Here is a 53842-nt window from a genome sequence, read left to right as displayed (position 1 = left end):
AAAGAAATAGACATCTATGCCAAACGCGCGATGAACTACAAGAACCTGTTTGACCCCGAACATAAGCTGATGCGCGGTAAGAACCAGGACGGCACGTTCCAGTCCCCGTTCAACCCGTTGAAATGGGGGGATGCCTTTACCGAAGGCAACAGCTGGCACTATACCTGGTCGGTATTCCACGACCCCCAGGGCCTGATAGACCTGATGGGGGGCAAGGCAGGTTTCAACCGGATGATGGACTCCGTGTTCAGTGTTCCGCCGTTATTCGACGACAGCTATTACGGGGGAGTCATACACGAGATACGCGAAATGCAGATAATGAACATGGGCAACTATGCACACGGCAACCAGCCGATACAGCACATGATCTATATGTACAACTATTCGGCCGAACCATGGAAAGCCCAGTACTGGGTACGTGAGGTGATGGACAAACTCTATACCCCTAATCCTGACGGTTATTGCGGGGATGAGGACAACGGGCAGACTTCGGCCTGGTATGTATTCTCGGCGGTAGGCTTCTATCCTGTATGTCCGGGCTCTGATGAGTATATCTTAGGCTCACCGTTGTTCAAGAAAGTGACACTCAACCTGGAGAACGGCAATAAAGTGGTTATCGATGCAGCAAACAACAATAAGGCCAACAGGTATATACAGTCAATGACCGTAGACGGACAGGTGCACACCAAAAACTACCTGACCCATGACCAGCTGCTGAAAGGTACTACCATTAACTACCGGATGGCTCCGGCTCCGAATCAGAGCAGAGGGGTCAACGATAATGACCTGCCTTATTCTTTCTCTAAGGAACTAAAAAGTGTAAATAACAAGAATAAGAAAAAATAAAAACATATGGACAATAATTTATGATTATAAAGGGGCTGATTCTGAACTCAGAATCAGCCCCTGCCTTTATCGAGAACTTTACATATATAAGATCAATGTGTCCTAATCAATTTATCAATAAATAATTCTTTATTATCCGTTAATAGTTGATAACTATATTAGTTCCGTAAACTTCTCTTTGCACAAACACATCTTATATTAATCTCTGCGATTATTGCTCCACAGCTAAAGCTCCATTATTCTTAATATCTACATTTACCGAATTCTTTACTTGTATAGCTTTGTTGGAACCAGATATTTCATTATCTCTTATTTCTACTCCGTCAGTATCAGAAATATAGATAGCTGTTTCTCCCACTGCCTGTATTACATTATTTCGTATGATAATATTTTTATTCAACCTGTCTGTTGTTTTTCTTATACCGTTGACCTCAGCACTGATAGTACTACCACTTTGTCTGCCGTGACCATAACCGCAATCTATAAACCAGTTATTTTCTATCACAACATTCTCCACCGGAGCACCTTCTCTCCAACCTGCCTCGGCACCCAGCTGGATAGCAGACCCACTACTGCTTTGCACAACGTTACCGGCAATGCGTACATTTCTTGTTTTGATCAGGAATGCCCTTGCCATATGGCTTCTCACTGTGTTGTTCAGAATATCTACGGAAGGGCGGCGGGTAAGATTGCTCATGTAATATTCATTCACATCATATTTTATTGGTTTATCCAGGGTGACAACAACTTTCCAGTCTTCTACCGAAGTAGAAACCTTCTGAGCTATATAGTATTCTACCGGAGTCAATTTATCTTTTGATACTAATGCCAATGTGTCTCCCACATCCGGATAATCAAGCGATAAGGCATGCAAGTCGGCATTTTCTACTGTTATGCATACATCATTGCCCGACTCTTTGTATATACTCCAATAATAGTTATGAATATTAGTACAGTCATCTCCCTGTCCTCCGAATTTACAGGCATCGAAAAGTATTTTTCCTTTACAACTTGTAAAATGAGTGGCATCAGTATTGGAAGATGTGACAGTTCCCGGAGCGGGAATAACTTGCAGATTCCTCATTACAATATTTTCGGAACGATGCCCGACAATACCCATTCCGGGCTGTGAATGTATGGTTACATTTTCCAATGTAATGCCTGATGATTCTTTAATCAATATACCAGCCCTGTTGTGTGCACAATGTCTTAAAATGCACATATCTCCCACTCCCGGCCGGGTTTGTGTATAAATGCGTACCGTTTGTCCGTCGGGTAATAATTCTTTTTTCTCCACCCGGTTTCCTGTATATATACGCTGTTTCTTTACATCATAGTAGTGAACACGACCTGTTATTTTATCTGTCAGATAAGGATAGAGGGCGGTATCTATCTTCATATCAAAATAAGTAGTAGTGGATTCTATCACCTCTCCCGTGGTGAAAGGGGGCCGCTTATGAGTCAGTTTCAATCCTTTTATTTCAACGTTTTTAGCATTAGTGATAGATACAGCTTCGTACCAACCTTCCTGAACCAGAGTAGCACCTTCGGCCTCGATAGTTATATCCCTGAAATTATCCAGATCCAATGCAATGACATATTCTCCTTTAGGTTTAAAGAAATATCCCTGCACATCTTCTCCATACTGCCCGTTGATGCCCTTGTACTCGAATTCCATTGCTTTAGCATCACTGTAATTATAGTTCCCGGGAGGTATGACGAGGATAGAACCGGGCTTTTCGCGACACTTATTTAATGCCAGCATGAAAGCCTCCGAATCATCTTCTCCGTCATCAGGTATGGCTCCGAAATCTTTCAGGTTGAAAACAGTCTTCGATTCTTTACTCTCACAGCTAAAAGAAAATGCTAAAAGAATACAACAAGCAGTTATAAACAGTAAATATATTTTATTCATCATTTATCATTATTGAGGCCATAGCCTGTTTGTTAACTCAGTATGCAAAAATATGTATGTTCTCATTCATTTCAAAACGAGAACAATGGACAGGACCCCATTATCAGCCTCCTGTCCATTTCAATCCCATAAATCCCTACTTATTAAAAGCCGTGATAACAAGCACCCAGTCTTGCTTATTTATACCATCGGCAGCCACTACATTATATGACATATTCGATTGGCTGAAGTCGCCTAGTTTCCCCAGCGTAGGGGCCGACCCATTAGGTCGTACACTTGCCCCCGGCGATATAGTCATGTAGGCAATCAGGCTCTGTAACGAAACTTTGTCTCGCTGTTCGGCTGTGAATGTACCCGAAGCAGCAGGTACGGTTATTTCACACTCTATTTTACCATCTGTAAAAGTAGTCTTTGCCGTTAATGTTTTCACTTGCAGTTTCTCACCGGCCCAAGGGTCGTTCGGATTTTCCTGTACCATCCATCTGTATTCAAAATTGATAGCCGTTACCTTTGTTTCCGAATATGTCTCCACGTCATGCAAACCTGACTCGAGACATGAAGGGAAACTCACTATAATCATTATAATAGAAATACAAATTATAAAAATCTTCTTCATAATATTATCTTTTACTTATTATACAAAAACACTATTCCCAACCCGGATTCTGATCATTTGTCAGAGCCTTGTTAGTCAATATTTCGCTTTTAGGAATAGGGAAGAAATATCTTCTCGATGTGAAATTTCTGTTGTTCGCCGAATGAACAACAGGTACATCTATGAACCTGTAGCTCTTTCCATCTTCCGATATCTCGATAGCCGTCGGCGGGGTACTCAATTCAGGGATAACATCCAGTCCTTCCTCCTTACCCCACCGAAGCAGAGACCAATACCTGTCGTTTTCCAGCACCAGTTCAACACGTCTTTCGTTCTTATAATACTTCCATGCATCACTTAATGACATGTCGGTAGGCAATGCTGGCAACTGGCCATGTGTTATACGTGTCTTATTGATATATTCGATAGCCTTCGGCGCATCTTTAAGCCTAAGCATCACTTCCGCATAGTTCAGGTAGGAACGTCCCAGACGTAGCGGCGTTAAGTGGTAATTCATCTTTACACTTGAGCCAATGATCATATCTTTGTCCAGATACGATCCTTTACGATAAAGGTAGCCCGATTTTGTCATATGCTGATCTTTCTCCATATTGTTTTTATAGTACATATTTCCTCCGAGGCGCATAGTAAGGAGTGAATTCATATACCAGCAACTATCATATGTAATAGTGGAATAGAAGCGTGCATCTCTGTTCTTATAGAGTACATCATGGACATAATCGACACCCGGCCTGAAATTATTATAATAAGACGTCTCGTCCCAGTTTTTTGCTTTTCCGTCTTTATCTATTACCTGATAGGCATCTACAATTTCCTGCGAAGGACTTTTCTCGAACCAGCCTTCCATAAAATCGTTCATTGGCCATATGGCAGCCACTGCCGGAGGTAACTTATTGGATGCTCCCTGATTAGGTGCAAACTTCATCTTCCATGTACCACTCGTATATGTATTGTCGGACAACCAGTACGACCCCAATATAATTTCTTTAGAATTCAATCCGGTAGTAAAATCATTGAATAGCTTATCATAATCGCCCTCGAGACTGTATTTACCCAATGCAAACAAATCTTCGCTGGCCTTTTTTGAAATAGCGTAATATTCACTTTTTGCAGTTGTATCATCCAGATATGCCGCTCCTTGTAATGCAGTCTCTGCCAGCAGGGCATAAGCCGCCCCTTGGGTTATAGCTCCGGCTTCTCCCGAATTGGGGAGATCGGTTGCTGCATCTTTCAGGTCTTGTAAAATAAAATCATACGTTTCTTTTATCGTCTTCGACCGTCCCAGCATAAGTTCATCTTCGGGAGTAAGAACCCTATCAAGGATAATCAGCCTCCCGAATTTTCTTGCCATATTGTAATATACTATGGCTCTCAGGAATCTTGCCTGAGCAATGAGATAAGGTTTGTCGGTGTCCTTGATAGATGCAGATGAGGTCACTTTATCTATAATGAGATTGCAACGCCGGATTTCCGGAAACATATTCCATCCGTAAGTAGAAATTCCATGATCACTGGTCAGTACCTCCCTCACAACATTCTGGGCACTGCCCATCTGAGAGTTAATAACCATATCGTCGCACCAATCGTCGGAATGATTATTACCCTTATCCAGCAAATGATCTTTCACATACATTGTACCGTTTACAAACAGTTGCGCACTGGCAGCCGAATTCCACACTTTATTTTCAGCATGATCCGACAAAGGATAATTACTCAAATGATCATGACAGGAAAACATCAATGTCAATAATAGTAAAATCCCTGATATAATAATTATTTTTTTCATAGCTTAAGTAACTGTTTTAATTTTATAGAACATATCTCTTGTAACTGTCTTTTATTCTTCTTTGGCACTTATTTTTATTCTTTCTTCTATATTTTTCAGTTCTTATTCTTGGTTTAGCCCGCTAAACCTGCGAACAATAACTAAAAAATCTATTTGAAATAATTAAAAATAAGTTTGTCAATAAAATTTAAACAGTTACTAATTCTGTTTTTTTTCAAATTCCTATATTTAACACAATCGAATATGTCTTCTGAACAGGATATCCTTCACCATAATTATACGACTCGGGGTCGAAATAGTCCATAGCATCAGAAATTGTAAATATATTGGTACCCATCAATGACAACTTAAATTTGGATATTTTTGTGTTATCTTTAAATAATAATTTTTTGAAATCATATCCGAATTGCAAGCTCTTGAGACGGAAGTATTGTGCATTAATAAGCCAAAAATCGGAATTTACCGTATTGTTTCCGCTATTGGTAGACTGCAATGCCGATGATCTTGGAAATCGTGCCGAAGGATTGTCGGGAGTCCATGAATCCATTTGGTAAGCATAGTTTGAATTCACTATATTTCCACCTTTAAGCAACAGCGTTAATTCAGTATAACGTTTTCCTGTACCCTGAAACAGTCCGTACAGAAAGAAACCTTTATAATCGAGATTGAAATCCATACCAAAATCAAATGAAGGGAAGAATGGTTTTCCGAGTTTTATCTGGTCGTTTGAATCAATCTTACCGTCACCGTTGACATCCCTGTATGCCAGATCCCCCTTTTTCAATTCGGTGGCACTAAGCATACGTGGAGAATTCAAGATAGACTCATAATCCTGATACAATCCTTCATTCATATAATACGATGAACCATATATATTCTTACGATGTGTAATTCGTTTCCTCGGATCCATCAGATCAGTCAAAGCTTCATCTTCCTTCACTTCCCATAATTCGTTATAAGAAGTGAACTGGAAACCCACCTCATAGTTGAAGTCCCTGTATTTGTTCTTATATCTGAGCGATGCCTCATAGCCCGCGCGACGATGTACACTATTAGATTTTACCTGAGGTAGAGCTTTACCTAAAGTTGTACTGTACCTGTTTTGAGGAGAAATAAGATAACCTTTGGTCTTGTAATAATAATAGTCAAAAGAGGCTGAAAGTGTATTATTCAGGAAGGCTAGATCGATACCTATATCAAATACATCTTTAGTATACCAGCTAAGTACTTCAGGAGATACAAGATCGCCTTCGCTGAATCCCGGAACAAATTTACCTCCGATAACACTGGCTTGCGCATTGTAGCTGTATACAGGTATATAGCCAAAACGTTTGACTCCATCTTCCAGACCCACCTGTCCGTACGATACTCTGGCCTTTGCAAAATTTATAATATTTTTTTCGGCAAGCGGTTTCATGAAACTTTCTTCCGAAATAGCCCATGCAGCAGCACCAGAAGGGAAGAATCCCCAGCGTTTATTTTTTGCGAAGTTATCGGAGCCATCATAACGGAAGTTTCCTTCCAGAAAATACCTGTTTTTGAAAGAATACCTCAACCGCCCTACATATCCTATACGAGTTCTTTCTGCTGCTCCGCCTGCATTATCTTTGGTAGAAGCATCACCCGAGCTCAACTGATCAAAATCGTTTGAAATAAATCCGGTACGACTAGCGTCAAACCATTCATTATATTCGTCATAGTAGCTGTATACACCCTGAGCTTCCAAAAAATGTAATCCAATCTCTTTTGTATAATTGAGTCCGAATTCCAGCGTATTACCTCTTGTCCATGAACGATTCATCTCCAGCTCTTTAGGCTTATCATCTCCGACTAATGTTCCGTCGGAATATTGAGGGGCTCTTGACTTGAAATATTTTCTGTCATAAGAAGTGTAATTATAATTTCCCGTCAATTTAGCCTTCAGCCCTTTTACCCATGGCACATTCCAGTCGAGATATGCCTGAACATTTGCCGTGTTGTTGTATTGGTTTGTATAGCCTGAAGCCTTATCCAGATATACAATAGGATGGACATCCATAGCCGTATATGTACCATCATCGTTATATATTCTGTCTATTGCCTTATTATACCCCATCAGGTTGCGCCATATATCCTCCTGCCCGTATGGGTTAGGGGTACGTTTTGCATAAGTCCCGTCCAAATTAACCCCGACTTCAAGGCCATATTTATCAAATGTCGAAGAAACATTACTCCTTATATTATACCGTTGATAATGGTTATTGTGACTCTCCTTATAGATCGATTTCTGATCCATTATACCTAAAGAGGTAAAATGCCTTACGGTATTCGACTTCCCGGAAATGGTTACAGTATGCCTGTGCTGAGGTGCAAGGCTTCTGGTTGCTTCTTTGTACCAATCGTTATTACCATATATCTTGCTTGTACCATTTCCGATCGCATCTACTTCCGATTGCGAATAAAGGGCATATTCACCCTGTCCGTCATATCGGGCTGCTGCGTTAGCTGCCAGTACATAATCAAGAGCCCCTACTCGATCTGCGACAGTTGTAGGTTTGCTAAAATCGACCCCTCCGGTATATTCAATATTCAGCCCCGAAGCTCCCCTTTTAGTAGTGATCAATACAATACCGTTACCGGCCTGAGCACCATATACGGCTGTGGCACTGGCATCTTTAAGGATACTCATTGATTCGATATCTGAAGAGGTCAATGAGTTGAAATCATCACTACCCCTTATTATACCATCTATTACATAAAGAGGAGTGCCACCTCCGCGAATGGAAATAGTAGGAGCAGTTCCACCCGGTTCACCTCCCGACTGCTGTACGATTACACCGGCTATACGGCCTTGCAGGGAAGCAGCCGTACTGGTATAAGGGAGTTCATCTATTTTGTCGGTTTTTAAAGTACCCAATGCACTCACCGTACGGCGGGCCGAAGTAGTACCATAGCCAATAGCGATAACATCGTCCAACATGGTTACATTTTCCAACAGGACAATTCTAAAGTCAGTCTGATCACCTACTTTTATTTCCTGTGTGTGAAAACTGATGTACGTTATTACCAAAATATCACTACCGGAGGCCTCAACGGTAAATTTTCCGTCCATATCTGAGATAGCCCCTTTCGAAGTACTTTTGACTGTTACAGATGCGCCTATTATAGGCTCACCGGATGTATCGGTTATGGTACCTGTCACCTTTTTTATATCCTGCGATATATTAAGGCTTTCTGCTGTATTGGCGGCGACTTGGGAGAATCCACCAAATAGGAATGCGGACATGATTAAAAGCACATACAAACTATCCCGATAAACACATCCTCTTAAAAAACGTGGTTTAGAACGTAGGGATAAACGTCCTGGTTTTGTAGTTAATTCCATGCTTGCAAAATCAATTTGTTAGTATTAAAAAAATAAGGTTCTTATAATCCAGGTTAATGGCTGTGTTTTTAAAAATTGTTTTTCATAGTTTTGGCTTCAAAAACAGCAGCCTGATACTTATCATTCATGACTGCAAGTTAGGACAATATAGGAAAGAAAAATATTGTAGTTTTCTCTAAAGTAGACACTCCAAGCATGCCTACACACATAATCAGCTGCTTTATAATGATTTACCAAAACAACAGTCGAAATTTAGGTATACTTAACATATATCATTTTATAAATAAACTTAAACATAATAATATAGTAAGTTTATTAGATTAAAAATAAAGCCTACTTAATATACACATTAAAAAACTGATTATCACATACATAAAATAAGGTGACATCTACTTTATATTATGGTATAAATAATGGTATCGGTTTATTCTGCTTATTTTGTGAATATTTTCATTTCTCATTAATTAAAAGAAGCTTTGGAGAAATAAGTTTCCATTATAAAAATATGCTGCTATGAAAATACATATATCATTACCCATTTTGTGTTTAATATGTCTCTTGGGATGCAAACAACAATCCGCAATTGATACTATCAATCTGGCTGATTATATCCCGGCCGACTCTGTATCGTCAACAACCTATGATGCTACTTTTGATATAACCCGCGCATTAAGCGATTGCAAGGAGATGAAAGCCTCGAAACTGGTTATTCCGAAAGCCATTTACCGTATAACGCCAAATTATGCGTCAGAGAAATATGTTTTCGTCAGCAATAACGATGCCGGGCTTAAAGCATTTCTTTTTGATTTAAGTAACATCTCCAATCTGGAGATAGATGGTAATGGCTCTGAATTTATACTGGAGGGGTTCATCTGTCCTTTTTTGCTCGATAATTCTATAAACATTACAATAAAAAACCTCAGTATCGATTTCAAACGCCCTTTCCATACCGAAGGGCTAATCATAGGATCGGGCAAAGGCTATATCGACCTAAAATTCAGTGATGAATTTCCATACGAAGTAAAAAACGGTAAGCTCAGATTCATTGACAGAAACGGGAGTTTATATCCCTATGGTAATTTACTCGAATTTAATGCAGGACAGCGAGAAACAGAATTTAAAGTGTTCGACAACTGGCTTTTCACCAGTCCTTTACCTGCCGAAATTCTGCCTAATAACGATATCCGTATGTATAAAGAAGATATTATTGGAAAAACCGGCAACATTATGGTATTCGGAGCGTCTAACAGGCTGATTCCCGCATTCACTATTTCCGATTCGGAGAATATCCTGCTCTCGAATATCAACATCTATCACTGCGGCGGCATGGGAGTTATCGGTCAGAGAACAAAGGATATAGAACTGAACAAAGTGATGGTAAGCCCGAGGCCTAATGGCAAACGAATTATCAGTGCAACTGCGGATGCAACTCATTTTGTTAATTGCTCAGGATATCTGAGAATGATAGACTGTACTTTCGAGAATCAGAAAGATGATGCGACCAACATTCACGGGATATATGCCGTAGTGGATAAAATTATCTCCCCGACAGAAATTATTGTCCGGCTGAAACATCGTCAACAGTTTGGTTTCGATTTTATTAAGAAAGGTATGAATGTGGAATTTGAAGATGCAAGAAGCCTGATTTCAAAAGGTATATGCAAGATAAAAGAAGTGAAGCGGCTCAATAAAGAATGTACATTCGTAACTTTTTCAGATTCCATTCCATCTTCTGTCAGGCTAAAAGATCCTATGGCCAGTATCGAGGCATATCCGGAAGTATTGATAAAAGGATGTACTATACAGAAAAACCGCGCCCGCGGATTGCTACTGAGTTCACGGGCTAAGATAGTTATTGAAAACAATTATTTCCACACTCCGGGCTCGGCTATCCTGTTCGAAGGCGATGGCTGTTACTGGTACGAGCAATCGGGAGTAAGGGATGTCATCATCCGGAATAATATTTTCGACAACTGTAATTTTGGTAATGACTCATGGGGTATCGGTTGTATCGGGGTTAATACCCTAATCATGGAAGATAAAGACAAGAGCCGTTACCATAGAAATATAGTTGTGACCGATAATCAATTTAATATATTCTATCCCACCATAGCATACCTCTATTGTGTAGATGGCTTCACTTTTAAAAACAATAAGATACAACAATCGGATAAGTATAAACATGTCCATACCGAAACAAGAAGATTCGTGACAGAAGATTGTAGCAATATATCGATTGAGGATTAAGGAATAATTCCTTAATCCTTACATCAGGGTTCCAATTTCCATAACGTATTTCTCAAATTCATTCCTATCCACCACCGAAAACTTCTTCACCTTTGCCCGGTAGTTGTATACAGTCTGAGGCGAGAAACGCAGGAAAGAAGCAATCTTGGAACTGTCTGTTATTCCCAGGCGGATAAGGGCGAAAACCCGGAGCTCGGGATTGAGTTTCTCATTATTTTTTAGCCTTATTTGCCCTTCTTCATTAAGTAAGGCATTAAAGTCGGTAATAAAAGTAGGATAAAGATTTAGAAAAGCTGTATCGAAGTTATCAAAAAAGTCCGTAAGTTCAGACTGTAAGAGGTCTGAAGAATTGCTGATTTTATATAAGTCATCTATCTGCTTAGCCAGAATCTTACGTTTGACAGTATCTCTGTATTGCGCCATTTTATTGATATAGGACGAGCTGAGGTCTATAAACAGTCCTACATATTCTTCACGCATCTTGTTTGCTTCCGACAACTTGTTATTGGAGTCGGTCAATTCTGTATTCAGCCCGTTTAACTGATCATTGAGCTTTCGTAGTTTTAAACGGCTTTCTTTAACCAGTTTAATCTGTTTGTAAATGTAAAAGAGAGCCAGTATCAGCCCCACTACCAGAAAACTAATAGTACCTAAGGCAATTCTGAGATTCCGGTTTTCAGTCTTGCTTTTTTCCTGAAAAGCAGACACAATAACAGGTAGTTTCCTCGCTATTTGAACAGTACGAACACGATTGTTGAAAAACTGGGCATCCTCCATCGCACATTGTATATACTTGTTTGCTCTATCCAGTTCCTTAGGATGCTCCTGAAAGAGATACATGGCCAATTCCTGCATCGCCCTGTTCTCCTTGAGAGCACAGACCTGATCGGATATGGCAGATTTGATAAGATATACGTCATAATTATGCAGGTCCCCCTGACTCTTGCATATGGTTGCAATATTCGATGTAACAATAGCATACAGCCGGGAGTCTACATTCAATTTTGACAAGAGGCCAAGCAATACCGTTTTTGCCTCATCCATCTTACCTTGTTGTAGCATAATGTAGCCTTTGTAATAGAAATAATCGGTAGAGCCTTTCTCCAACTGTTGAAATACAGAATCGACATACAACAATTCTTTTTGCTCATAAACAGGGGAATAAACCTCATCATCCACATAATTTTTCATTCTGAGATACGCCCATTCGTTGGTCATATAATAATCCGTCAATAGAGATTCGTGCAGAGTACTCCTACTGATGCTTTCCAGGATTTCAATGGCTTCCTTAAATAATCCCGTAGTAGACAGAAGCATGGCCGTATGTAAGCTCACCTCATCTTTATACCTTTGAATATCAAGAATTTCTGATATATTTTTATTCAGCGTAATGTAATGTTTCGCCGAGTCATACCTGTATGTACTATATTCCTGATAAATTTTATTATTTATCAGATACTGATCTTCCAGGGAACTCTGAGGCGTTATTAGCTTGCAAAGGCTGTCTATCCTGTTTTCTTTAATCTGCATATAATATTTCCGCTCCTTTATTTTAGAGTCAAGCTCTTTCATAAGGTCATCACGTTCGCCTGCCTGAGAGGGTACAATGAAAATAAAACTGAAAAAAAATGTAAAGAGAATTTTATTCATAACGGAATTCATAATATATGTTGTACCTGTTACTTCACGATAGAGTAAAAACAGTTATAAAGTTCTACTTGAAAAGATGATCCTCTCCATATAATACCCTTATAATCAAAGATAAGTAGATAGAGTATTTTGCAAAATCCTACTCTATATCAGTATACGTTAGTATTTATCTATGCATACAATTAAATTTGTATACGATGCTCTGCTACTTGCTGGTACTTTTAGTGATTATCAAAAGTATTGTTGTTTTTGATTCCAGGTCTTGAAAACAAATTTAATAAATTTTTATTACGAATGTGCTTCAAGTTAGAATTACTATACAAATGATTGTTTGATTTTGGAAAATACTTTATCTATGTTATTAGCTGGTAGCTTTTAGGCATTAGCTGATAGCTCTTTGAAAAGATTTAAAGATTGAAAGATTTAAAGATTGAATGTTTAAAGATTTAAAAATTGACAATAAAAAAATGTGTAACTTTTGTAACTTTTTTGAATTTTATGTAAAGGTAATCCCTGGTGGTTACCCCTCGTCTCGCGCAGACTTCCAGTCTGTGTGTTGCGAAGCAAAAGGATATAAGGATATATTGCCCTTTGGGCAAGACACGGAAAAGATGTCCGCGCCAGCGAGGTGTGTCAACTTTGTAAAGTTTTGAGAAAAAGTAACATTGATGAAATAATGAAAAAAGTGTTACATGTGTTACCTTTTAACAAATAATAAGTTTTAAGTAGTAGTAAGTTGAAAATAGCGGGTGAGACAAAAAATTTCAAATTATTAATTTTTCATTCTTAATTATTAATTGCTTTCAGTGTTACATGTGTTACCTTTTAACTATATATTGCGAATAAAAGTTAATTTCATTGCATTCTTTCAATGAAAGCAATTAATAAAAAAACATAGAAAATAAAAACATTTAAAATACAATCTATGAAAATTACAGGAATATTCATTTTATTATTTTTGAGCAATTTTCTTTTTTCTCAGGCCCAGAATAGATGGGAAATACAACCTGATAGGTCTATCAGATGGGAAACAGGTCAAAGCATACCCCACTATGACCACATAGAGATGAGTGGCGAACAAGTTTCGGTAGTACTCCGGTATGGCGTAAATCAGGATGGGAGTTTCGGCTTGGAGCGTTCTATGATATGGCCTATGCTCCGCACTATTCCCAACAATACTCATGGCAGCCTGATGCAACGTTTTGCTGTGGATTATCCGTCTCAACTAATAGTAAACGGATTAACACTGAATAATGAAAAAGTAAAATACATGCAGCTGGACGGAAGGCTAACAGTAGTAAGCGAATTATCGACCGGATATGTCAACACCGGGGCAGCGCGAAACAGGAAACCCGTACCTGCCGTTGAACTGACCCGGACATACTTCCCTTCCACCGATAAGCCAATGCTTTGCGAATTATATAAATTGAAGAATATTACAGAGAAGCGAATTTCGGTTATAGTCCCCAATCTGCATGCAACCTATAATACGGATGCACAAAAGGGTGTAGATGGAAGTTACACTATGGTGACAGCTATCAGTGGCAACTCCGGATTATTCTATCTGGATCCAAACGAAGAATTGACCTTTGGCGCATCTGTACAGGCATATAAAACGGGCCAGTCTGAAATCAAACCTGATATACTGAAAGAAGAACAGGCGCGAAAAGATTTTGTGAAAGAGGTATGGACCAAACTTGACTTCGAGTCTCCCGATCCGGTACTTAACACAGCTTTTGCCTTTGCAAAAATACGTGCTTCTGAAAGTATTTATAAAACAAAAGGCGGATATATGCACGGACCCGGCGGGGAATCCTACTATGCAGCCATATGGGCAAACGACCAGGCCGAATATGTCAATCCGTTCCTCCCGTTTCTTGGCTACCGCTTGGGAAATGAATCGGCTTTTAATTCATTTATGCATTTTGCACGGTTCATGAATGACGAATACAAACCTATCCCGAGTTCGATTATTGCTGAAGGTTTGAGTACATGGAATGGTGCAGGCGATCGGGGCGACGGGGCTATGATCGCCTACGGAGCAGCACGCTATGCACTGGAAAAGGCCAGTGCAGATGAGGCCCGTCAACTATGGCCGCTGATAGAATGGTGTCTGGAGTTTTGCAAAAGGAAACTTAACCCTCAGGAAGTGGTAAAATCTGATAGTGATGAACTGGAAGGACGTTTTCCTTCGGGTGAGGCTAATCTCTGCACCTCATCATTATACTATGATGCATTGCTATCGGCGAGTTATCTGGCAAAGGAACTGAATAAACCTGTAAGCCTAACCAAGAGATATCAGTCGGAAGCTGCAAGTCTGAAAAAAGCAATCAACAATTATTTCGGAGCCACAGTCGAAGGCTTCGATACATATCAATATTATGATGGGAATACCGTTCTCCGCTCATGGATATGTATTCCGCTCACCGTTGGTATTTACGAGAAAAAAGGAGGTACGACCAATGCTTTATTCTCTCCTCGCTTGTGGACAAAAGACGGGATGCTGACTCAGGCCGGAACAGAAACATTCTGGGATCGTTCCACCCTTTACGCATTGCGCGGTGTATACGCTGCCGGGGAAAGGGAACGAGCAACGGAATATCTCGAACACTATTCGGCACAGCGCTTACTGGGCGACCATGTTCCCTACCCTATCGAAGCATGGCCGGAAGGCAGTCAGCGCCATCTTTCGGCAGAGAGCGGATTATATGGACGTATCATTACAGAAGGATTATTCGGTATACGTCCGACTGGATTCAACTCATTTACATTAACGCCTCAGCTTCCCGACAAATGGGATACTATGCAACTGAAGAACATAGGTGCTTTCGGAAAAGCTCCTTTTGATATCAAGATAGACAGGATTGGCAATAATATAAAGATCACTATAATAAAGGATGATAATGTTGTACGTACATATACATCCAAAGTTGGAAAAACTATTGAAGTAAAGCTATAACCTCAAACTTTTCATAAATTAGAACAGATATGAGAAAGATTTTGCAACTATGCATTATTGCATTGTCGGGCATCGCTTTTGCCCAAACGATAAACGCACAGAAAGAATTTTCGGTAAAGTCCCCAAATAAAAAATTGGAAATATCGGTTGTCATAAACAAAGAAAATGTGGAATACTGCGTCAGGCACGAAAAAGACCTTCTGATAGACAAATCCCCTATCTCCATGACTTTTACCAATATGGAACCCTTCGGGATAAACCCTAAACTGGCTAAATCTAATACAAGATCTTATTCTGGAGTTATTCATCCGCCTCTATACCGGAAAAATGAGATTGTAGATAATTACAACGAAATCACCTTGCAATTTAAAGGAAATTACAATCTTATTTTCAGGGCTTATGACGACGGGGTAGCTTACCGGTTTGTATCTACGGCAAAAAAGGCCTTTATGGTAGAATCGGAGCAAGTGACATTCAATTTTCCGACCGACAACAAAATATATGCACCTTATGCCAAAGGGCGTAAAAATGATGGAGTTACTGATCCTTTTTACAGTGCATTCCAAAGTACTTACGTGCACATCCCTCTTTCGGAATGGAAGAAAGGTGAGATAGCTTTTGCACCCGTGTTGGTTGAGTGTGCCAACAACAAAAAGGTCTGTATCACGGAAGCCGACCTGCTCAACTATCCGGGAATGTACCTGCATAATAAAGAAGGTAATACATCTTTGGAAGGAATATTTGCGGCCTATCCAAAAGTCATCAAGCAAGAGGTCAGAGGATTGAAAGGAGTAGTGAAAGAAAGAGAGTCTTATATTGCAAAACACGAGGGGGCGACAAACTTTCCCTGGCGTGTAATAGCAGTGTCGGAGAACGATTTTGAATTGGTTAACAATGATATGATATATAAACTGGCCACACCGGCTCAATTTACAGACTATTCATGGATTAAACCCGGAAAAGTTGCATGGGACTGGTGGAACGACTGGAATATATACAATGTCGATTTCCATGCCGGCATCAATACAGAGACATACAAATACTATATAGACTTTGCATCTGAATATGGACTCGAATATGTTATATTGGACGAAGGCTGGTCTGTTGCCGAGAAAGCTGATCTGCTCCTTATCGTTCCCGAAATTGACTTGGAAGAGATAATCCGTTATGCCAAAAGTAAAAACGTAGATATTATCCTTTGGGCAGGCTATTACGCTTTTGCTAAGAATATGGATGAGGTTTGCAGGCATTATGCAGCAATGGGTGTAAAGGGCTTCAAGCTCGATTTCATGGACCGCGACGATCAATTAATGGTCGATTTTCATCATCGTGCTGCCCAGGCTACTGCAAAGTATAAACTTCTGCTGGACTTTCATGGTACCTACAAACCTACTGGCCTCCAACGTACTTATCCTAATGTAATTAATTTTGAAGGAGTATTTGGTCTGGAAGAATTGAAATGGGCTAAAAAAGAAACAGATATGGTTACCTATGATGTTACTATGCCATTTATACGTATGGTAGCAGGACCTTTGGACTATACCCAGGGGGCTATGGATAACAGAACCAAAGAAAATTTTGCTGCTATATATAAGGAACCTATGAGTCAGGGGACTCGATGCCGTCAGTTAGCAGCATACATTATATTCGACTCCCCGATAATTATGATGTGTGATGCTCCTACAAACTATATGAAAGAAGAAGAATGTACTCGTTTTATAGCAGATATACCAACCATCTGGGATAAGACAATTCCGCTGAACGGTAAGGTATCGGAATATGTCACCATTGCCCGCCAGAAAAGTAATATCTGGTATGTAGGTTCTATGACCGATTGGAATGCAAGAACAGAGAATCTCGATCTTTCATTTCTGGGCGATGGTAATTTCAAAGCCGAAATATTCAAAGATGGGATCAATGCTGATCGTGTGGGTCGCGATTATAAACGTGAAGTCACAGACATACCGGCAAGTAGAAAATTATCTGTTCCAATGGCTCCAGGGGGCGGTTTTGTTATGAAGATTTATAAGCAATGATGCTTTATTCTTTTAAAGGAACTTTACCATAAATAGCAGGGTCTATATTGATTTTAAAACAAACTTATAGAGGATTTAACAGATTCCCAGATTACCTTTATTAAGATAAGGTAAGAGAAACCGAACCGATAACAAAAACTGTATCCGGAAAAGTATCCAACATATAGCCGCATCAAACTAGATATAACAGAGCTTATTTGAATTATCTTTTAAGAAACTGAGTTATCTGCTTGATATCGCCATCAGTTATGGCAGGTTCTATTCCCAGTAAGACAGCCATTAATGAATAAAGAGCCGTATTGTCAAAGATTTTTCCTTTATAGTTCTTCTTGAAGTTAGGCCCATAGGCAAAGAATATAACATGCATATCACTACAAGCTGTATCGTACCCATGTGCGCCTTTTGCACGTGAAGGATTGAAGCCAAACTGCCACCCGCAATCGGCAATCACTATTAAATCGCCTATATTCTCATTTGTTCCGTAATTGAGCCGGGCCGGTATATCCTCTTTTCTGAAAACACGGATATGATCTATCCCGGATAACGCATTATAGATTGAATCCTGATAACTTTCACTACAGAATATAGATGATGGGTTCGACCCTACAATATGGTTATACCACTCAGGCCTGAGATAGTCATTCGTATTTATAAAGCGTTCGGATGAAATGTCAGTCATCCCATGATCCGATGTTACAATCAGATTCACCTGGCTTGAAAATGGCAGTGCCTCAATACCCTTCATCAGCACGCCGATAAGGCTATCCATTGTCTGCACTATCGCATGCGTTTCATTCCCATGAGGCCCTGAGCGATGGCCTGCTCCATCCGGTTCTTCCATATACAATGTGATCAGGCGGGGGCGTTCTTTTTCAGGCTTATTAAGCCATACGAGTGCTGTATCGATTCGTTCGGCAAAACTCAGGCGGGGTTCTTTTGCCCAGACTTTATAATATGTGGGATACATGCCTCTTATATCTATATCAGAACCGACCCAATACAGGCTGCCGGCGGTAACGCCTTGCTTTTCGGCGGTAACCCAGATAGGCTCTCCTTTATAGTAGTCAGGATTGTTGCGCGTAAGGGAATCCCCCATACTGTATTGCCGTCCGTTTTTCCTATCCCAAAACGAGTTGTTGACTATGCCATGATGATCGGGAACAAGGCCGGTCACTAACGTATAATGATTTGGAAAAGTAGAGGATGGATAAGAGGGCCGCATTATCGCGCTGACTCCTCTGCGGGCTATTTCATTCAGGTTCGGAGTATGATGTAACCGGGGATAATCCCATCTGAACCCGTCTAATGAGACTATGACAGTATAATTCTTATTATTTGTTTTTCCATTACCAGCAATTGAAAATTGAGTTATAGGAAGTAATAATAAAAAAAGTAGAATTTTGGAGAAATAAGATTTCATATATAGATATTATTTGTAATAAAAATCAGGCATTGCAATTTAATAACAATGCCTGAAAGAAAATGCGTGTATGAAAAAAGTTTCCTTAGAATATATACTTTAAGCCGACCTGCCCTCTCCAACGGGAATAATAATCGCTATACGAGCGCATATTGTAATCGGAGTTATGTAAGAACTGAAAAGTTCCGCCGCTATAGTTAATCGGGCTGTAATATGTTGCCGAGCCGGTGGCAGAAGCATAGCGACCCCATTCTTTGTTAAAGAGGTTTCCGATATTCAGCATATCAAATGAAAGCTCAAGCGAATGAACTTTGTTGCATACATTGAAATTGAGTTTCTGTGCAATGTGGAAATCAAAATGATGTTCGAAATCCTCATTATCTGCGTAACGTTCAAAGTACTCTCCACGATGTTTACTTAGATAAGGATCATTGGCAATCCAGGCTTTCAGGCTTGCTTTCTGTGCATCTATAGTATAATCGGTGGCAGCCTTGAACGGCATTTGGTCGATTTGCGCATCAGTGGGAATAAAGATCAGGTCATTTCCGGTAGAGCTGTCGCCATTCAGGTCTCCGTTATAATATATCGAATAAGGAGCCCCCGATGAACCTGTATAAATCAGGCCTACAGTAGTTGTCCATGAGTTGCAGCCGGTATTACCGTATTCTTTATGATAAAATATTGAGGCATTGATACGATGTGGAAAATTAAACGCAGAGAATCCCAGTTCAGGATCGTTTGAATTACCACGTGTATAGTTATAAGCCCAATTCGATTGCGCTACGGAAGAAGTACCGCTGTTAAGCGATTTGGAACGGGTATATGCATAAGACGCCATGAGTTCTAACCCAAAGTCGAACTTTTTCTCACCCTTTAATGACAGGTTGTAAGAGTAGCCTTTGTTGGTATTCGATAGAGCATAGATTAACGAATAGTCGGTTCCGGTAGTCACCCTCTGGAACATCGGGCGTTGGTCAAAGCTCAGGGCGGGAACAGTTTCGCCCAAAGTTTTTCCGTTCAGGTCATAAGCCAGATTCTGGTAAAGAATATCATTCAGCGTTTTTGAATAGATGGCCTCAGCAGTCCAGTCGATACCACCCAATTCGAAATCCAGCCCTAAGTTAAAACGAAGGTTCTGCGCAAATTTGAAATCTTTGAAAAAAACGTTAATAAGCTGGCTGCCGGATGCGGTCAGCTTGTCCACATTTGCCGATTGTTTATTCGGGTCGAGGATCAATGATAAGCCTTGAGGCGAATTGACATTATATGTAGACAACTGTATGCCGGTATTCGAAAAATTATTACTTAGCCATACGAAAGGAATACGGCCTGTAAATATGCCCGCCCCTCCCCTGAGGATATATTTATTGTTGTCATCTATATTATAACGGAAGCCCAGTCGAGGAGAGAACATCGGCGTGCTGCTCAATTTACTGTTTGTTTTATAGTCCCAGCCTTTAGACGCGGCATATTCGTTAAATCCTTTATTTTCAGCCGGGGAATCAAAAAACAGTGGAATATCTATGCGGAGACCCATCGTAAGATCCAGTTTATCTGTGACATTCCATTTATCCTGTGCGTAAAAGCCAAGCTGTCCGACATTAAAAGCAGCTTCCCAGCGGGGATCGCCGGTCACTTCGACATTGGCCTGGGAAAAACGGTACTGATTGATTTTATTTGCGAGGAAGTCATCCATACTGCTATAATAATATGTACCGTAAGCGTCCTGGATAAACAGGTTGGCAAAACGGGAAAATTCGTTATGCGTACCGAATGTAAGAGTGTGGTCACCCTTGTACAAAGTCAGGTTGTCGGTGAACGACCAGATATCCTGGTCGAGACGGTTGGCCATAGAAGAACGTTCATTGCCAATATTGACCGTACCGCCCACATTTGCAATACTAATCATCGGGAATGGAGCGCCCGGGTCGCGTTGGTCGCGCACACGCACATAAGACGCGCGGAATTCATTGTTTATATTATCTGAAATGCGGCTTTGCAGTTCGGCGATAAACGAGTTGGTTTTGGAAATAAAGTCATAGGCATAATCCGAAGTATTGAGATTGGAGGCCGTACTGGTCATGTTCAACTGTTTGGCCGAAACCATACTCCAGCGAAAAGACGCTTTATGCATATCACTGACGTTCCAGTCCAGCTTAGCGCTTGCCTTATCCGATTTTGTATATACATCCGAACCCTCGAAGCCACCATTGTAGGTCACTCCCTGTGCCTGAGCCATTTCTTTTATTCTATCGAGTATACTTTTCGCTTTTGCCGCATCAATCTTTGAAGCAGCCGCGCCCGGACCATATGCATCCGGATATTTTTTATTTGACTTCTCATAGTTGGTAAAGAAGAAGAGCTTATTTTTAATGATAGGACCGCCCAATGTAAAACCTCTTCTGTACTCACTCTGCGTATTATATTTTTCACTGGTTTCCCCGTTCATCAGGGTATATTTCTTACCTATCAGGTCCTGGTTGTTGCCAAAGTTATAGGCTGAACCATGGAAGGTATTGGTTCCCGATTTTGTAATGGCATTGATGGCTCCACCTGTGAATCCCGATTGGCGGATATCAAAAGGTGCGACGTTTATCTGGATTTGTTCGATTGTTTCCATAGATACGGGCTGAGTTCCTGCCTGCCCGCCATTGGAGCCGTTGCTTGTAAGACCGAAAACGTCGTTATTCATCGCCCCGTCAATATGAAAACTATTGTAGCGATTATTAATCCCGGCAAAAGACATTGCACCGCTATTGCTTATACTGATTTGCGGATTCAGGCGAATGACGTCTGCAATGCTGCTGGAGATAGAAGGCATACGGCTGATCTGATCCGAATTCATACTCATAGCCGCGCCGGTCTTATTGGCATCGATACCTGCCCTGCCTATCACTGTAACTTCATTCAATAATTCGGATGATTCCTCTAATTTTGTTGAAATATCTGTTGTTTCTCCTAATTTCAGAATTATTCCGGTAAAAACGGCCGTTTCTTCCCCGACATAAGAAATTTCCACTTTGTAAGGTCCTCCGGCACGCATACCCTGAATCGTATAACGGCCATCTGTATTTGTGACTCCGCCGTAGAAAGTTCCTGATGGTTCGTGGACAGCCCGGACTGTAGCGCCAATCACGGTTTCGTTGTTCGTATAGGTCACCTTCCCACTTATTGATGATGTGGTAACCTGAGCAGATGCAAAGTAATTTATACCTGAAATGATTAACAATAATAAAATAATTCTTTTCATATAGTTTGCCTGTTTTAGTTTGGCACAAAGCAATAGGAAAAGAGTTTCTTTATGCCTAACTAAAAGTTACGTTTTTGTAAAGTTGTAATTTAAACAGATGTTAAAGTTGCATAATAATCCTATATGGATTTCTTCGGATTGAATAATTTCAAAAACAATATTCCTACAACAAGTGCATATCCGGCAAAGACAAACCAGATGTTTTCCCAACTACGATATCCGTTCGCATCCGTGAAATAATCTACTACCCATCCGCTCAGTTTAGTCCCTATTATCGTGCCGACACCATTCGTCATGAAAATAAAAATTCCCTGTGCACTTATCCGGATCGAAGGATTTACCTGCTGTTCGATAAAAAGGGAGCCTGAAATCTGAAAAAAATCGAAGGCCAGCCCATATACAATCATGGAGAGAATGAGAAATATAAAACCACTTCCGGGGTTTCCTATACCAAAAAAGCCGAAGCGGAGCATCCATCCTCCGATACTTATCAACATGACGGTTTTAATACCATACTTCCTCAGAAAGAAAGGTATGGCAAGTATAAATAAGGCTTCTGAAATCTGGGAGATGGAAGTCAATATACCGGGATGCCTGACAGTAAATGAATCCGAATAAGCGCCCGCCAAAGAAAAGTCCGTTAGAAACGGTTGTCCGAACGTATTTGTTATTTGCAGGGCCGAGCCGATCAGCATGGAAAAGATAAAAAATATTGCCATTTTTCTTTCCTTGAATAAATGCAGGGCATCCACTCCTGATATATTCTTTATGGAAACATTTTCCGAAGAATATTCCCTCCGGTATTTTGGCAATGAAAGCGCATAAATACCATATAATAAAGAAGCCGCGCCTGCAAGATATATTTGTTGTTTCGATGTTGTCCACCGGCATATATCAACCATCCACATTGCGCCGATAAAGCCGACAGTTCCCCATACCCTGATTGGCGGAAAAGATTTGACAATGTCCAGCCCATTGGATTTCAGTGTATTATATGCAAGACTACTGGCTAATCCTAATGTGCTCATGTACATGGAATTATATAAAAGCATAAGCCAGAAAAACTGCTCGAAAGCTGTTGTACCGGATAAAAGGAACAGGACAATGCCACCTCCGATGTGCAGTATACACAACAAGCGTTCGGCATTGATCCATTTATCTGCAATTACCCCTATAAGAGCCGGCATAATGATAGCTGCAATACCCATTGTTGCAAATACGCTGGCTGTCTGGCTGCCTGTAAACCCCAAAGAATTACCCAGATACACCCCCAATGTGGTGAGCCACGATCCCCAAATAAAGAATTGTAAGAAATTCATTATTATGAGCCTGATCTTTATACTCATATGTACTATATTTAAGATTAGAAACAACTATTAAGAATGAGAGCAAGCCTGATACCAGCACGTTGTAATTGCATCTCTACTATGTGTTTGTATTTGTATGAATAGCCATAAGATAATTCATCGCCACTCCGGACTGACGAATATATTTCGTTGGTCAACCGGTATGTTTCGAAAAGCCAGTCGGAAAGATTGCCTTCCTGTATCAGCTTTTGTTGCGATTTGGAAATGTTGCCCAATATGGATGCATATTCAGTATAGCTGTATTGCTCAAAATCGATCAGATTTGAATCCCAGACTGCGTGAATATTGCTGTTTTCCCTGAACCATTTTACGGCAATCCTGTTGCCTCCCAAATCTTCTTCCCGCCCTATATGCATGGGTTGGTGCAGGTCGCCGACGAGATGTATGATGAAGTTGAGTGCGACACGTCGGTCTTTGGTGGAGACTTTCTTGTTTTTCAGTATTGCTTCCAATTTTGGGATTTCACTATATATATTTTCCTGTTCAATGGCTTTTATAGCTTCCTGAAATTCCAAGCTGTCCAAATCGGACGGGATATTGATATAATGCCACACATATGTATGTTTCCATATACCGGTGGTATCCGACCGTATCTGGTCTGCCCAGTCGGATGAATATGCCATCGGATAGCCATTTAATAATTTCTTAATTTCCTTGTAAGACTTCCTGCTAAGATTTTGCTCTGCAATCTGTGCGATTATCCTGTGACCGTTTCTCCCCCATGCATACATTGAAGTAGCTGATAATGAAATAAATATAACAAATAGCAATATTAGTTTTTTCATAATTATAATACGTTTCTCTTTTCCTCATATTTGCTTTGATATCTGCACATAAAAAAATCGGAAACACCGCTAAATACCTAGTATGTCCGATCTTTTTGTAAATATCTTGCTGATATAGAATAAATATTATAGAATATTTTTGTATAAAGGAAGATTTTTTTTGTTACAAATATTATACGACATAATAACAATATGGTTAAAATCAAATACGTTGAAATATCCTTTATTTATTTATTTCATCCCGGAAGTTCAAGTCGCTTTATCAAAAGAGTTCTTTGAAAGAATGGTAAAAATTTAAAGATTCAATATTTAAGGATTGAGGTAGCGATCAAAAAAAAAGTGGAAAATGGAAAATGTATTACCTTTGTATCTATTTAACTACATATAGTCAATAAACACAAAAAAACAGTAAAGAATTCAACACACCACCCGCTACAAAGCAGGTAGATTGTGCTTCGGCTAAAGCCGACTAAAGTATAAGCGTCTAAAGACGGCGGTATTAACCACAACATTTGGAAAATAAAGAAAAAGATCATCAAATTCGTCCGATTTTAACCAAACATGGTTAATAAACATGAATACAACAATGAGTGTAAGTGATGAAATATAAATGATAGAATGCCTACCGGTCCATTTTTTATTACTTTTGTCATTTGTAAGTAACAATATAAACACCAATGAATGTACTAATTGTAGAAGATGAATATCTCCTTGCGCTGGAGTTGGCCGAGAAACTACTTGATATGGATAGTAATATCAGGATAGCAGGGCAGACGCAAAGTGTTGCTTCTACAGTAGAGTGGCTGCAACAAAACGAGTGTGACCTGATTTTTCTGGACATTCACTTAAGTGACGGCAGTTCTTTCGCGATATTCGACAAAGCAAAAGTAAAAAGTCCGGTCATTTTTACTACAGCTTACGATCAGTATGCCATCCGGGCTTTTCAGGTAAACAGTATCGGATACTTATTAAAGCCTATTGACGATAAGGATCTTAGACAAGCCCTAAATAAATATAAAGAAACAAGAAGCAATTTTGCGACCGGATTAGACAATCTGTTAGATTATTTAGATAAGACATCTTTGCCTCAGAAAAAATACCTGAGCCGTATCATGCTCAATCTGGGTAAAACTCAAATTCCCGTAAATATAGAAGATGTAGCTTATTTTATGGCTGAAGGACGTTACCTCTTTGCTATGACAAAGTCTGGAAAAAAATATTTTTATGAAAACACATTATATAAATTGGAAGAAATTCTGGACAATCGTGAGTTTTTCAGACTAAACCGCCGTTATATCATAAATTTCAACAGCATCGTTTCTTTTACCCCTTATTCTAAGAACCGGATAAAAGTGAAATTATTCCCTGAACCCGGGGAGGAGATTATTGTCAGTTCCGAAAAAATAAAAGAATTCAAACAATGGTTAGAAAGATAACGGATGGCATTTTTTCCAGTATATACTTTTGGGTAAGTGTATTTATTCTTTTATGCTTTTTTATGGCGGCCTGGTATGTAAATAACAGTGTAAAAAAAGAAGCGGTTACACAGGTTGGCGTTATGACGACAAATATCGCATTGAGTAATATCCAGATAATTGTAAATATGCTTGATGACTATGATAATAAGCTCTCCCTTATCAAAGTCGTATTAGAAAACAACGATAAAAAAGAAACTTTACAGGAAATTGTTGAAGAAATCAGAACTCTTGATCCAAGTATTAGTAATATTACTTTAGAACCTCTTAACGGACCACAGGAATATTCTACCGGAGTTTGGCGCGAGATATATAATAAGGATAATCAGTTGTTTTTTAAATTCTCTCTTGCTGTCAATCGAACCGAAAGGCTTTGTTTACTGGTCAACTTATTAGATTTTCATAAACGGATATCAGAAGCCCCTATTAGAAACTCTGCATATATTACCATCATAAACAAAGGCATATATCTCTACCATCCCGACGAAAAGAAAATAGGCTCTGTAATACGGGAACAGGATATGGAGTATGAAAAGTACCTTTTATCAAACCCGAAAGACACGATAATCAATACAAAATCGGATTACCTCGACCTTCCCGTATATAGTTATTACAAACTACATAATTCGGACAATGAGCAGTGGTTATTTACCGCTCATCTTCCTAACTTGGGTATAAGTGACTCAATACAAAAGACTGCAAATGATTTCCTGGTCATTTCTTTACTTGCAATCTTCTCATTTCTGGTGGTTTTTGGGCTAGGAATTTATCGGTGGCAAAAAGAGGCGGTTCGCCGTCGGCAAATCGAACAGGAAAATATGAATCTCCTGCTTAAAAGTGAACAACATAAGCAAACCATGATATCTACAGAATTAGAGAGGTTGAAAAGCGGGCTGAATCCTCATTTCCTGTTTAACTCTCTCGGCAGCCTGCGCGTACTCATAAGTAAAGACGCGGAAGTTGCCAAATATTTTGCAATTACATTATCCAATCTCTACAGATACATGCTGAAACAGGAAAATCAAAACATCGTTACATTGGCAGAAGAACTGGAGTTTACCGAGAATTATATCAACTTGCAGAAAATCCGGTTTGCGAATAAAATTGTAACGGAAATAACATTATCTGAAGAGATACTAACTTACAGGATTTTACCTATTTCATTGCAATTACTGGTTGAAAACTGTATTAAGCATACCAAGATATCAGATAACGAACCGCTTTATATCCGTATTTATGCAGAAGGAGAATTTATCGTCGTTACAAATAATTATAATCCGCGGGAACAGGATGATGATTATTCCGGCAAGGGTATAGATAATCTTATTAAAAGATATTCAATTTTAACAAAAACAAAATGTACATTCAAAATACAAGATGGATATTATTTTGCTAAAATCCCTCTTCTTTCTTAGCATTATATTCGTAATTAATCACCATTCACTACCCATTTTCGGTCATTCATTACATTTTTTTTCCTCAGAAGATATTACTTCCTTACTTTTAAGCCAAAGTTATGTCTTATGAGAATTTTATTATTTTTTATTATTTTATTTTTACCATTCACAGTAGAAGCTAACGTTGGAGCATTTAAGAAAAAGAAGGAGAAGGAAAAACCTGCCGAAAAAGTTGAAAAAACGGATAAATTTAAACAAATTACAGATAGCGCGACATGCGACACAGGTCTTTTCCCTATCTATAAAAAACAAAATGATTTCTATTTTCTTATTCCGGACAGCCTTACCAAGCGCGATTTCCTTATTGTAAACAAAATATCGCAGGTACCGTCCAATTTTAATGATGCCGGAATCAATAAAGGCATGAATTTCGAAAGTATAGTTATTCAGTTCGAAATAAACAAAGATCAGAAAAAGGTATATACCTTACAATATAAGCCATTTATTGAAGTATCGGGCCTGACTAAAATCAGTGAAAGCGTTGCCAGCAACTTTGGTAAGTCTATTTTAGAGTCATTCGATATAGAAGCTTACAACCAGGATAGTACTGCTGTGTTGGTCAAGGTTAATAAGGTATATGACGGAACAAAAACCAGCTTTAACAATGTGTTTGGGATGACAGGAATCGGTACCAGTCCGATAAAAGACTATTCTTATATCTCTACGATGAAAAGCTTTCCGCAAAACATCGTTGTTAAATCTATGCAAACAACTAAGATACCGGGGGCCCAGACAGAAGCCAATCTTACCGTAGAGGTTACATCCAACCTTGTATTATTGCCTGGAACACCGATGACTCCGCGTTTCGAAGATACACGTGTGGGATATTTTACTACCCCCCGCTGGTACTTTAGCGATGAACAACATGAACTTGAAAAAAGAGAAGTAGTGACACGCTGGCGTCTCGAACCTAAAGATAAAGAGGCTTATTTTCGCGGAGAATTATCCGCCCCTGTTAAGCCAATCGTTTTCTATATCGATCCGGCAACGCCTGCACAATGGCGAAAACATATAATACAGGGCGTTTACGATTGGCAGGAAACATTTGAAGCCGCAGGATTTAAAAATGCAATCATTGCAAAAGAAGTAACCGACGAAACGGATTTTGACATAGACGATGTCCGTTATTCGGCGGTAACATATGCAGCATCGGACAGGGCCAATGCAATGGGACCATCGGTATTTGATCCGCGTTCGGGCGAGATTATAGAGTCCGATGTTATTTGGTGGCATAATGTAATGACCGCCGTACATTCCTGGATGCGTGTACAAACCGGTGTCATAGATGAAAAATCGAGACTCAACAAGTTCGATGATGAACATATGGGAGAAGCTATTCGTTTTATATCCTCTCATGAAATCGGACATACTTTAGGTTTAAAACATAACATGGGCGCATCATTTTCTTATCCGGTCGATTCTTTGCGCAGCGAATCTTTCTGCTCCAGAATGGCTACGGCTAGTTCTATTATGGATTATGCCCGTTTTAATTATATCGCCCAACCCGAAGACAATGTGACCTCCATTACACCCAAGATAGGAGTGTACGACAAATTTGCCATTGAGTGGGCATACCGTCTTTATCCGGAAAATGATCCACATAAGGAACTGCCCAGATTAAAAACGATGGTAGCGGAGGCCTATAAGAACTCGCAGTATCACTATCTTCCGCAACAGGATATGCGTGAAGCTGTCGACCCGAGGGCTCAGAGCGAAGACTTAGGCGATGATGCTGTAAAAGCCAGTGAATATGGATTGAAAAATTTAAAACGTATCGTTCCTGAAATTCTGAAATGGACGACAAAAGAAGGGGACGATTACCTCAAAGCCGGGAAACTGATGAATGATATTATCGGGCAATGGCATCTGTACTCATATCATGTATTGACCAATGTCGGAGGTATGTATGTCAACCGTACAGTCTATGGCGATGGAAACAAAAGCTATGTACATGTTCCCCGCGATATACAAAAGAGATCGGTTCAATATTTGATTGACAACGTTATTTCATATCCCGGATGGTTGTTCGGAGACGATCTTTACAACTATGTGTACCCCATAAAGGAATCCCCTGAAGGGTACAGGGAATATGCTCCCTTTGTAAGCTATACAAACGCGCAATCATACGTCCTGTGGGATTTATTAAACGATGAACGGCTCGACAGGATGATTGATAATGAGGCTCAAAACGGAAAAATGGCTTATACGGCAACTGAGCTGCTGGGAGAGCTGTACAAGGCTGTTTTTTCAACGACAATACAAGGCCGCCCGTTAAATGTAATTGAAAAAGCGACACAAAAAGCATTTATCGACGCTCTTATTATAGCTGCTGACCGTAACGAAGTCACTAAAGAGAAGAAAAGCCTGGACAATGAAAATGAAAGCTTCAACTCTATTAAACTTTATTCCGGACTTAAACGGGTTTCAGAATCAGTCTCTATAAAAAGAGGAACATTACTCCGGATCGAACGTTTGATGAAATCAAGGTTAACCACTACAGACGAAGCTACCCGCTATCACTATGAAGACATGTTGCTACGCATCGACAAGTCTTTACGTTAAGTAAATTAATTGTTGTAAAAACTAAAAACTGTAAAATAATGAGATTATTAACACTATTGCTTCTTATTATTTCCACTATTACACTTTCGGCTCAAAACACTGTACTTATCAAAGGTAAGGTATTAGCCGAAGATGGAACCCCGCTTCCGGGAGCATCGGTATATATCGATAAAAATACAATCGGAGAGAAAACCGGGATAGAAGGAATAATTACGAACTATAACATGGGAACTATTGCCGATGCTGAAGGTGAATTTACTTTATCTGTTCCCAAAGGTATTATACATTTAACCTGCGCTTTTATAGGCTTTGAAACGCAGCAAGTGGATATTCGCGATAAAGCGGTTGTTACCATTACGATGAAAGAGTCCGGAAACGCACTCGATGCTGTAGTAGTTACCGGCTATCAGACAATAGAACGCAGAAAGCTGACGGCTGCTATTACCACCGTGTCTATTTCGGACGAAAGTGTAGGTACTGTAAACAGTATAGATCAGGCACTGGCCGGACAGGTGGCCGGATTGTCTTCCGTGCTGACTTCGGGTTCACCCACAGCTCCTGTAAAATTACGTATCCGTGGTATTGCTTCGTTAAACGGTACACAAGACCCGTTGTGGGTTCTTGATGGTATGCCTCTCGAAGGTACTGATATCCCGAAATTGGAGAATGACAACGACCTTGATAATATCCGCCAATCATCTATTGCAGGACTAAGCCCGTCCGATATAGAAAGTATAACAATACTTAAAGATGTGGCAGCCACTGCCATTTATGGAGCCCGCGCTGCAAATGATGTAATCGTTATTACTACGAAAAGAGGAAAGGTAGGAAAGCCCAGAGTGAATGTATCTACTAAATTAACCTATTCTCCTAAAAGAAATATCGACCGCCTGAATCTGATGAATGCCGATCAAAAAGTAGGGCTCGAGCTGGATTTACTACGATATGATAATTACTATCTGCAAAAAATGGGAGGCGTCCACCAAATATTACAAAATAATAATCTGGTAAACGATTACCTTAATAATGGCTGGAACGCTCTTCCTTCACAGGTACAGCAGGAAATTAATAACCTGAGAGCAATCAATACTGACTGGAACGATATTCTTTTCAGGGATACATTCGATCAGGAATACAATGTAAGTGTATCAGGAGGAAGTGAAAATATGCAGTATTATAACTCGTTTAGCTATTCTTCCCAGAATGGTAATGTGGAAAAAGTTTCGTCCAATCGTTTCAGTTTAATGAGTAAAACGAATTATAAATTTAATAATCATGTAAAAACGGGCTTATCAATCCATCTCAATCGTCGGACTAACAGTTCATATTTATCTGATACATACGGAATTGCAAATCCGCTATCGTATTCCCGTAAAGCGAATCCTTACCAACAGCCTTATGATGCTAATGGAAATTATTCATATGATTACAACGTACAGGATAGCGACAGAGGTCTTAAGTTTAATATATTCGAAGAATATGAAAATACGAGCAATAAGACAGATATTACCTCGTCAAACATTATCTGGGACTTGGAATTCAGGCTATTAAATGACCGGTTGAAATTGACATCCCAGCTTGGAATACAATCAGACAAGACATCGATAAAACAGATTGCGGAAGAAGAATCTTTCACAATGCGAGAACTTCGTCAGGATAGCTTCAAAGGAGGTAAATCTTTTCTGCCTGATGGAGGTGTCATCAGAAATAATGAGAACGATAATTCACAAGTGGCATGGAAAGGTATGGCCGAATACAGGGATACCTACAACGGCATACACGAATTAGAAGTGATGGGCGGTAGCGAAATCAGGAAAACATGGTATACTACTTTGTATAGCGCCGGTTTCGGATATAATTCGTCAACAGAAACGACTCAACCGATTGTTTTTCCGGATGCATCCAGTGCGCAATTATCCAGATACAGACAGTATCAAAGGATCAGACAGGTCAATGCCTATGCCTCTTTCTTTGCCACTGCATCTTACTCTTTATTACAACGTTATATACTGGGAGGTAGTATTCGTTTCGATGGTTCGGATCTTTTTGGAGTAGATCCTAAATACCGGTATTTACCTCTTTATTCCGTAAGCGGGTCGTGGAGAGTAATGGAAGAACCATTTATGAAAAACCAGAAAAATTGGCTGGATAACTTGGCTATCAGAACTTCTTATGGCATTCAGGGTAATATTGATAAAAAAACATCGCCATATTTATTGGGTAAATATGAGGTTAGGAGTCTTTTACCTGACGGCTCAGAGCAAATTATAAGTATCGCCAGTGCGCCGAATGACAAGTTACGTTGGGAGAAAACAAAATCAGTTAATCTCGGTGTAGATATTTCTGTATTGAAACAAAGAGTAAATCTTAGTGTCGATTATTATTACCGCAAAGGTACAGACCTTATAGGTTTCCAGATGCTTCCGCTCGAAACAGGATTCTATTCCACCAACATTAACTGGGCAAGTATGACTAATAAAGGTATTGAGATTGCTTTAAGGACTGAGAATATTACAACCAAAGATTTCTCATGGTATACAAACCTTAACTTCGCATATAATAAAAACAAAGTCCTGAAAGAAAAGGTGGGCGACCAAAATGTCCTTCCAAGTAGGGAAGGGTATCCTGCAGGGGCAATATTCGCCCTGAAAACAGACGGGCTGGATGAAGATGGCCTTCCGTTATTTGTAGACAAACAGGGAAATAAAGTTACTTTAGAGGAACTATATAAGTTACAGGATGTTTGGGGAATAGGCCTGGCCTCCTCGGATGTAACACCTCTTGAAGAACGCGGATTTTACTCATATATGGGAACTAAAGATGCTCCATATACAGGTGGAATACTGAACACATTCTCATATAAGAACTGGGAGTTATCATGCAATATAGCATATTATCTGGGGGCGCATGTCCAAATCAGGCCGCCTTACAGCAACAACTCTACCCATATAGGGCAGAATACCGATACTTCCATACTGGATAGATGGACTCCCGAAAATCCTGACGGAAAATTCCCGGCTATCTGGGATGGTGTTACGCGCAGTCTTGAATACAACTGGTACAATTCCCGGGAGGATATCTACCGGAGCCTGGATATATGGGTTAAGAAACAAAACTATTTCCGCCTGCAGAATGTCCGTTTAGCCTATAATATACCACAAGCATTAACACGGAAGCTAACAATAAATAATGCGACAGTTGCTTTGGAAGCCCGCAATCTGTTGGTATGGGGGACCAGTTACAAAAATTATTTAGATCCTGAAACTATGGGGAATAAATTCGCAACACCCATTCCGCGATCATTTGTTTTTAGTTTGAACTTCAATTTTTAATAATCCAAATTAATGACTGTTATGAAATATATAATACAATTACTATTCTTTAGCGGCATATTGGCATTGTCATCCTGCGGTGATTTCCTCGATATAAAACCTACTGGCAGTGTCATACCGCAAACATTGGACGAGTATCGTGCTCTGCTCACCGGAGCATATAGCGGCTTTCCTAGTGACAGAGGAGTTGTCGGATTCCGTGCAGATGAGATGCAGGTCAATGAGACTGATGAATTTGATATGGCTAACTATGGCGATATGCAGATATGGATAGACCGTCCGTCAAGTGACGCATCATATACAACAGGATGGATTGATTATTATAGCACAATATTTATAGCTAATGAAATAATAGATGCATATAATGACAAAACAATAAAAGATGGTTCACAGGAAGAGCTAAATCAGCTAGCAGGCGAAGCTTATATGATGCGTGCTTATTGTCATTTCATACTTGTCAACTTCTATGGTCAGCCTTATACTAAACCCGGAGCGCTGACAACAAAAGCCGTTCCTCTCAAATTAAATAATGATTTAGAAGCTGTACTGACAAGAAATACTGTAGAAGAAGTTTACAAATCTATACTGGATGATATGTCTTTCGCCCGCCAGCTTATCAATGTGAAAATATGGGATGAGAATAAATATCTATACCGGTTCAACACAACTTCGGTCGCTGCTTTCGATGCCAGAATAGCTCTCTATATTGGTAATTGGGAAAATGCGTATAACAAGGCTGAAGAGGTTATTGCAAGCCAGGCATATCTGGAAGACTTGAATGCGGCCGATGCCGTTGTCCCTACTTTGTACACATGTGGAGAAGTTATTACAGCAATGGAATTAACTCCGAGTCAGCAGGTTACCAGAACAGCTTTCCTTACTCCAACATTTATTGATATGTACGACGTAGATGACCTACGTTTTGGGTTCTATTTTGAAGGCCCGAACCAAGATGGCTATTATACAAGTAAAAAAACAGGATACACACAATACCGGCAAACATTCAGGGTCGGCGAATTTTATCTTACATCTGCCGAAGCTGCAGCAAATAAAGATGACTTGTCTCAAGCCCGTAAACGTTTGCTGGAACTTATGAAAAAGCGGTATAATCCGGCAGGCTATAGCGTGAAGGAAACAGCCGTAAATGCAATGTCTAAATCGGAGTTGATTGAAGAAATATTGGCTGAAAGAGCCCGTGAACTGGCTTTCGAAGGGCACCGCTGGTATGACCTTCGCCGTACAGCACGCCCTCAGATTATCAAAGAAATAAATGGGCAAACATATACTCTACAGCAGGATGATCCCCGTTATACGATTCAGATACCTAAAGATGCCATTGAAGCTAATCCCGGTTTGGAAAACTAAAAGCATACAACCATTTTAAATTAGACACACACTACTTTTTTCTTATATGAATAGGATTAAGTTGGCTGATTGTTAATAATATTAATAACCAGTCAATCTTAATCCTATTTTGTACTTTATGTATATTTTTGTTGCATTATTATGACAGCATCAATAGATACATCCAATAAAGAATTTAAAGATAACGCTGCTGGAGCAGATACCTTATATCTGCCAGTTGTTTATTTACCTCACGGGCGTATGTTCGTGCCCCTTAGCCAGATTGTTCTTCGCGGCCCACAATTCGCCGCCTACGTCCGTCTTCGAATAGAACTGTTTCATTTCCCTGTCGATACTGATGCGGATCATTATCACCGACAGGCCTTGTCTGTTCACATGGTCGCTCTGTAAATAAAACGAAATCTCGAATGTACTTTTTTCATAAACTTTTATTTTTAATTATTGAAAGGGAAAGGCTAAACTTATATACCAAGACGATATTTCAAATAATCATAGAGACATATTAGTTTACGAAAGTGAGTTCCGTTTTTGCTATCATCAATAAGCGACATGTTTTCTTCAAGATATAGCCTCAAATCCTCTGGATTAATTTTATCTATTGATAACAAAGGGGTGTAAATCATTATATGCAGATGATTATTTTTACAACCATTCTTTAATTCAAGAAAGGACTTGTAGTTTCTATTAATTTCAGCCTTCTTGTTTTTATAACTTAGGGCAACCGCACGAAAATCAGGAATTTTAACCGTCGATCTCATTTGCATTTTTTTTAACTATATGTAGTTAAAACCTGACACTTCTGACAGCTTTTTTACTATTTTCATCCTGTCATTTTTTATTTCATTAACTATATATAGTTAAAAGGTAACACAGAAAACAATTAATAATTAAGAATGAAAAATTAAGAACCAACCGTCAGCAGAGCTAATTTTTTCCCTCGTAACTTGTAACTGCCCGCAGGGCGCAGTAATTTGTAACTCTTAAAAAAGGTAACAAAGGTAACACATGTTTCAGCTTTTAGCTGATAGCTATTCGCCGTTAGCTTAGGCTATCGCATAAGTGGCTTTACAGTGAACAGTCATCAGTCAGCAACTTGTATCTCGTGTCTTGTTTACTTGTATCTCATATAACTTTCAACTTATTACTCAATACTTACTACTTTGATAAGGTAACAAAGGTTACACCATTTCACTCATTTGCTAATATGCTAATATACTAATATACAAATTTGCTAATTCATCTTGTCAAAGAGCTATCAGCCAACAGCTAATGGCTATCGGCTAAAAAATGTATAGATAAACTTTCTGCATAAAAACACATATTTCGTGCGTTTACCCTATCTATTTCTAAATGAATCTAATAAAAGCATAACAATTACTATTAGTTTTTGCAGGGATTTTGAAAGACGGTCAGCGGAAGATAATGAATTGCGTATATAGTCAGTAAAGGGGTTACAGTATGATTTGAACAGCTCGAAAAGTGACTCCCTTCTATAATATCCACATAGGTAAAAATGCGCAGATATTAATGTTTTCTGACCAGATATTTCCTCATTATTTTTCTTACTCTAATTACATTTATTCAACGAATAATATTATTGATAAATCAATCGAATATAATTGAATGGATGAAATTATACCATTATTGACGTAACCTTTTTTATAATATAAAGAAACGATTTCGATTACCATAAATTTAACTATTTTTTATGCAGACGCCTGTTATTAAAATTCATTACAGTCCCTATATATGGCTATTTTACAATCTATTGAATAGCAATTTGAATTAAATCATTGAAATCAAAAACAATAGGGTTAACGTTTATTTTAGAGTTTTAACCCGATTTTAACCCATTAATTAATCCTAAACCTCCGATTTTCAAACAAAAAATAAATAAAACGAATACTAGAAAAAAGACAATTAGTCTAAGTATAAAATATACTTTAAATCTTAATTAATGCATAGAATCACACAAAATATATCGATTAACAAATCCACTTTTTCTTTTGAAAATTTGGCACTTAACCATATTTTATTAGAGAGAGAGAGAGAGAGAGAGAGAGAGAGAGAGAGAGAGAGAGAGAGAGAATACATATATACTAACAACTCTCAGGCTATTTAAGAAAGCCGGGAATATACGAAAAAAACTGAAAACAGAGGCTTGTATACCATACAAATGGTATACAAGCCTCTGTTTTTTATTTCTAATATGAATAAGCACTCACTATCAGTATCCTAATTATCTAATCTCTAACCTTAATAAGAAAAATATGAAAAAAAAACAATGACCCGCAAAATGAGGGGAATGACTTACCCCGGCCATATCTATGGATATGAAGAATTTTATTACAGAAAAAATTTAATCTTAATTATGAAAAAACAATGACCACAAGTATTAATATTTCAAATTAATAAAATGTAACGCTATGAAAAAATTAAAGTATCTAATGTATTTGACTGTAACAGTTTTATGCACATTATTATCTTGTAGCAATGAATCCAATGATCTTATAACCGGTAATGGTGAAAAAGAGCAAAAAGAAGAAGAGAAGAAAGAGCTAAAATCTATTTATCTGGAAAATTATATACTCGACACTAATCAAGGTCTTTATATCGCCCCAGGTATAGAATGGTGGCATAATAGGGAGGGAACTTTTGGTTGTTACTTATATGATGTTTATTACCTAGACACTCCTTATTCTCCGTATTCACCAAACAACTATTTCCATTATATAAATATTATTTGGAATGGATACCCGCCATATAATTATTCTAATTTCCGAGACTATAGAATGCAAGTACAATACCGGATTGGTAATTATGATTGGATAACCCCAGGAAATATAGCTAACGTTGAGGGAGTTCCATACCGAACATATGGAATCTATAATATTCTGGGGCATGAGGCAGCTTTAGACCTAAATTCTACAGATTTCGCTTATGGTAATTTAGAAATCAGAATAAGAATGGTGCATAAAGATTTTCCAGGTCCAAATATTGGCACAATAACAGAACCGAAATATAATGCCAACTTAGTTTCCAAATGGGCTTATTGTAACCGCATAGTTAATAACATTTACGGTTCAGGAAGCCCTTTGTTAGGAGATACGAATAGTGGAGTATATGGAAGAATTAAAATTTATGTCAGCATACCTCCCGATTCAAATCATGAAGATTATTCTTATTTTGTATCATTTGGAGAACATTCCTATGATAGAAATTTTGCAATGGGAGGGATTAATGGTTTTTATTGGAAGCCTGCTAAAACAGGAACAGTTAATATTATTGCTCAAAAAAGAGATACTTCATCTAGCTCTACATCTATAAAGACGGTCTCAAAATCCGGTGTGTATGATGCAGGTACGGCAAGTCTGGCTTTCAGCTTTTCACCAAACGAATTTTGATAATATCATTAAGAACAGCTCTCTTAAGTATCAGTCAATAAAATATTTAAAACTCAATGAAAAACATTATGGAAAAGTTTAAATCTTGGTGGCGTATCTGGTGGATAATGCCGCTCCTGCTATTTCTTTGCCTCACAAGCTGCAAAGATAACAATGAGAACAGCAACAGCGCGCCTCCTTTTGATTCTTCCCAACCGGTGGTGGTAACCGATTTTCTTCCTAAAGAAGGAGGTATAGGACAACGATTGGTCATTTATGGAAAAAATTTTGGTAATGATCTTAGCCTTATCCGCGTATATATTGGTGGTAAAGAGGCCAAAGTGATAGGTGTGGAAGGTGAAAGCCTTTACTGTCTGGTTCCCGGAAAAGCGATAAAAGGAAACATCGAAGTATGGGTGGGGAAAGGAGACAACCCTGTCGTAGCCGAAGCCGGTGAATTATTCCGATATGAACGGAAGATGGTCGTTTCCACAGTGGCCGGGTATAAAACCGACAGGGACGACCAGGGATGGAAAGACGGGAAGTTTAAAGACCCGGACCCAAACAAAATGGCGGCAGGATTCAGAAACTCAGGGTGGTTGAAATTCGACCCGGTGAATCCTAAAAACCTGTGGATGGTATGTGATGGAAACGACGGGCTCTATCTGATAAATTTTCAGGACAGCACCATCACCAAAAGACAGGGAGGATTCGACCGTCCCCGCGCAATTGATTTTACCATCGATGGGCAGTACATGCTTGTCGCGGAAGACAGGGGAGGTGAAGACGACCGGAATGTCATCAGGGTCGACCGCGCCCAAAACTTCGTAAATAAAGATATCATTACCAGATACAGGCAATGCAATACAGTAGCGGTTCACCCTGTAAACGGCGAAATGTACTTCAATAGTTACGAAAAGGGGCAATTCTTCCGCTACGACCTGAACAAGTATTTCAGTACAGGATTGGGGCCTAAAGACTATGTCTCACTATTTTTTGTCCACGACCCGGAATGGGAATACCGTATCATTATACACCCTACGGGAAACTACGCATATGTAGTGATAGTCAATAAACATTATATCTTACGCGTCGATTACAACTGGGAAAAGCAACAGTTCAATCAACCCTATGTCGTATGTGGTACAATAAGGCAAGCCGGATATGAAGACGGCGTCGGTACCGGTACGCACCTCGATCAACCTTATCAGGGAGTGTTTGTGAAAAACACCGAATATGAGGCAGCCGGGAAAAGCGATATATACGATTTTTACTTTACAGACAAGTTTAATCATGCCATCCGTAAACTGACGCCCGAGGGGGCTGTCACCACGTTCGCGGGAAGGGGTAGTTCCAGTATTAATCCTAACCCTTATGGTTATATCGACGGGGATTTGCGCGAAGAAGCCCGTTTCGACCGTCCAACGGGAATCGCTTATAATGAATCGGAAGGCGCTTTCTACATAGCGGATGACGAAAACCGCCGCCTCCGCAAAATTGCCTTGGAAGAAACGGATGAAGAATAATTTAATTTATGAAGAAACACATATGATTATGAAAAAAATTTTAATAATATGTATGTCATTAATAGCTATTTCCTTTAATGCTTTCGCACAGGAAACCATTGAAGTGACAGGGCGGGTGACAGATGCCGGTAATGAGCCGTTAATTGGCGTGAGTGTCGCCGTAGCCGATGCTCCGGGATTGGGTACCATCACCGATGTGGACGGAAAATATAAAATAAAACTGGAAAGATACAAGAAACTGGTTTTTACTTACATCGGTTTTGAAAAACAGGAAGTGCTGATAAACGAACAGCGCGTGGTTGATATCACGATGAAAGAATCCGAATCCAGCGTACTGAAAGAGATTGTAGTAACAGGAACCGGTGTGCAAACAAAGCAAACCCTGACCGGAGCAGTTTCCACGGTTAATGTAGAGGACTTAAAATCAAATCCGACATCGAGTATATCCAACGCGCTGGCCGGTAATGTACCGGGTATTATGGCTATGGCGGTATCGGGCCAGCCGGGGAAAAACATATCGGAATTCTGGATACGGGGAATCTCCACATTTGGAGGCGGAAGCAGTGCGCTTGTGCTTGTAGACGGATTCGAGCGCGACCTGAACGATATTAACATAGAAGATATAGAATCTTTTTCTGTACTGAAAGACGCCTCCGTTACAGCCATTTATGGCTCCAAAGGAGCCAATGGTGTTATATTGATTACCACCAAACGTGGTAAATCGGGCAAGATAAACATCGACGTAAAAGTGGAAACTACATATAACACGCGTACCATTACGCCTGATTTTGTAGATGGCTCCACCTATGCCAACCTGTTGAACGAGTCCCGTATCACCCGCAACTTTTCCCCTATCTATCAACCCGAGGAACTGGAGATCCTGCGTTTAGGACTCGACCCCGACCTGTACCCGAATGTAGACTGGAAAGATTTACTGCTCAAAGACGGGGCTATGGCGTACCGGGCTAATATGAACATGAGTGGGGGCGGTACTACGGCCCGCTATTTTGTATCCGTCAGTTATTCGGACGAAGGAGGCATGTATAAAACCGATAAAGCGCTCAGAGAGGATTATGATACCAATGCGAATTACAAGCGCTGGAATTACCGTCTCAATACAGATATAGACATCACTAAGTCCACTGTACTGAAAGTCGGTGTATCGGGAATATTGTCGAAACGGAACAGCCCGGGAGTAGGTGATGAAAATAATAATGTATGGGCGGCACTTTTCGGGTATTCTCCCATACGCACGCCGGTTATGTACTCAAACGGCTATGTACCCGCTGTTGGCACAGGAGGGCTGACCAATCCCTGGGTGATGGCTACGCAAACAGGCTTCAATGAAAACTGGGAAAACAATATACAAACAAATGTCTCCCTTGAGCAAGACTTCAATTTCATAACCAAGGGGCTTCGCTTTACCGGTCACTTTGGTTTCGATACAAACAATACGAATAATATATATCGCCGTAAATGGCCTGAACAATGGAAAGCCGAACGCGCCCGCAACGCTCAGGGCGAATTGGTCTTCACCCATATTTCCGATCCCAGTGAAATGACCCAGGGTGGCTATTCGACCGGTAACCGGCGTGAGTTCCTCGATTTAATGCTTAACTGGGATCGCGGATTTAACGGGCACAATCTCGGTGCAACTCTTAAATATACGACTGACGCTTTTATTCAAACCGTCGATTTAGGAACCGATATCAAAAACGGAGTATCAAGACGTAACCAAGGATTGGCAGGACGCGCGACGTATAACTGGAACTTGCGCTATTTCGCGGATTTCAATTTCGGATATACCGGCTCGGAGAATTTTGCCGTAGGTCAGCAATACGGATTCTTCCCTGCGTTCTCGGTGGGCTGGAATATAGCTGAAGAAAAATTCATTAAAGACAACCTGGAATGGATGAACATGTTCAAAGTGCGTTATTCCTGGGGTAGAGTAGGTAACGACAATTTAGGAAAAGACAGTGCCGGGAGAGATATCCGCTTCCCGTATTTATCCTCTATGGCAGAAATAGGGCAGATGAACGCTCAAAACGTATGGGAACCGGGAGGAGGGTATCAATTGTCCGATTTCGGCGCCTACCATTATATCGGAGGCTTGCAGTATACTCAGGTTGCTTCGCCGTATGTCACCTGGGAAATTGCTACCAAAAACAACCTGGGCTTCGATTTATCGCTTTTCGGAGATAAATTCCAGGCCAATGTGGACTTCTTCGATGAAAAACGTGAGGGAATTTATATGACGCGTAACTTCTTACCATCTATGGTTGGTTTGGAAAGTACACCGAGTGCTAATGTCGGGGCTGTAAAATCAAGAGGATTTGACGGGCGTATCGAATACAAGCAGAAACTGGGTGATGTGAATCTGACCGTCAGAGGCAATATGACATACAGCAAAAATGAAGTGCTTGAAAGAGACGAAGAAAACAATGTATATGCATATCAGAATCAGGAAGGCTACCGGGTAGACCAGGCTAAAGGGCTGATTTCCTTAGGCCTCTTTAAAGACTACGATGATATACGCAACAGTCCTACACAAACTTTTGGTACTGTTCAGCCGGGTGATATCAAGTATAAAGACGTCAATGGCGACGGTATTATAGATGACGGAGACCAGGTGGCTATCGGCGCTACCCAAAGGCCTAATCTTATTTATGGTGCGGGTATATCCGCCAGTTGGAAGGGATTTGATATAAACGTACACTTTCAGGGAGCTGGAAAATCGACATTCTTTACATACGGAAAAACCGTATGGGCTTTCAGTGAAGGAGAATGGGGTACAGTATTAAAAGATGTAATGGGACCTAACCGCTGGATATCAGCCGATATTTCGGGCGACCCTTCGACAGAAAACCCAAATGCCTCGTATCCCCGCTTAAGTTTTGGCGGAAACGCGAATAACTACAGGAACTCGACTTTCTGGTTACGAAACGGAGCGTATCTCCGCCTGAAAACGGTAGATATAGGGTATACGCTGCCTAAAAACTTAACAAATAAGATTCATTGTAACAACATTCGTGTATTCTTAGTCGGTACTAATCTCTTGACTTGGTCTAAATTCAAGCTGTGGGATCCTGAACTTGCGACTCCCCGGGGAGAAGACTATCCATTGGCTAAATCCATTACATTGGGCTTAAGTGTTAACTTATAAAATAAAGCAATATGATAAAGAAAATATATATTCTATTATTGGTGCTGGGAATAGGATTTTTTCCCTCCTGTTCGGATTATCTGGATTCCGACCAGTACTTTAAAGATCGTCTGACTACGGAAAAAGTGTTTAAGAGCAAAGTTTATTCCGAACAGTGGTTAGCGCATGTATTCTCAGAGTTTACTGATATAAATGCGGATGTGGCAAGTAAGGGACATACACCGCACTGTTTCGCAGACGATATGTATTATGGCGACCGCGACTCCGACCTCGACCCTTCCAAAAACGAACTGTCATACAATATGTTCAAAATGGGAGAGTATAGTGAAGGAGACAAGCAGGATTCATGGGTTAGATCGTATAGAGGAATACGGAATGCTTCTACATTTATCCATAATATATATATGAACGAAGAAATGAGCCGGGACGAAATAGAAGATTACAGAGGCCAGGCTCGTTTCGCCAGAGCATACCTGTACTGGCTGCTACTGCGTAAATATGGGCCTATTCCGATTGTCCCTGACGAAGGTGTCGACTATACGGAAAGTTATGATAATATAGCGACTCCTCGCAGTACATACGAAGAGTGTGCCGAATACATCGCTACCGAGATGGAACAAGCCGCGAAAGAAATGGAAAAACTGGGAATGAGACGAGGTCAGGACGTCATAACGCGTCCTACTTGTGGAGCGGCTTTGGCTACCCGTGCCAAGGCACTGATATATGCAGCCAGCCCGTTAGCGAACGGCAATACGGCAGGATGGGCTCAATTATTAAAAGACGATGCAGGCAGGCTTTTACTGTCTCCGGACTACAATGAGGAAAAATGGGCTAAAGCGGCAGCCGCGGCCAGAGATGTCATCGAACTGGGGGTATATGATTTATACTGGACCCCTCTCCGGGCTACAGGCGACAATGTAGAACCCGCAACCATTATTCCGCCGGATGATGGTAATTTTTCCGGAAAAACCTGGCCGGGAGGCTGGGCCAATATAGATCCGTACCGTTCGTACAGGGAAGTATTCAACGGAACATTGAGTGCATCGAGTAATCCTGAACTTATATTTACACGCGGGCAGAATCAGGGAGGTGAAAGTATTGTGAGTATGGTAGCACATCAGTTGCCCCGTTCCGCCACAGGCTGGAATACCCATGGGCTTACTCAGAAATTGGTAGACGCTTATTATATGAATGACGGGACAGATGCTCCTGGCAAAGATAAAGAAATCGGACGGGGAGACGGTAGCAACCGCGTATCCGGATATGTGACAAAGGAAGATTACGATGCCGGTAAATATAAACCGTTGAGAGAAGGCGTATCGTTACAATACGCTGATCGCGAGCCTCGTTTTTACGCGTCGGTATCTTATAGCGGCGCTTTCTGGACTTTACTGAATGAATCGCAGGAGCGCAACCGTAACCAACAGGTATTCTACTACCGTGATAATGCTCAGGGAAATGGGTTCAATTCAACCAATGCATATTGGTTGCGCACAGGATTCGGCGTAATGAAATTTGTCCATCCAAGCGATACGTATGAAGGGGGAAGCTCATCCAGGATTGTAAATAAAGCGGAACCCGCCATTCGCTATGCAGATATCCTGCTTATCTACGCGGAAGCGTTAAACGAACTGACAGGCTCGTACACTATCCCATCGTGGAAAGGCGAAGCATACACCATCAGCCGGGACGTTACACAGATGAAACGGGGAATCCATCCTGTACGTATTCGTGCCGGCGTACCGGACTATCCGGAGACAGCATATGCGGAATCGGGAAGAGACGATATGCGTAAAAGAATAAAACGAGAACGTTTTATAGAGCTTATGGGTGAGGGACAGCGCTACTTCGATCTGCGCCGGTGGATGGATGCTCCGGTAGAGGAAGCCTTGCCTATATATGGTTGTAATGTATTAATGACTGAAAATGACAGGGATTTGTTCCATCAACCAGTAGCCGTATGGATACTTAAAACCACTTTTGCCAATAAAATGTGGTTCTGGCCTATCAGCCACACTGAGCTGAAACGCAACAACCGCCTTACGCAGAACCCCGGATGGACATACAATGATTAATAAAAAAATAAATGAATATATGAAAAAGATATATGGTTTGTCATCCTTGCTCGCTGTACTGATAATATTACTCAGTTCGTGCAACGATGAATGGAAAGATGAGCAATTTGAACACTATGTTTCTTTCAAGGCTCCCATAGGGGATGGAGGAGTAACCTCTATCTATGTTCGCTATAAAGACACTGACAAAGTGGTTTATCAGTTGCCTCTGATAGTCAGTGGCTCCACAAGCAACAATAATGATATGACTGTTCATGTAGCAACGGATCCGGATACTCTGAGAATCCTGAATTACGAACGTTTTCAGAGCCGCACCGATTTCTACTATAAAGAATTGACCAACCAGTATTTTTCAATGCCCGAAAGTGTGGGTATAAAGGCAGGGGAAAACACGTCCTTGCTAAATATTGATTTTAAGCTGACCGGCATTGATCTGGTGGATAAATGGGTACTTCCATTGACTATTTTAGACGATCCTTCTTATAATTATATCGCAAATCCACGTAAAAATTACAAAAAAGCCTTACTTCGTATAATCCCTTTCAATGATTATTCCGGAGTATACAGTGGTACGGCCCTGAAAGTTAATATGGCCGGATATGAAAATGAGACACCTATCGTTAAGTCTGAAATCCAATCATATGTTGTTGATGAGCATACACTGTTCTTCTATGCCGGAAATATAGATGAGGAACGTATAGATCGCGGAAAATATAAAGTTTATGCGACCTTTAATGAGTCAGGAGGCGTAACATTTTCTTCTGATAATCCGGATATGCAGTTGATTGTGAATAAAGATGCCAGTTATGTGGTGAGCGAAGTAATGGATGCTGTGCGTCCATATCTCTTACATCGTTATGTGACGATTAACAATATCGACTATCAGTTTACAGACTACACAATGATTCCAAATGTCGATATAGTATATAAGGTGACAGGCTCGCTGATTCTTGAACGTAAGATTAATACTCAGATACCTGATGAAGATCAGGCTATAGAATGGTAGGCTGGTAATATTTAAGTTTGTGACGGAAGAGGATGCTGCTACAAATAAGCAGCATCCTTTATTCTTATCCGGGCCATCGCACGAAATATGTTTTTTTGCAGGAAGTTTATCTATGTATGTAGCTGTTAGCCTTTAGCTGATAGCTTGTAGCTCTTTGAAAAAATGAATCAGCAGATTTGTAAATCAGCAGATTAGCAAATTAGCAAATGAATGAAATAGTGTAACCTTTGTTACCTTTTATTTTTAACCACAGAGTAAACGGAGTAGCACGGAGTTTTTAGAAGAAAAAGTGACAATAAAAATTGTGTAAAAAGTCGTCAGGTTTGTCAGGTTTTGTACATAAGCTAACGGCTAATAGCTATCAGCTAAAAGCTGAAACATATGTTACCTTTGTTACTTTTTCAACCATACACTGTTAACGAATATAAAAATGACAAGTAAGAAATAGAAGAAAAGTTGTCAGATGTGTCAGGTTTTAACAATATACAGTTAATAAATATAAATTAAACTACTTATTATAGCGACTAATTTTCGTGCATTTATCCTGGCTTTTTATTATATTTAATATCTTTACAAAAAATAATTATGAATAGATATTATATGCAGAAAAACTTGAATCCTTTGATTACAAGTAGATTACAAGTAAAATGCATAAAATGTTTATTTTTAGAATATCATAAAGGACATCTATTTGTAAATAGTTGATCATCATAAAAATAAATTCTAATATGAAAACACGAATAGTATTGGTATTCCTTTCTGTATTTATGGCCGGGAAGAGCTTGTCAATAAATATATCCGGCAATATTGGCACTGAGAAACCGGAAAAAGGAATATTTTCTCCACCACTGATGGGCTGGAGTTCATGGAATGCCTTCCGCGTAAATATAAGTGAAGACATAATTAAACGGCAGGCTGATTATCTGGTTTCAAAAGGATTGAAAGATGCCGGTTATAAATTTGTGAATATCGACGACGGATTTTTTGGGGCGCGCGATAAGTCGGGAAAGATGCATGCTAACCCGGAGCGCTTTCCCAATGGTATGAAACCCGTAGTCAATCATATCCACCATCTTGGACTGAAAGCCGGGATCTATACAGACGCAGGAAATAATACATGCGGCTCGATGGCAGCGGAAGATCAGGATAAATCCGGTGTAGGCGCCGGAATTTACGGACATGAATTACAAGATGCCGAACTTTATTTTAATGAATGGGGATTCGATTTTATCAAAATAGATTACTGCGGCGGCTCGTATTTAGGATTGAGCGAAAAAGACAGATATACATCTATCCGTAACAATATCGACAAAGTAAAGGAAGGTATTGCACTGAATATCTGTCGTTGGGCATTTCCAGGCACATGGGCCAAGGGCGTGGCCGACTCATGGCGTATAAGCGGGGATATCAATGCTCATTGGAATTCGTTGAAATATGTAGTAGGTAAGAACCTCTATATGTCGGCTTATGCAGGGAACGGACATTATAACGACATGGATATGATGGTCATCGGCTTTCAGAATAACAGCATGGTAGGAGGGACAGGGCTTACCCCGACCGAAGAAGAAGCCCATTTCGGTTTATGGTGTATTATGAGTTCCCCGTTACTTATCGGATGCGATTTGGAAAAGATACCTGAATCTTCATTGAAATTATTGACGAATAAGGAACTTATTGCCTTGAATCAGGATCCGCTCGGGCTGCAAGCATATGTCGTACAACACGACAATGAAGGGTATGTGCTGGTAAAAGATATTGAGCAAAAGAGAGGGAAAGCACGTGCTGTGGCGCTTTATAATCCCGCTGATACGCCTTGCTTATTTTCCGTACCCTTTTCAGCATTGGAATTTGAAGGAAAAGTAAAGGTAAGGGACTTAGTAAAGCACACTGATCTGGGTAGCTTTTCAGGATCTTTTGAACAAGAGCTCCCTCCCCGTAGCGCTATAATCCTGCGTATGGAAGGGCAAAACCGTATAGAGCCCGTATTGTATGAAGCTGAATGGGCTTACCTACCTCTGTTCAACGATCTGGGAAAATCACCGAAGGGAATCTTGTATGCGGCAGATGAAAAAGCTTCAGGAAAAATGAAAGTCGGTTACTGTGGAGGCAGTCCGGAAAACTATGCCGAATGGAAAGAAGTATATAGCAAAGAAGGCGGGTATTATGATATGACAATTTTTTATTCATTTGGCAATAACCGCAAACTGGAACTGACAATCAACGGACAAAAGCAAATACTCGAAGAACTGGGTACAGATGATAACCACTCCAGAATAACAGTGCCCGTAGAATTAAAACCCGGATACAATATAATCCGGATGGGAAATAGCTATAACTGGGCTCCTGACATAGATTATTTTACATTGACAAAAAAATAAGTCTATTTTTCATTCTCAAAACAATATTTTATACCATAAGATTTACCGGCTTAAAAACCGGAAGGAAGATTTCCTGCAAACAGCAACTGAGGTTTATAAACAGATATTGGGTAATTAAGCTCTTTGCATATGAGAAAAGAAAATATAATCTCTGTAAATTCAAACAAATACTATCATGGAAAGGCGAAACTATTTACTATTATTGCTATTGCTATTGTTTTTACCGGCTCCTGTAACCATACAGTCCCAGAGTAAGCATACCTTTGAGATAAAAGGCGGGGATTTTGTCTACGACGGAAAGCCTGTCCGCATTATATCGGGAGAGATGCATTATCCCCGTATACCTCACCAGTACTGGCGTCACCGTATGCAAATGTTGAAAGCAATGGGTCTAAATGCAGTAGCCACATATGTATTCTGGAATGCACATGAACCCGAACCGGGTAAGTGGGACTTTACCGAAGATAAGAACCTGGCAGAATATATAAAGATTGCCGGTGAAGAAGGCCTGATGGTTATCTTGCGCCCTGGTCCTTATGTATGTGCCGAATGGGAGTTCGGGGGCTATCCGTGGTGGCTCCAGAATGTTGAAGAAATGGAACTGCGACGCGACAATGAGCAATTCCTGAAATATACCCAATTGTATATAAACAGGCTGTATCAGGAAGTGGGTAACCTGCAAATAACCAAGGGTGGACCTATTATTATGGTACAGGCCGAAAATGAATTCGGTTCCTATGTCTCCCAGCGGAAAGATATTCCTCTTGAAGAACACCGCCGTTATAACGCGAAGATTGTACAGCAACTGAAAACAGCAGGCTTTGATATCCCTTCTTTTACATCCGACGGCAGCTGGTTGTTTGAAGGCGGGGCTGTACCGGGCGCTCTTCCTACTGCAAACGGTGAAAGTAATATTGATAACCTGAAAAAAGTGGTGAACCGGTACAACGGAGGACAAGGCCCCTACATGGTTGCTGAGTTTTATCCGGGCTGGCTTGCACACTGGGTGGAACCTCATCCCCAGGTAAGTGCGACAAGTGTTGCCCGCCAGACAGAGAAATACCTTCAGAATGATGTATCTATCAACTATTATATGGTTCATGGTGGTACTAACTTCGGATTTACAAGTGGTGCCAATTATGATAAGAAGCATGATATACAACCAGACCTGACCAGTTATGATTATGATGCACCGGTCAGTGAAGCCGGATGGGTTACCCCAAAGTTCGATTCACTGCGTAATGTTATCCAAAAATATGTAGATTACACTTTACCGGAGGCTCCTTCCGCTATTGACCTGATAGAGATTCCGTCTATAAGACTTGACAAGGTAGCGACCTTGGAAGGCATGGACTTTAAGACAACAGAAAATAACACACCACTGACCTTTGAACAACTGAATCAAGGGTATGGATATGTTTTATACCGCAAACACTTTAACCAGCCGATAAGCGGGACATTAGAGATAAAGGGACTGCGTGACTATGCCACTGTATATACAAATGATGAAAAGGCCGGGGAGCTGAACCGCTATTTTAATAAATACACAATGGATATTGATGTCCCGTTTAACAGTACATTGGAAATACTGGTGGAGAATATGGGACGTATCAACTACGGCTCGGAGATTATCCATAATACAAAAGGGATTATTAGTCCTGTCAGGATAAATGATATGGAAATCGAAGGTGGCTGGCAGATGATTTCGATTCCAATGGATAAAGCCCCTGATTTCAGCAAGATGGACCAGGCGAGTGTATATGATAATAACGAATCAGCGATTAAATCACTGGCGGGTAAACCTGTGTTGTATAAAGGTACTTTCAATCTGACAGAGACCGGCGATACTTTCATCAATATGGAAGACTGGGGTAAAGGGATTATCTTTATCAATGGAAAGAATATCGGCCGTTACTGGTATGTGGGTCCACAACAGACACTTTATATCCCGGGTGTGTGGCTTAAGAAAGGAGAGAATAAGATCATTATTTTCGAGCAGCTGAATGATAAGCCGCATACGGAAGTGAGGACGACCAAAGTGCCGGTATTAGCGAAACTTAAGATAGGGCAATGAATAAAATACGGTATGTATAACTGTGTGTAAATTGTATACAGATTAAATTAAGGGCATATAAATTTAACTGTGTCAGCTAATTTTTCTTCTCAATAACTTAGGATCTTTTTATGTCCATTTCTTACAATGGGTAATGTAGATCCTGAGTTTTGTTGGTTTTACAAAACTAATAAAATATTGGAGATATTGTTATTAATCCAGTAATGTAAATCTGTCCGGATATATAATAGCCAGTTGTTGAGCTGTTTTGCTCCATTCTCAGAGTGGCATTATCCACTTCTTTTTGATATTACGGTAAGCCAAGTAAACGAGCTTTTCCAAAGCGGCATCATTGGTGAAAACACCTTTGTTTTTAGTAACCTTCCTTATTTGACGGTGATATCCCTCTACTGTGTTGGTGGTGTATATCATCCCTCTGATCCCATCAGGGTATTGGAAGTAAGCCGAGAGCCGGTCCCAGTTATTACGCCATGATTTTATAATGATGGGGTAATCCTCACCCCATTTAAGTTCCAGATTATCGAGTTCGACTTCCGCCTGTTCTTGCTGACAGCACGGTAAACCAGTTTAAGATCACGCATAAACTCTTTCTGGTTTTTACTGGCTACATATTTAATAGAGTTCCGTATTTGATGGACAATGCAGGTCTGAACGGTAGTATCAGGGAAAATACTTTTGATAGCATCGGCAAAGCCAGTCAGATTATCTGTACAGGCAATCAGGATATCTTCTACTCCCCGGCTTTGTAGATCGGATAAACAGGACAGCCAGAAGTTGGCTCCTTCACTTTTAGCGATATACGTGCCTAACAGTTCCTTATATCCCTCTTTGTTTATACCCAGAATATTGTAGATAGCGCTGGTTACCGGCCGGTTCTTATCGTCCATAACTTTGTAATGGATGGCATCCATCCAGACGATCGCATAGACATTATCCAAAGGACAGCTACGCCAGGCCTGTATCTCGGGCAGAACCCGGTCGGTGATGGCACTGATAGTTCCAGCTAATATCCGGTTACCCAAATTCTCCTCCATCCACTCACTGATCTGGCGCGTACTGTTACCCATAGCATATAAACCGATAATATGATCCGCAACGCCATCGGCTAAAATACGCTCCCGTTTTTTTATAAATTCCGGCTCAAAGGTAGATTCCCGGTCTCGTGGTGTATGTACGGTCACTTCGTCTAGGGGCGTTTGGACTTGCTTGGGGGTATGACCATTGCGACGATTGCCGGACAAACGTTCATGTTTGTCCAGATGAGCATCCATCTCTCCTTCAAGAGCAGCATTCAGGATATTTTCCAATAAGGGAGCAAAAGCTCCGCCCTTACCAAATAAAGACTTGCCTGACTAAAATTGTTCTAAGGTTTTCTTCTTAATACTTTCAAAATCAAACTCTTTTTCCATAATAAAAACTGTGTGAGTAAAAATAATAATTTATTCTTGCTTGACACAGTTTAGTTCACAGTATCATTTTTAGAGATAGTTAATAGTACACTACCAAGCCCAGCCAGCCCCTTATAAAGTATAAAATCAGTTTTCTCTAAACTTTCTTGTTTTTGTTTTACAAAGCTGAATATATCCGTAAATGACATTTCTTTGATAGTAGAAATCCCAAAATATAAATTTTCTAAGTTCCATAACTTGATTGTTGACGCTATATCAAGATTGCCGACTGTTTCATCAGAGTTCAATAAACTAACATCTTTCCAATATTTTTTTAGTTGTGGTGATAGATTTATTTGAAAACGATGAAAGATATAATGATCTACTTTATCATATAACTTATATCTATGTATTTTTTTTAAAACATGTGGGAGTAATCTCATAATCTGATCCACTTCAGCCTCACAATTCTTCTTGACACTTATTTTCTCTAAAAAATATAGAATTGAATTAAGATGATACAGGGAGGTTGTTCCTTTATATCCAGAAATTCCTTTATAACAGAAATCCAGAAGCTGGTTTATATATTTATCAAATTCCTCGTTAGATTCATTATCTGGCAATCTCTCTAACAAGTATATCCCTTGTCCCAATAGTGAAGCAGAGGGATCACAACTCAATTGATAAAAAACTCTCTTGTCTATATCAAAAAGTACATCATTAACATCTCCTTCTACATATTTATTCTTTATCAAATAGTTTACTCCCCATCCTATACCTGAAATCCCAGATTCAAAATCAGGAGAACTATGATTCACTGAATCCAGGACTTTATCTAATAAGTCATCTGCAAAATCGCAATAATATTTACGACCAGCATAGCGAGCATATTGATATAAATATAGAACAATTCCCATCCTGCCATTTAACAATCCCGGATTTTCTATATGATAGCTATAAAGCAGAAGTGTATTTGCTATTTTCAGCAGCTCTTTTTCCATAAAATATTATTTTGTCTTGTTTATGACTTCCCTAAAAAATTCAATGATATAAGGTATATGATAATCATAAGTAAATTTTAGCCTTTCGCTATGTACATTTCGTTCAATTTGAGCTAATTTATTTTTATTTTTCAATTGAATCACTAACTCATCAAGGGTTTTATAGAATATGCCAACGTTGTGATCCTTAACATAGTTTCTCATCGATACGATATGGTCCGGATTATTTTTTTGAATCATTGGAATTCCCGCTGCAGCTAATGTACTTATCCGTGCAGGAATATTTAAATCGGCCCAACTAGCTCTCATCAATGAGTTACAATTGAGACTATCAAAAGAATGCAACCATCCTGCATCATATTTTGAAAATTCTTTAACCCATCCAAATTGAGAAACATGTGGTTCTACATGGAAATGATTAGGAGCAGCGTTTCTATAATGTGATAACATTGCCTCTTCAGATATATGATTTTCATTATATACATGAACATGAATATTATTCTGTGCTAAAAAATGCATATCTGAAGGAGTGAGCCCAATTATCCTTCCTACATTTACGGTATGTATCGCTCCATCAGATTCAGATAGTTTTTCAGAGAATTCTCCATTGAAACAATTCCTTTTTGGCAGTTCCGGATCTAAGATATATACAGGACGAGATAAAGAATGGAAAGGGACAAATAATTCAAACCATTCTTTGACTTCTTCATTGAGGTACATTCTACCATCAGCATAGGTATAAAGCTCAATTAGTTTATTCCATAATCCCGATTTCATAGCCTCGTGAGGACTTTCTTTAAAATGCCAGATAAAAGGAATACCTGTATTCGCCTTCATCACTTCATGAGCTATATCTATAGCTCCTGTACTTAATTGGGCATATATTACATCAGGCTTTAGTCCTTTAACTCTCTCCTGCCAATTTTCGTACGGGATATCTTCTACATAGCCAAAAGGTAACGGTCCTATTGTGGAATAACAAAAAGCAGGTTTAGCCCATAGTCCATACAATTTATGCCCCGCTTCTTCAAAAGCATATACCCGTTCCGAATTATATGCCAGGTCTCCGACTAAAAGTATCGTTAAATAACCATCTGATAACTCCTTCTTAGCCCTAAAGGGCTTGTAAATTAAATTTTCATCTATGGTCTTATAATTAGTGGCTCTGTACATAATGGGTTCTTGCACTTTATAATAATGTCTATATCGGTTCAGTCCTCCGCCAAATTTTTCACCCGTTATTTTATGTCGTTGATTAGGATGACTCGTCCATTCACATGTCGCTTTTTTAGTTGGGACAAATATTCCCTTGCCTGTTAGTTTTTTCCAGAAGGTAAAAAATAAATCATCAGATACATATTCTTCCCTTTCTACCCATCTATCTTTAGTGTTCTTGTGAGCTGTTTGCACAAGAAG

General features: G+C 39.8%; 29 protein-coding genes and 1 pseudogene (1 of these 30 running past the window's edge). 16 read left to right on the top strand and 14 right to left on the bottom strand.

The genetic code is table 11. The features are described 5' to 3' along the window. Positions 1-846, top strand: an 846-nt coding sequence (locus IR083_RS18680; protein WP_194225440.1) for a glycoside hydrolase family 92 protein, incomplete at its 5' end; no start/stop codon positions are given. A 211-nt stretch (positions 847-1057) separates the two neighbouring features. Here the strand turns inward: IR083_RS18680 and IR083_RS18675 are convergent. From IR083_RS18675 to IR083_RS18660, 4 genes are all read right to left on the bottom strand, one after another. After that, on the bottom strand, positions 1058-2764 hold the full coding sequence (locus tag IR083_RS18675; protein WP_194225439.1) for a right-handed parallel beta-helix repeat-containing protein: 1707 nt from the start codon (positions 2762-2764) through the stop codon (positions 1058-1060). A gap of 133 nt (positions 2765-2897) precedes the next feature. Further along, positions 2898-3377 (bottom strand): DUF5018-related domain-containing protein, encoded by a 480-nt coding sequence (locus tag IR083_RS18670; RefSeq protein ID WP_194225438.1) that lies wholly within the window; start codon positions 3375-3377, stop codon positions 2898-2900. Between the two features lie 31 nt (positions 3378-3408). Next, positions 3409-5163 carry a RagB/SusD family nutrient uptake outer membrane protein gene (locus IR083_RS18665; RefSeq protein WP_194225437.1) on the bottom strand — a complete coding sequence of 585 codons (1755 nt, stop codon included), beginning with the start codon at positions 5161-5163 and terminating at the stop codon, positions 3409-3411. 214 nt (positions 5164-5377) lie between these two features. Then, complete coding sequence (locus IR083_RS18660) at positions 5378-8428, bottom strand: SusC/RagA family TonB-linked outer membrane protein (RefSeq protein WP_242052482.1); 3051 nt, start codon at positions 8426-8428, stop codon at positions 5378-5380. 612 nt (positions 8429-9040) lie between these two features. Between IR083_RS18660 and IR083_RS18655 the strand changes: the two genes are divergently transcribed. Beyond that, a complete protein-coding gene (locus IR083_RS18655; RefSeq protein ID WP_194225435.1) occupies positions 9041-10774 on the top strand; it encodes a right-handed parallel beta-helix repeat-containing protein in 1734 nt (577 codons plus the stop codon). A gap of 18 nt (positions 10775-10792) precedes the next feature. Here IR083_RS18655 and IR083_RS18650 read toward each other — a convergent pair whose 3' ends face one another. After that, the gene (locus IR083_RS18650) at positions 10793-12424 is read right to left on the bottom strand and encodes a DUF6377 domain-containing protein (RefSeq protein ID WP_194225434.1); all 1632 of its coding nucleotides are present in this window, start codon (positions 12422-12424) and stop codon (positions 10793-10795) included. 925 nt (positions 12425-13349) lie between these two features. Between IR083_RS18650 and IR083_RS18645 the strand changes: the two genes are divergently transcribed. Next, positions 13350-15383: a hypothetical protein gene (locus tag IR083_RS18645; protein WP_194225433.1), complete on the top strand. Its 2034-nt coding sequence runs from the start codon at positions 13350-13352 to the stop codon at positions 15381-15383. 29 nt (positions 15384-15412) lie between these two features. Beyond that, positions 15413-17419: a glycoside hydrolase family 97 protein gene (locus IR083_RS18640; RefSeq protein WP_194225432.1), complete on the top strand. Its 2007-nt coding sequence runs from the start codon at positions 15413-15415 to the stop codon at positions 17417-17419. 202 nt (positions 17420-17621) lie between these two features. On the opposite strand, the gene IR083_RS18635 is transcribed toward IR083_RS18640, so the two are convergent. The 4 genes from IR083_RS18635 to IR083_RS18620 all read right to left on the bottom strand — a co-directional run bounded on the left by IR083_RS18635 (position 17622) and on the right by IR083_RS18620 (position 24241). Continuing rightward, entirely contained in the window at positions 17622-18839 is a 1218-nt protein-coding gene (locus IR083_RS18635; RefSeq protein WP_194225431.1) for an ectonucleotide pyrophosphatase/phosphodiesterase, read from the bottom strand. Positions 18840-18924: 85 nt separating this feature from the next. Continuing rightward, positions 18925-22089 (bottom strand): carboxypeptidase regulatory-like domain-containing protein, encoded by a 3165-nt coding sequence (locus tag IR083_RS18630; protein WP_194225430.1) that lies wholly within the window; start codon positions 22087-22089, stop codon positions 18925-18927. 119 nt (positions 22090-22208) lie between these two features. Then, complete coding sequence (locus tag IR083_RS18625) at positions 22209-23435, bottom strand: nucleoside permease (RefSeq protein WP_194225429.1); 1227 nt, start codon at positions 23433-23435, stop codon at positions 22209-22211. 17 nt (positions 23436-23452) lie between these two features. Continuing rightward, positions 23453-24241, bottom strand: coding sequence for a S1/P1 nuclease (locus IR083_RS18620; RefSeq protein ID WP_194225428.1), 789 nt, complete (start codon positions 24239-24241; stop codon positions 23453-23455). Between the two features lie 677 nt (positions 24242-24918). Between IR083_RS18620 and IR083_RS18615 the strand changes: the two genes are divergently transcribed. The 5 genes from IR083_RS18615 (at position 24919) to IR083_RS18595 (ending at position 34432) form a co-directional block, all read left to right on the top strand. Continuing rightward, complete coding sequence (locus tag IR083_RS18615; protein ID WP_194225427.1) at positions 24919-25677, top strand: LytR/AlgR family response regulator transcription factor; 759 nt, start codon at positions 24919-24921, stop codon at positions 25675-25677. Beyond that, positions 25662-27131: a sensor histidine kinase gene (locus IR083_RS18610; protein WP_194225426.1), complete on the top strand. Its 1470-nt coding sequence runs from the start codon at positions 25662-25664 to the stop codon at positions 27129-27131. Before IR083_RS18615 ends, IR083_RS18610 begins: the two co-directional genes overlap by 16 nt. 108 nt (positions 27132-27239) lie before the next feature. Next, complete coding sequence (locus IR083_RS18605) at positions 27240-29735, top strand: zinc-dependent metalloprotease (RefSeq protein ID WP_194225425.1); 2496 nt, start codon at positions 27240-27242, stop codon at positions 29733-29735. A 38-nt stretch (positions 29736-29773) separates the two neighbouring features. Beyond that, entirely contained in the window at positions 29774-33067 is a 3294-nt protein-coding gene (locus IR083_RS18600) for a SusC/RagA family TonB-linked outer membrane protein (RefSeq protein WP_194225424.1), read from the top strand. 21 nt (positions 33068-33088) lie between these two features. Beyond that, on the top strand, positions 33089-34432 hold the full coding sequence (locus IR083_RS18595; RefSeq protein ID WP_194225423.1) for a RagB/SusD family nutrient uptake outer membrane protein: 1344 nt from the start codon (positions 33089-33091) through the stop codon (positions 34430-34432). Positions 34433-34657: 225 nt separating this feature from the next. Here the strand turns inward: IR083_RS18595 and IR083_RS18590 are convergent, their stop codons facing one another. After that, on the bottom strand, positions 34658-34807 hold the full coding sequence (locus IR083_RS18590) for a hypothetical protein (RefSeq protein WP_157256612.1): 150 nt from the start codon (positions 34805-34807) through the stop codon (positions 34658-34660). Positions 34808-34893: 86 nt separating this feature from the next. Next, a complete protein-coding gene (locus IR083_RS24500; RefSeq protein WP_206759867.1) occupies positions 34894-35190 on the bottom strand; it encodes a hypothetical protein in 297 nt (98 codons plus the stop codon). 1668 nt (positions 35191-36858) lie between these two features. Between IR083_RS24500 and IR083_RS18585 the strand changes: the two genes are divergently transcribed. The 7 genes from IR083_RS18585 to IR083_RS18555 all read left to right on the top strand — a co-directional run bounded on the left by IR083_RS18585 (position 36859) and on the right by IR083_RS18555 (position 50037). Continuing rightward, a complete protein-coding gene (locus IR083_RS18585; RefSeq protein WP_194225422.1) occupies positions 36859-37836 on the top strand; it encodes a hypothetical protein in 978 nt (325 codons plus the stop codon). A 68-nt stretch (positions 37837-37904) separates the two neighbouring features. Beyond that, a complete protein-coding gene (locus tag IR083_RS18580) occupies positions 37905-39341 on the top strand; it encodes an IPT/TIG domain-containing protein (RefSeq protein ID WP_242052481.1) in 1437 nt (478 codons plus the stop codon). A gap of 28 nt (positions 39342-39369) precedes the next feature. Beyond that, positions 39370-42504, top strand: coding sequence for a SusC/RagA family TonB-linked outer membrane protein (locus tag IR083_RS18575; RefSeq protein ID WP_194225421.1), 3135 nt, complete (start codon positions 39370-39372; stop codon positions 42502-42504). An 11-nt stretch (positions 42505-42515) separates the two neighbouring features. Then, the gene (locus IR083_RS18570) at positions 42516-44579 is read left to right on the top strand and encodes a RagB/SusD family nutrient uptake outer membrane protein (RefSeq protein ID WP_006801549.1); all 2064 of its coding nucleotides are present in this window, start codon (positions 42516-42518) and stop codon (positions 44577-44579) included. 19 nt (positions 44580-44598) lie between these two features. After that, positions 44599-45585 (top strand): DUF4973 domain-containing protein, encoded by a 987-nt coding sequence (locus IR083_RS18565; RefSeq protein ID WP_006801550.1) that lies wholly within the window; start codon positions 44599-44601, stop codon positions 45583-45585. Positions 45586-46436: 851 nt separating this feature from the next. Beyond that, the gene (locus tag IR083_RS18560; protein WP_410492893.1) at positions 46437-47963 is read left to right on the top strand and encodes an alpha-galactosidase D; all 1527 of its coding nucleotides are present in this window, start codon (positions 46437-46439) and stop codon (positions 47961-47963) included. A 175-nt stretch (positions 47964-48138) separates the two neighbouring features. Next, positions 48139-50037: a glycoside hydrolase family 35 protein gene (locus IR083_RS18555; protein WP_194225419.1), complete on the top strand. Its 1899-nt coding sequence runs from the start codon at positions 48139-48141 to the stop codon at positions 50035-50037. Positions 50038-50229: 192 nt separating this feature from the next. On the opposite strand, the pseudogene IR083_RS18550 reads toward IR083_RS18555, so the two are convergent. The 3 genes and pseudogenes from IR083_RS18550 to IR083_RS18540 form a co-directional block, all read right to left on the bottom strand. Further along, positions 50230-51446 (bottom strand): annotated as a pseudogene (locus IR083_RS18550) (IS256 family transposase). Positions 51447-51496: 50 nt separating this feature from the next. Then, a complete protein-coding gene (locus IR083_RS18545) occupies positions 51497-52426 on the bottom strand; it encodes a lanthionine synthetase LanC family protein (protein WP_006801554.1) in 930 nt (309 codons plus the stop codon). A 6-nt stretch (positions 52427-52432) separates the two neighbouring features. After that, positions 52433-53842, bottom strand: the 3' portion of a protein-coding gene (locus IR083_RS18540) for a glycosyltransferase family 2 protein (protein ID WP_006801555.1). Its footprint extends 435 nt past the window's final position; the window shows 1410 of its 1845 coding nt (coding positions 436-1845); its start codon lies beyond the right edge, outside the window — the gene reads right to left on this strand; it ends in the stop codon at positions 52433-52435.

Origin of the sequence: Dysgonomonas sp. GY75 (assembly GCF_015234155.1) — a bacterium.
In the GTDB taxonomy this organism is placed as follows: Bacteria; Bacteroidota; Bacteroidia; order Bacteroidales; family Dysgonomonadaceae; genus Dysgonomonas; species Dysgonomonas gadei.
This window is presented reverse-complemented; position numbering and strand designations above follow the sequence as displayed.

Coding starts and splice junctions, on each gene's coding strand:
- IR083_RS18675 (WP_194225439.1), bottom strand. CDS start 2,764: ATGATGAATAAAATATATTTACTGTTTATAACTGCTTGTTGTATTCTT.
- IR083_RS18670 (WP_194225438.1), bottom strand. CDS start 3,377: ATGAAGAAGATTTTTATAATTTGTATTTCTATTATAATGATTATAGTG.
- IR083_RS18665 (WP_194225437.1), bottom strand. CDS start 5,163: ATGAAAAAAATAATTATTATATCAGGGATTTTACTATTATTGACATTG.
- IR083_RS18660 (WP_242052482.1), bottom strand. CDS start 8,428: ATGTCCGCATTCCTATTTGGTGGATTCTCCCAAGTCGCCGCCAATACA.
- IR083_RS18655 (WP_194225435.1), top strand. CDS start 9,041: ATGAAAATACATATATCATTACCCATTTTGTGTTTAATATGTCTCTTG.
- IR083_RS18650 (WP_194225434.1), bottom strand. CDS start 12,424: ATGAATAAAATTCTCTTTACATTTTTTTTCAGTTTTATTTTCATTGTA.
- IR083_RS18645 (WP_194225433.1), top strand. CDS start 13,350: ATGAAAATTACAGGAATATTCATTTTATTATTTTTGAGCAATTTTCTT.
- IR083_RS18640 (WP_194225432.1), top strand. CDS start 15,413: ATGAGAAAGATTTTGCAACTATGCATTATTGCATTGTCGGGCATCGCT.
- IR083_RS18635 (WP_194225431.1), bottom strand. CDS start 18,839: ATGAAATCTTATTTCTCCAAAATTCTACTTTTTTTATTATTACTTCCT.
- IR083_RS18630 (WP_194225430.1), bottom strand. CDS start 22,089: ATGAAAAGAATTATTTTATTATTGTTAATCATTTCAGGTATAAATTAC.
- IR083_RS18625 (WP_194225429.1), bottom strand. CDS start 23,435: ATGAGTATAAAGATCAGGCTCATAATAATGAATTTCTTACAATTCTTT.
- IR083_RS18620 (WP_194225428.1), bottom strand. CDS start 24,241: ATGAAAAAACTAATATTGCTATTTGTTATATTTATTTCATTATCAGCT.
- IR083_RS18615 (WP_194225427.1), top strand. CDS start 24,919: ATGAATGTACTAATTGTAGAAGATGAATATCTCCTTGCGCTGGAGTTG.
- IR083_RS18610 (WP_194225426.1), top strand. CDS start 25,662: ATGGTTAGAAAGATAACGGATGGCATTTTTTCCAGTATATACTTTTGG.
- IR083_RS18605 (WP_194225425.1), top strand. CDS start 27,240: ATGAGAATTTTATTATTTTTTATTATTTTATTTTTACCATTCACAGTA.
- IR083_RS18600 (WP_194225424.1), top strand. CDS start 29,774: ATGAGATTATTAACACTATTGCTTCTTATTATTTCCACTATTACACTT.
- IR083_RS18595 (WP_194225423.1), top strand. CDS start 33,089: ATGAAATATATAATACAATTACTATTCTTTAGCGGCATATTGGCATTG.
- IR083_RS24500 (WP_206759867.1), bottom strand. CDS start 35,190: ATGAGATCGACGGTTAAAATTCCTGATTTTCGTGCGGTTGCCCTAAGT.
- IR083_RS18585 (WP_194225422.1), top strand. CDS start 36,859: ATGAAAAAATTAAAGTATCTAATGTATTTGACTGTAACAGTTTTATGC.
- IR083_RS18580 (WP_242052481.1), top strand. CDS start 37,905: ATGGAAAAGTTTAAATCTTGGTGGCGTATCTGGTGGATAATGCCGCTC.
- IR083_RS18575 (WP_194225421.1), top strand. CDS start 39,370: ATGAAAAAAATTTTAATAATATGTATGTCATTAATAGCTATTTCCTTT.
- IR083_RS18570 (WP_006801549.1), top strand. CDS start 42,516: ATGATAAAGAAAATATATATTCTATTATTGGTGCTGGGAATAGGATTT.
- IR083_RS18565 (WP_006801550.1), top strand. CDS start 44,599: ATGAAAAAGATATATGGTTTGTCATCCTTGCTCGCTGTACTGATAATA.
- IR083_RS18560 (WP_410492893.1), top strand. CDS start 46,437: ATGGGCTGGAGTTCATGGAATGCCTTCCGCGTAAATATAAGTGAAGAC.
- IR083_RS18555 (WP_194225419.1), top strand. CDS start 48,139: ATGGAAAGGCGAAACTATTTACTATTATTGCTATTGCTATTGTTTTTA.
- IR083_RS18545 (WP_006801554.1), bottom strand. CDS start 52,426: ATGGAAAAAGAGCTGCTGAAAATAGCAAATACACTTCTGCTTTATAGC.